This is a genomic window from Microbulbifer sp. SE14, assembly GCF_059834885.1.
This window is the reverse complement of record NZ_JCBAJA010000013.1, coordinates 1-57,671: the sequence shown is the minus strand read 5'-3', so window position 1 is coordinate 57,671 and position 57,671 is coordinate 1. Positions and strand designations below refer to the sequence as shown.

General features: G+C 58.3%; 45 protein-coding genes, 2 tRNA genes and 3 pseudogenes (1 of these 50 running past the window's edge). 45 read left to right on the top strand and 5 right to left on the bottom strand.

The genetic code is table 11. The annotated features are described in order from the left end of the window. On the top strand, positions 1-980 hold the 3' portion of the coding sequence (locus AC6R19_RS10945; RefSeq protein ID WP_500579858.1) for a BCCT family transporter. It extends 697 nt beyond the left edge of the window; 980 of the gene's 1,677 nt are visible here — the last part of the coding sequence; the start codon falls outside the window, past its left edge; the stop codon is at positions 978-980. A gap of 74 nt (positions 981-1,054) precedes the next feature. Here the strand turns inward: AC6R19_RS10945 and AC6R19_RS10940 are convergent. Both AC6R19_RS10940 and AC6R19_RS10935 read right to left on the bottom strand, forming a co-directional pair. Then, positions 1,055-1,131 (bottom strand) — tRNA-Asp (locus tag AC6R19_RS10940). A gap of 49 nt (positions 1,132-1,180) precedes the next feature. Next, positions 1,181-1,256: transfer RNA gene (locus tag AC6R19_RS10935), tRNA-Val, on the bottom strand. A gap of 188 nt (positions 1,257-1,444) precedes the next feature. On the opposite strand from AC6R19_RS10935, the gene AC6R19_RS10930 reads away from it, so the two are divergent. The 31 genes and pseudogenes from AC6R19_RS10930 (at position 1,445) to AC6R19_RS10780 (ending at position 41,148) form a co-directional block, all read left to right on the top strand. Next, on the top strand, positions 1,445-1,999 hold the full coding sequence (locus AC6R19_RS10930; RefSeq protein ID WP_500579857.1) for a cytochrome c-type biogenesis protein: 555 nt from the start codon (positions 1,445-1,447) through the stop codon (positions 1,997-1,999). Beyond that, positions 1,992-3,230 carry a c-type cytochrome biogenesis protein CcmI gene (gene ccmI / locus AC6R19_RS10925; protein ID WP_500579856.1) on the top strand — a complete coding sequence of 413 codons (1,239 nt, stop codon included), beginning with the start codon at positions 1,992-1,994 and terminating at the stop codon, positions 3,228-3,230. The genes AC6R19_RS10930 and ccmI overlap by 8 nt, the downstream gene beginning before the upstream one ends. A gap of 359 nt (positions 3,231-3,589) precedes the next feature. Then, positions 3,590-7,093, top strand: coding sequence for a chromosome segregation protein SMC (gene smc, locus AC6R19_RS10920; protein WP_500579855.1), 3,504 nt, complete (start codon positions 3,590-3,592; stop codon positions 7,091-7,093). Between the two features lie 24 nt (positions 7,094-7,117). Beyond that, positions 7,118-8,215 (top strand): cell division protein ZipA, encoded by a 1,098-nt coding sequence (gene zipA, locus AC6R19_RS10915; RefSeq protein ID WP_500579854.1) that lies wholly within the window; start codon positions 7,118-7,120, stop codon positions 8,213-8,215. Positions 8,216-8,484: 269 nt separating this feature from the next. Next, positions 8,485-10,521, top strand: coding sequence for an NAD-dependent DNA ligase LigA (gene ligA, locus AC6R19_RS10910; RefSeq protein ID WP_500579853.1), 2,037 nt, complete (start codon positions 8,485-8,487; stop codon positions 10,519-10,521). A gap of 111 nt (positions 10,522-10,632) precedes the next feature. Then, entirely contained in the window at positions 10,633-11,067 is a 435-nt protein-coding gene (locus AC6R19_RS10905; protein WP_500579852.1) for a hypothetical protein, read from the top strand. Positions 11,068-11,185: 118 nt separating this feature from the next. Beyond that, positions 11,186-11,629: a DUF4399 domain-containing protein gene (locus AC6R19_RS10900; protein WP_500579851.1), complete on the top strand. Its 444-nt coding sequence runs from the start codon at positions 11,186-11,188 to the stop codon at positions 11,627-11,629. Positions 11,630-11,664: 35 nt separating this feature from the next. Beyond that, positions 11,665-13,077: a class II fumarate hydratase gene (locus tag AC6R19_RS10895; RefSeq protein WP_500579850.1), complete on the top strand. Its 1,413-nt coding sequence runs from the start codon at positions 11,665-11,667 to the stop codon at positions 13,075-13,077. A gap of 111 nt (positions 13,078-13,188) precedes the next feature. After that, positions 13,189-13,392, top strand: a complete 204-nt coding sequence (locus tag AC6R19_RS10890) for a hypothetical protein (RefSeq protein ID WP_500579849.1) — start codon at positions 13,189-13,191, stop codon at positions 13,390-13,392. Then, complete coding sequence (locus tag AC6R19_RS10885) at positions 13,393-14,448, top strand: AraC family transcriptional regulator (protein ID WP_500579848.1); 1,056 nt, start codon at positions 13,393-13,395, stop codon at positions 14,446-14,448. Between the two features lie 414 nt (positions 14,449-14,862). Then, complete coding sequence (locus AC6R19_RS10880) at positions 14,863-16,656, top strand: acyl-CoA dehydrogenase C-terminal domain-containing protein (RefSeq protein ID WP_500579847.1); 1,794 nt, start codon at positions 14,863-14,865, stop codon at positions 16,654-16,656. A gap of 137 nt (positions 16,657-16,793) precedes the next feature. Then, a complete protein-coding gene (locus tag AC6R19_RS10875) occupies positions 16,794-17,141 on the top strand; it encodes an SCP2 sterol-binding domain-containing protein (protein ID WP_500579846.1) in 348 nt (115 codons plus the stop codon). A 124-nt stretch (positions 17,142-17,265) separates the two neighbouring features. Beyond that, the gene (locus AC6R19_RS10870) at positions 17,266-18,903 is read left to right on the top strand and encodes an AMP-binding protein (RefSeq protein ID WP_500579845.1); all 1,638 of its coding nucleotides are present in this window, start codon (positions 17,266-17,268) and stop codon (positions 18,901-18,903) included. A 774-nt stretch (positions 18,904-19,677) separates the two neighbouring features. Beyond that, positions 19,678-19,935, top strand: a complete 258-nt coding sequence (locus AC6R19_RS10865) for a hypothetical protein (protein ID WP_500579844.1) — start codon at positions 19,678-19,680, stop codon at positions 19,933-19,935. Between the two features lie 163 nt (positions 19,936-20,098). Continuing rightward, positions 20,099-20,851: a sterol desaturase family protein gene (locus AC6R19_RS10860; RefSeq protein ID WP_500579843.1), complete on the top strand. Its 753-nt coding sequence runs from the start codon at positions 20,099-20,101 to the stop codon at positions 20,849-20,851. Between the two features lie 5 nt (positions 20,852-20,856). Continuing rightward, positions 20,857-21,147, top strand: coding sequence for a hypothetical protein (locus AC6R19_RS10855; protein WP_500579842.1), 291 nt, complete (start codon positions 20,857-20,859; stop codon positions 21,145-21,147). 831 nt (positions 21,148-21,978) lie between these two features. Further along, positions 21,979-22,467 (top strand): GNAT family N-acetyltransferase, encoded by a 489-nt coding sequence (locus tag AC6R19_RS10850; RefSeq protein ID WP_500579841.1) that lies wholly within the window; start codon positions 21,979-21,981, stop codon positions 22,465-22,467. Between the two features lie 46 nt (positions 22,468-22,513). Then, a complete protein-coding gene (locus AC6R19_RS10845; protein ID WP_500579840.1) occupies positions 22,514-23,143 on the top strand; it encodes a LysE family translocator in 630 nt (209 codons plus the stop codon). Positions 23,144-23,532: 389 nt separating this feature from the next. Beyond that, positions 23,533-24,780 carry a hypothetical protein gene (locus AC6R19_RS10840; RefSeq protein ID WP_500579839.1) on the top strand — a complete coding sequence of 416 codons (1,248 nt, stop codon included), beginning with the start codon at positions 23,533-23,535 and terminating at the stop codon, positions 24,778-24,780. A 6-nt stretch (positions 24,781-24,786) separates the two neighbouring features. After that, positions 24,787-25,185, top strand: a complete 399-nt coding sequence (locus AC6R19_RS10835; protein ID WP_500579838.1) for a VOC family protein — start codon at positions 24,787-24,789, stop codon at positions 25,183-25,185. A 236-nt stretch (positions 25,186-25,421) separates the two neighbouring features. Beyond that, positions 25,422-26,123, top strand: a complete 702-nt coding sequence (locus AC6R19_RS10830; RefSeq protein WP_500579837.1) for a response regulator transcription factor — start codon at positions 25,422-25,424, stop codon at positions 26,121-26,123. 3 nt (positions 26,124-26,126) lie between these two features. Continuing rightward, positions 26,127-27,626 (top strand): sensor histidine kinase, encoded by a 1,500-nt coding sequence (locus AC6R19_RS10825; protein WP_500579836.1) that lies wholly within the window; start codon positions 26,127-26,129, stop codon positions 27,624-27,626. Between the two features lie 97 nt (positions 27,627-27,723). After that, entirely contained in the window at positions 27,724-29,361 is a 1,638-nt protein-coding gene (locus AC6R19_RS10820) for an amino acid adenylation domain-containing protein (protein WP_500579835.1), read from the top strand. Further along, the gene (locus tag AC6R19_RS10815; protein ID WP_500579834.1) at positions 29,358-30,767 is read left to right on the top strand and encodes an FNR domain-containing protein; all 1,410 of its coding nucleotides are present in this window, start codon (positions 29,358-29,360) and stop codon (positions 30,765-30,767) included. The genes AC6R19_RS10820 and AC6R19_RS10815 overlap by 4 nt, the downstream gene beginning before the upstream one ends. A gap of 16 nt (positions 30,768-30,783) precedes the next feature. Then, entirely contained in the window at positions 30,784-31,551 is a 768-nt protein-coding gene (locus tag AC6R19_RS10810) for an enoyl-CoA hydratase-related protein (RefSeq protein WP_500579833.1), read from the top strand. Between the two features lie 374 nt (positions 31,552-31,925). Then, on the top strand, positions 31,926-32,930 hold the full coding sequence (locus tag AC6R19_RS10805) for a zinc-binding alcohol dehydrogenase family protein (RefSeq protein WP_500579832.1): 1,005 nt from the start codon (positions 31,926-31,928) through the stop codon (positions 32,928-32,930). Positions 32,931-33,578: 648 nt separating this feature from the next. Then, positions 33,579-34,607: a GGDEF domain-containing protein gene (locus AC6R19_RS10800; protein ID WP_500579831.1), complete on the top strand. Its 1,029-nt coding sequence runs from the start codon at positions 33,579-33,581 to the stop codon at positions 34,605-34,607. 115 nt (positions 34,608-34,722) lie between these two features. After that, positions 34,723-35,668 (top strand): annotated as a pseudogene (locus AC6R19_RS10795) (IS5 family transposase). A 366-nt stretch (positions 35,669-36,034) separates the two neighbouring features. Then, on the top strand, positions 36,035-36,241 hold the full coding sequence (locus tag AC6R19_RS10790; protein ID WP_500579830.1) for a DUF6229 family protein: 207 nt from the start codon (positions 36,035-36,037) through the stop codon (positions 36,239-36,241). 75 nt (positions 36,242-36,316) lie between these two features. Beyond that, a complete protein-coding gene (locus AC6R19_RS10785) occupies positions 36,317-39,175 on the top strand; it encodes a type 2 lanthipeptide synthetase LanM family protein (protein ID WP_500579829.1) in 2,859 nt (952 codons plus the stop codon). Between the two features lie 74 nt (positions 39,176-39,249). Further along, positions 39,250-41,148 carry an ABC transporter ATP-binding protein gene (locus tag AC6R19_RS10780; protein ID WP_500579828.1) on the top strand — a complete coding sequence of 633 codons (1,899 nt, stop codon included), beginning with the start codon at positions 39,250-39,252 and terminating at the stop codon, positions 41,146-41,148. Between the two features lie 184 nt (positions 41,149-41,332). On the opposite strand, the pseudogene AC6R19_RS10775 reads toward AC6R19_RS10780, so the two are convergent. Beyond that, positions 41,333-41,862, bottom strand: a pseudogene (locus AC6R19_RS10775) (IS66 family transposase); the annotation flags it as partial. A gap of 278 nt (positions 41,863-42,140) precedes the next feature. Between AC6R19_RS10775 and AC6R19_RS10770 the strand changes: the two are divergent. From AC6R19_RS10770 to AC6R19_RS10725, 10 genes and pseudogenes are all read left to right on the top strand, one after another. Beyond that, positions 42,141-42,668 (top strand): GspH/FimT family pseudopilin, encoded by a 528-nt coding sequence (locus AC6R19_RS10770; RefSeq protein WP_500579827.1) that lies wholly within the window; start codon positions 42,141-42,143, stop codon positions 42,666-42,668. Between the two features lie 3 nt (positions 42,669-42,671). Next, positions 42,672-43,136: a type IV pilus modification protein PilV gene (gene pilV, locus AC6R19_RS10765; protein WP_500579826.1), complete on the top strand. Its 465-nt coding sequence runs from the start codon at positions 42,672-42,674 to the stop codon at positions 43,134-43,136. Between the two features lie 2 nt (positions 43,137-43,138). Further along, positions 43,139-44,164 (top strand): PilW family protein, encoded by a 1,026-nt coding sequence (locus AC6R19_RS10760; RefSeq protein WP_500579825.1) that lies wholly within the window; start codon positions 43,139-43,141, stop codon positions 44,162-44,164. Beyond that, positions 44,164-44,697 carry a pilus assembly PilX family protein gene (locus tag AC6R19_RS10755; protein ID WP_500579824.1) on the top strand — a complete coding sequence of 178 codons (534 nt, stop codon included), beginning with the start codon at positions 44,164-44,166 and terminating at the stop codon, positions 44,695-44,697. The genes AC6R19_RS10760 and AC6R19_RS10755 overlap by 1 nt, the downstream gene beginning before the upstream one ends. An 11-nt stretch (positions 44,698-44,708) precedes the next feature. Next, positions 44,709-47,564: pseudogene (locus AC6R19_RS10750) on the top strand (pilus assembly protein); the annotation flags it as partial. A 602-nt stretch (positions 47,565-48,166) separates the two neighbouring features. Further along, the gene (locus AC6R19_RS10745; protein ID WP_500579823.1) at positions 48,167-48,622 is read left to right on the top strand and encodes a type IV pilin protein; all 456 of its coding nucleotides are present in this window, start codon (positions 48,167-48,169) and stop codon (positions 48,620-48,622) included. A gap of 51 nt (positions 48,623-48,673) precedes the next feature. Further along, entirely contained in the window at positions 48,674-49,279 is a 606-nt protein-coding gene (locus tag AC6R19_RS10740; protein WP_500579822.1) for a hypothetical protein, read from the top strand. Between the two features lie 677 nt (positions 49,280-49,956). Continuing rightward, a complete protein-coding gene (locus tag AC6R19_RS10735; protein WP_500579821.1) occupies positions 49,957-50,580 on the top strand; it encodes a class I SAM-dependent methyltransferase in 624 nt (207 codons plus the stop codon). Positions 50,581-50,709: 129 nt separating this feature from the next. Beyond that, the gene (locus tag AC6R19_RS10730; protein WP_500579820.1) at positions 50,710-51,234 is read left to right on the top strand and encodes a GNAT family N-acetyltransferase; all 525 of its coding nucleotides are present in this window, start codon (positions 50,710-50,712) and stop codon (positions 51,232-51,234) included. Between the two features lie 330 nt (positions 51,235-51,564). After that, positions 51,565-52,386, top strand: coding sequence for an alpha/beta fold hydrolase (locus AC6R19_RS10725; RefSeq protein ID WP_500579819.1), 822 nt, complete (start codon positions 51,565-51,567; stop codon positions 52,384-52,386). 6 nt (positions 52,387-52,392) lie between these two features. On the opposite strand, the gene AC6R19_RS10720 is transcribed toward AC6R19_RS10725, so the two are convergent. Together AC6R19_RS10720 and AC6R19_RS10715 are read right to left on the bottom strand one after the other, a co-directional pair. Next, complete coding sequence (locus AC6R19_RS10720; protein ID WP_500579818.1) at positions 52,393-53,355, bottom strand: VTT domain-containing protein; 963 nt, start codon at positions 53,353-53,355, stop codon at positions 52,393-52,395. Continuing rightward, the gene (locus AC6R19_RS10715; protein ID WP_500579817.1) at positions 53,352-54,191 is read right to left on the bottom strand and encodes a sterol desaturase family protein; all 840 of its coding nucleotides are present in this window, start codon (positions 54,189-54,191) and stop codon (positions 53,352-53,354) included. Before AC6R19_RS10715 ends, AC6R19_RS10720 begins: the two co-directional genes overlap by 4 nt. A 99-nt stretch (positions 54,192-54,290) precedes the next feature. On the opposite strand from AC6R19_RS10715, the gene AC6R19_RS10710 reads away from it, so the two are divergent. From AC6R19_RS10710 to AC6R19_RS10700, 3 genes are all read left to right on the top strand, one after another. Continuing rightward, on the top strand, positions 54,291-54,956 hold the full coding sequence (locus tag AC6R19_RS10710) for an ArsR/SmtB family transcription factor (protein ID WP_500579816.1): 666 nt from the start codon (positions 54,291-54,293) through the stop codon (positions 54,954-54,956). A 253-nt stretch (positions 54,957-55,209) separates the two neighbouring features. Further along, a complete protein-coding gene (locus AC6R19_RS10705) occupies positions 55,210-55,593 on the top strand; it encodes an ester cyclase (protein ID WP_500579815.1) in 384 nt (127 codons plus the stop codon). 533 nt (positions 55,594-56,126) lie between these two features. Further along, on the top strand, positions 56,127-57,671 hold a 1,545-nt coding region (locus AC6R19_RS10700; protein WP_500579814.1), incomplete at its 3' end, for a SpvB/TcaC N-terminal domain-containing protein.

Sequence of the window (57,671 nt, the reverse complement as noted above, 5' to 3'; positions counted from 1 at the left end):
TGGGCAGGCACTTGAGTGAACCGGTTGCACAGCTGGTCGACGGGCTGGTGTTGTTTGCGGTGGTGGTGGGCATGTCCGCCGTATTGAGTGCAGGCCTGCTGCTGATCGGCGATGGCCTGCAATACCTGTTCGCGATTCCCAAATCGCCCGCCGTCTATGCAGCCACTGCCGGCTTTATTGTCGCCGTGGCGCTGCTCTCTGCTGCCAGCGGCTTGCGCCAGGGCATACAGGTGCTCGCCCGGATCAATACGGTGTTGTTTGTGCTGCTGTTGCTGTACCTGCTGGTGGTTGGGCCCGGCGTTTTCATCGTCGAACTGGGCAGCCGTTCGCTACTCGAGTATCTGGTCGACTTTTTTCCGCGGCAGTTGCTCCTCGATGAACCGGAAGGCAGTCGCTGGTCCGGCTGGTGGACCACGGCCTTTTACGCCAGCTGGTTCGCCTGGGCACCCTTGTCCTGCCTGTTCCTGGGCAAGATAGCCCGCGGCTATACGGTGCGGCAGTTTATTTTGGTCAACCTGCTGTTGCCGTCGCTATTCGGCATCTTGTGGTTTTCCGCCTTCGGTGGTTCGGCGCTGTATTTTGACAATCTGGACAATGGTGCCCTGTACGGTGCTTACCAGAGTGAAGGGCTGGCGGCGATGGCCTACCAGCTGTTCAGCTACCTGCCCGGCAGTACATTGCTCAGCCTGTTTTTTGTGTTTGCCTGTTTTATTTCCTTTATTACGGCGACGGATTCGAATACGGATGCGATCGGCGGGCTCTGTATGAAATCGGTGACGGCGGAGCACATGGGGTCGCCTTTCGGGGTCAAGTTGCTGTGGGCTTCTGTGATCGGGCTGGTGGGGTGGTGCAGCGCCACTTATCTCGGGGCCGACGGCATCAAGATGTTGGCGAATCTGGCGGGACTGCCCGGAGTCCTGATTGTATTGGGGAGTGGGGTATCCCTGATCCTGTTGGCGCTGCGTCTGGGGCGAGGCTGAAGCGAAAAAATTTTCTGCAGCTTCAACACACATACAAAAAAGGCCCGCACCTTCGTGCGGGCCTCTTCTGTATATGGCGGACCGGACGGGACTCGAACCCGCGACCTCCGGCGTGACAGGCCGGCATTCTAACCAACTGAACTACCGGTCCGCATTCCTTGCTTCCCTTGAAAAATCCTGCCCGGCAGGTGAAAGGGAAGTGGTGGGTGGTACAGGGGTCGAACCTGTGACCTACGGCTTGTAAGGCCGCCGCTCTCCCAACTGAGCTAACCACCCCGCGTCAGGAGCTGCGTATCTTAATGAAAAATTTTGCCCCGTCAACGCTTTCGCGAAAAAATTTTTGTCTTTCAATAAGTTAAGCGGATCATGCATTGCTCTGGCCGCGCGAGGGCGGGCCCAGGCAAGGTGTCAGCGGAGGCGGTGGCGCTGTTATAATCGCGCAAAGTTCCGGCGGACAAATGATCGTGAAACAACCCCTTAGACAAAGCCTGAGAAAGAGAAGCTGGCTGGCCCCGATTGCCGCGGCGCTGTGTGCCCTGTGCCTGTCACTGGCCGTGCAGGCGGCGGTGGAGGCGGAGCAGTTGTCCTCGCCGGAGCTGCAGGCGCGCTACCGGGTGCTGATCGAGGAGATGCGCTGCCCCAAGTGCCAGAACCAGAACCTGGCCGGTTCCGATTCACTGGTGGCGACGGACCTGCGCCGGGAGATACGCCGGCTGCTGGAGGAGGGTTTCAGCGATCGGGAAATTACCGACTACATGGTGGCCCGATACGGGGATTTTGTGCTCTACCGTCCCCCGCTGCAGCGCAACACCCTGGCGCTGTGGCTGGCACCGGGGATCTTTGCGGCCATCGGCCTGCTGGTGCTGATTGCCATAGTGCTGCGCTCGCGCAGCGGCACCGGCGCGCGCCAGGACGATGCCAGCGCGGAACTGACGGATGACGAGCGCCGGCGGCTGCAGCAGCTGCTGGGGGACGATGTGGACGGACTGACCGGCAGCGGGAAGAAAAGCGATGACTGATCTCTGGTTGGATCTGGGGTTAGGCCTGGCGCTGCTGGTGCTGCCGCTGGCATTTGTGGTTCTGTGGCCGGCCCTGCGCGGCGCGGGCAAACAGCGGGCTGCCGACAAGCGCGCGGCGCTGGCGGCCCTGTACCGCGAACAGCGGGCAGAACTGAAGGCGGCGCTGGAGAGCGGCTCCCTCGACGACAAACAGTATGCACAGCTGGAGGCGGAGATGGCCCGCAACCTGCTGGCGGCGGAGCAGGCCACCGCCGGGAACCCGGTTTCCGGGAGCGGGCGGGGACTCCTGGTCGGGCTGGCGCTGTTGCTGCCGCTGGCCGCGGTGGGACTCTACGCCTGGTCCGGCAATGCCGGCGACCTGGCGCTCTACCGGGATATCCTCGCCAGCCAGCGGGGTGCCCCCAGCGCCGAAACCCAGGCGCGTATCACCAGTCAACTGAAGGCGCGCGCCGAGAGTCATCCGGACGACCTGACCAGCCGCTATGTGCTGGCCCAGCGGCTGATGGTGAGCGGCGACCTTCAGGGTGCGGTGGATTCCTACCGCTATGTAGTCGAGCGCGAGCCCCAGGCGGCCGGCATCAGGGCGGAGCTGGCTCAGGCGCTCTTCTTTGCCAACGGCTCGAAGATCGATGACGAGGTGCGCCAACTGGTGGACCAGGTGCTGCAGGTCCAGCCGGACAACGGCACGGCCCTGGGGCTGGCCGGTATAGCCGCCTTCGATCGCGAGGATTTCCGCGCGGCGCGGGACTACTGGCAGCGGGCACTGGACCAGCTGCAGCCGGACTCGGCCGCGGCCCAGGCGCTGGCCGCCGGCGTGGCCCGGGCCGAGCAGGCACTGGCGGACGGCGGCGAGCCGGTGCAGCAGCTTGTCGCCAAAAGCGAAGCGGCATCCGGCCCCTCGATCCGCGTGCGCGTGAGTCTGGCGGAGGACGTCTCCGCCAAGCCGGGCACGCCGGTATTTATCTACGCCCGCGGCGCCGACAGCCCCATGCCTCTGGCCATAGTGCGCCTCACCGCCGACCAGCTGCCGGTGGAGGTGGTGCTGGACGAGTCCCGGGCGATGATGCCGGGGCGCTCCATCGCCAATGTGGACTCGGTGCAGCTGGTGGCCCGCCTGGCGGTGCACGGCGACGCGCGGCCGGCACCGGGGGACTGGCAGGGGATGATCGAAGACCTGCCGAAAGCCGAATGGGGCGAAGCGCAGGCGATCACCATCGATCGGGAGCTGTAACGACCGCCCCACCGGCGTCATCCCGGTCTTGATCCGGGATCCAATTACTGTGGTCCCTGGATTCCGGCCTGCGCCGGAATGACGAGAGGGTTCTTCTGTAGGGGGCGAACCTTGTGTTCGCCCGCGCGAGCTGCAGGCCCGCGCTAAGTTCAGGCTCCGCAGTGCGCCTGTACACCCTCTCCCCCGACCCCTCTCCCGCAAGCGGGAGAGGGGAGCTACTCTTTCGAGTCCCGAGTCCCGAGTCCCGAGTCCCGAGTCCGGGAAATTTTCCGCTGAAACCCCCGCCGCCCCCATGTACAATTAGCGGTTTGGTGAGCCGCTGCCTGCCGGCATAGAACAAATACCGAGTTAACAAATACATGCGTCTGAAGTGCATCAAGCTTGCGGGTTTCAAGTCCTTCGTTGACCCGACCACCGTCTATTTCCCCTCCAATCTCAGCGCCGTGGTTGGCCCCAACGGCTGTGGCAAGTCCAACACCATCGACGCGGTGCGCTGGGTGATGGGTGAGTCCTCCGCCAAGAACCTGCGCGGCGACTCCATGACCGATGTGATCTTCAACGGCTCCAGCGGCCGCAAGCCGGTGGGCCAGGCCTCCATCGAGCTGGTGTTCGACAACTCGGAAGGCAAGCTAGCCGGCGCTTACGCCGCCTTCGCCGAGATCTCGGTCAAGCGCAAGGTGACCCGGGACGGCCAGAACAACTACTACCTGAACGGCGACAAGTGTCGCCGCCGCGACGTGACCGACCTCTTCCTGGGCACGGGCCTGGGGCCGCGCAGCTACGCCATTATCGAGCAGGGCATGATCTCCAAGCTGATCGAGGCCAAGCCGGAGGAGCTGCGGGTCTTCATCGAGGAGGCCGCCGGTATCTCCAAGTACAAGGAGCGCCGCCGCGATACCGAAAACCGCATGCGCCGCACCAAGGAGAACCTGGAGCGCCTGACCGATATCCGCGACGAACTGGACCGCCAGCTGTCGCGCCTGGAGCGCCAGGCGGCGGCCGCAGAGAAGTACAGCCGCTTCAAGGAAGAGGAGCGCGCCCACAAGGCCCACCTGCAGGCGCTGAAATACCGCGACCTGAACGACCAGGCCCAGGCCAAGCAGCGCCAGATCTCCGAGCTGGAACTCACCGTTGAAGAATTGGTGACCCGCCAGGTCAGCTGCGACACCGATATCGAACAGAAGCGCGTCGGCTACCACGAGCTGTCCGACAGCTTCAACGAGGTGCAGGGCCGCTTCTACGCGGTGGGCGCCGATATCGCGCGCCTGGAGCAGAGCATCGCCCACGCCCGCGAGCGCAACACCCGCTTGCAGTCCGACCTGGCGCAGACCGAGCAGGAGTTCCGCGAGGCGGAGACCAGCCTGGAAACAGACCAGGAGAAGGCCGCCCAGTTCGAGGCCGAACTGGAAGTGATCACCCCGGACCTGGAAATGGTGCAGGCCGCCGAGGAGGAGTCCGCGCAATCACTGTTGTCCGCCGAGGAGCAGATGCGCGACTGGCAGAACGAGTGGGACCAGTTCAACCAGGGCGCCTCCGGCTCGCGCCAGAAGGCCGAGGTGCAGCAGTCCCGCATCCAGCACCTGGAAACCTCCCGCCAGCGCCTGCAGGAGCGCATCAACAAGCTGCAGGCGGAACAGGCGGGCCTGAAGGACAGCGGCGACGACGGCGAATTCGAGCAGCTGAACGAGCAGTTGGCTGAGTTGGAATTGCAGGCCACCGAGCGCCGCGAGGCGGTATCCGGGAAGAGCGAATCCCTGGCCGAGCTGCGCGATCGCGAGCGCGACGTCGCCGGCGAACTGGACCAGCTGCGCCTGCAGCTGCAGACGTCCCTGGGCCGCCGGGCCTCCCTGGAGGCGCTGCAACAGGCGGCGCTGGGGCAGGGCAAAGCGGTGGAGAACTGGCTGCAGCAGCAGGCCCTGGCGGACAGGCCGCGCCTGGCGGACCAGGTATCCGCAAAAGCGGGCTGGGAAAAGGCCGTCGAGACAGTGCTCGGCGCCCAGCTGCAGGCGATCTGCGTCGACCAGTTGGAGAGCCTCGGCGAGAGCCTCGCCAGCCTCGAGAGCGGCCAGGCGGTATTCATCGACGGCCGCAGTGTTTCCGCGGCGAGCGGCGGCAGCCTGCCGGCGCTGGCGGACCAGGTCGAGGGACCCCAGTCCCTGGGTGGCCTTCTCTCCGGCATCTATACGGCGGAAGACCTGAATGCGGCACTCTCTGCCCGGGCGCAATTGCAGGCTCACGAATCCATAGTCACCCGCGACGGCCTGTGGCTGGGTCCCAACTGGCTGCGGGTCAGCCGCGCCACCGACGCCGAGGCGGGCGTGCTGGCGCGCAAGCAGGAACTGGAGGAGCTGGAGCAGTCCATCTCCTCCATCGAAGAGCAGATTGAAACCCTCAGCGAGCAGCGCGAGGAACTGCGCCTGAAGGCCGGCGACCTGGAGCGCGAGATAGAGCAGGCCCGCAGTGAAGCCGAGCAACTGGGCCGCCGCGAGTCCGAGCTGCGCAGCCAGCTGTCCGCCCGCCGCGCCCGCGCCGAGCAGATGGACGAGCGCCGCACCCGCGTGGAGCAGGAAATCACCGAGGTGCGCGAGCAGCTGGAGCTGGAGGGCGAGTCACTGTCCGAGGCGCGCCTGCTGCTGCAGGAGGCGGTCGAGGCCATGAGCGACGACTCCGACCGCCGCGAGACTCTGCTGGCCCGCCGTGACGAACTGCGCGAGGCCCTGGACGCGGCGCGCCAGCGCGCCCGCGAGGACAAGGACCGCGCCCACGAGCTGGCCATGCGCGAGCAGTCGGTGCGCACCCAGATGATGTCCCTGGAGCGCACTTTACAGGTCATGCGCGAGCAGCTGGAACGGTTGCGCAGCCGCCGCGAGTTGCTGCAGGAGCAGATGGCCGAGACCCAGGACCCGTCCCAGGATTTCCAGGCGGAACTGGAGGAGAAGCTGGGCGAGCGCATGGAGGTGGAGACCGAGCTGTCCGAGGCGCGCAAGAAACTGGAGGAGGTGGAGAGCGGCCTGCGCCAGCAGGAGCAGGAGCGCCACAAGGTGGAGTCTGCCCTGCAGGGCGTGCGCGCCCAACTGGAGCAGGAACGCCTGGGTGCGCAGACACTGGAAGTGCAGCGCAACGGCCTTGTCGAGCAGCTGAAGGAATCCGACCACGACGTGGAGCAGGTTCTGGAGGAACTGCCCGGCGACCTGACCATCTCCCAGGTGCAGCAGGAACTGGAACTGGTGGCCGCGCGCATCTCCCGCCTGGGCGCCATCAACCTGGCGGCCATCGACGAGTACAAGCAGGAATCCGAGCGCAAGCACTACCTGGATCGCCAGTACAGCGACCTTACCGACGCGCTGGAAACCCTGGAAAACGCCATCAAGAAGATCGACCGCGAGACCCGCACCCGCTTCAAGGAGACCTTCGACCAGGTCAACGCGGGCCTGCAGGAGCTGTTCCCGAAGGTGTTCGGCGGCGGCCACGCCTACCTGGAACTGACCGGCGAGGACCTGCTCGACACCGGCATCGCGATCATGGCGCGGCCCCCGGGCAAGCGCAACAGCACCATTCACCTGCTATCCGGCGGTGAGAAGGCGCTGACTGCAATCGCCCTGGTATTCTCCATCTTCCGCCTGAACCCGGCGCCCTTCTGTATGCTGGACGAGGTGGACGCACCGCTGGACGACGCCAACGTGGGCCGCTATGCACGCATGGTGAAGGAAATGTCCGCGCATGTGCAGTTCATCTATATTACCCACAACAAGATCGCCATGGAGATGGCCGATCAGCTGCTGGGTGTGACCATGCACGAGCCGGGGGTATCACGACTGGTGTCCGTGAACGTGGAAGAGGCGGCCGAACTGGCATCCGCATAAGAGGCGTAAGGGAGAGACGCTTAAATGGGAAACTGGCTGATAACAATCCTCGCCCTGATACTGCTGCTGGCGGTACTGGACGGCGTGCGCCGTGCGATTGTGAAGCAGCGTGCGGCGATGAAAGTCTCGCGCAACCTGTCCCGGGCCATGCAACGGGACGGCGACGACATGGACATATTGTCGACACCGCGCCGGACGGAAAAAAAGAAAACCCTGGACGAGGAGGACTATCTCGATCCGGAGGAGGAGGCGAAGCGCCGGCAGATAGCCGCAGAATTGCCGGGCCAGGTGCGCGTGGTGCAGCGCCGGGCACTGGAGGAGGCCCTGCAGGTGAACCGCCAGGTACAGGAGAGCTTTATGTCCTCACGCAAACCTCTCGCCGGCAGCACACCCAGCCGGGGCGAGCCGGAACAGGTTTCACTCAACCTGGAAGAGCAGGTGCCCACCCTGATGGACTCGGTTCCCGTGGACGAAAATCGCCGCGAGCCGGAACTCGACGAGTCGGAAAGCCTCGAAGCCCTTAGTGCTAATACAGCGCTGAACGCAGTGCCGGAGACGGAAACCGCCGAACCGGTACAGGAATCCAGCCGCGCGCGGGAGATCGAGCCCCAGCCTAAGGAGAAGAAGGCCCCGGTGAACAAATCGAGCGATAAGACACCGAACAAGCCGCGGGAAAAATCCCCCGTCGAGGAAGTGTTGATCATCAACGTGATGGCTCCCGAGGGCGACTGCTTCGAGGGCAACGACATACTGCGCGCGATGATGGCCGCCGGCATGCGCTTCGGCGAAATGAACATCTTCCACTACCACCAGGGCGGTGGCGCCGACGGCCCGGTGGTGTTCAGCCTCGCCAATATGGTGGTGCCCGGCGTCTTCGATCTGGCGCAGATGGAGGAATTCACCACCCCCGGCCTGAGCCTCTTTCTGGCGCTGCCGATCGAGGGCTCGGCCCTGAAGGCCTTCGAGCAGCTGCTGGCCACCTCGCGCCAGATCGCCGAGCAGTTGGGCGGCGAACTGAAAGACGAAAACCGCAGCGTCTTCACCGGCCAGACTGCCGAGCACTACCGCCAGCGCGTAATGGAATACCAGCGCCGCAAGGCCCTGGCCAGGGCGCAGGGGTAGTATTTTCGGGACTCGGGACTCGGGACTCGGGACTCGGGACTCGGATGATGCACCCGGTGCAGGCTGTGTTTCCCCAAAACCAGAAAGATTAGCTCCCCTCTCCCGCTTGAGGGGGAGGGGCCGGGGGAGGGGGCCCGGGCCGCAGGCCCGCCCTGTAGGAACCTGCTTGCAGGCGAACAGGATCGGAGCTCCGTATCATTCGCCTGCAAGCAGGCTCCTACAGAACGCATCCCCCACCGGCAAGAATTCCCCATTTTTGCGAACACACAATGACAAAAAACATCCCTACCGAAAAACGCGAACGCGCCCAGGAATTGCACGCGATACTGGAACGCGCCAACTACCAGTACTACGTCCTCGACAATCCGGAACTGCCCGACGCCGAGTACGACCGCCGTCTGCGCGAACTGCAGGAACTGGAAAAAGAGTATCCCGAGCTGATCACGCCGGACTCCCCGACCCAGCGCGTCGGCGCCGAGCCGTTGAAGGAATTCGCCGAGGTGCGCCACGAGGTGCCGATGTTGTCCCTGGACAACGCCTTCAGCGATGAGGAGCTGCTGGAATTCGACCGCCGCGTGCGCGACCGCCTCAACACCCAGGAGCCGGTGGAATACGCCTGCGAGCCGAAGCTGGACGGCATCGCCATCAGCCTGCTGTACCGCGACGGCGTGTTGGAGCGCGCGGCCACCCGCGGCGACGGCACCATCGGCGAGGATATCACCCAGAATGTGCGCACCATCGGCTCGGTGCCGCTGCGGCTGCTGGACGACGATGTGCCCGCTGTACTCGAGGTGCGCGGCGAGATCTATATGCCCAAGGCGGGCTTCGCCCGAATGAACGAGGCCGCGGCCAAGGCCGGTGAGAAGACCTTCGTCAACCCGCGCAACGCCGCCGCCGGCAGCCTGCGCCAGCTGGACTCGCGCATCACCGCAAAGCGCCCGCTGGAACTCTGCGCCTACGGCGTCGGCCTGGTGGAGGGCGCCACCCTGCCGGACAGGCACACGGAAATACTGCGGCAACTGAACCGCTGGGGCTTCCGCATCAACAGCGAGATGGCGGCCGCGAAGGATATCCAGGCCTGTATCGAATACCACCGGAAGCTCGGCGAGAAGCGCGGCGAGCTGGCCTACGATATCGACGGCATCGTCTACAAGGTCAACGATATCGCCCTGCAGCGGCGCCTCGGCTTCGTCGCCCGCGCGCCGCGCTGGGCCATGGCCTACAAGTTCCCCGCCCAGGAGGAGATGACCCTGCTCAGGGACGTGGAATTCCAGGTGGGTCGCACCGGCGCGGTGACGCCGGTGGCGCGGCTGGAGCCGGTATTCGTCGGCGGTGTGACGGTCTCCAACGCGACCCTGCACAACCGCGACGAGATACAGCGCCTCGGGGTCAAGATCGGCGATACAGTGGTGATCCGCCGCGCGGGTGATGTGATTCCGCAGGTGGTCTCGGTGGTGATGAGCAAGCGCCCGAAAGATGCGCGGGATATCGTCTTCCCCGACCACTGCCCGGTGTGCGACTCGCCGGTGGAGTCCACGCCCGGCGAGGCGGTGGCCCGCTGCAGCGGCGGCCTCATCTGCTCCGCCCAGCGCAAGCAGGCGATCAAGCACTACGCATCGCGCAAGGCGATGGATATCGACGGCCTCGGCGACAAGCTGGTGGAGCAGCTGGTGGACGAGGGACTGCTGCACTCGGTCTCCGGCCTCTACCACCTAAACCTCGAGCAACTGGTGGAGCTGGAGCGCATGGGCCAGAAGTCCGCGCAGAACCTCCTCGACGCCCTGGAGCGCAGCAAGGACACCACACTGCCGAAATTCCTGTATGCGCTGGGCATCCGCGAGGTGGGCGAGGCCACCGCGCGCAACCTGGCCAGGCACTTCGGCGACCTGGAACCGCTGATGCAGGCGGACGAGGAAGCGCTGCAGGAGGTGGAGGACGTGGGCCCGGTGGTGGCGCACTTCGTCGCCGAGTTTTTCCAGCAGCCCCACGCCCAGGAGGAAATTGAGGCACTGCGCCAGGCCGGCGTGCACTGGGAGCCGGAAGAGCAGGGCGGCGAGGAGCAGCCGTTCGCGGGCCAGACCTGGGTACTGACCGGCAAGCTGGAGACGCTGTCGCGCAGCGAGGCCAAGGATTACCTGCAGCGCCTCGGCGCCAAGGTGGCCGGCAGCGTATCCGCCAACACCCACACCGTCGTCGCCGGCCCCGGCGCCGGTTCAAAACTGAACAAGGCGCGGGAGCTGGATATTCCCACCATGGACGAGGACGGGTTTCTCGAAATGCTGCGCGGCCGTGGCATCGAAATCTGATTGAGATCCCGGTTATAGCTTTCTCCTCTCTTCGCCGTTAAAGTGAGGCACCAAGATTTTTTCGCGCCGGATAATTTTTATCCACTGGCGCCGCTGTAAGGGTAGGTACACGTGCTCCAGGGCGATCAGGAATCCATTGTCTACGGCTGTATCAAAGACAGTAACAGCCTCGCCGGCGGCGCCGAGCGCAGGCGTGTCAATCGCGCGGCAGTGCTGGCACTGCCCAGTGCCGACGAGTGGCCCTTCCTGTGCCGGGATATGTTTTCCATTCCCACCATCAAGGTGAAACAGTCCCAGTACCAGACCGATGTGATCCACTTCGGCGCCTCCTACCGCGCGGTGGAGTACGAGTGGAACCACTGGATCCAGAAGTTCGAGGAACTGCTGCACAGCATGTACTGGGTTTCCGCCACGGTGCACCTGGAGACAGAACTCTCCGGGATCCACTCTTTCACCTGGGAGGCCGCCGGCCTCTACCACGAACCGGGCAGCGGCGATATGCAGGTGCGCTGCGAGTGGACCCAGGAGGGGCGGGTCAGCGTCTAGCCGGCCGGTTACCGAAGGTGTGCCGGGGAAACTAACATAGCCGCAGTTCCACGCTGGGAAGGGGGTGCGCTCGCCCGACCGGAATTTATTTTCAATCACCAACCTACAGGGAGTTGTCATGAAAGCTTACCAGTCCCTATTTCTCGCCAGCGCGCTGCTGTTCGCCCCCGCCTTGCAGGCGGACGCGGAAAAGCAGAAGTCACTGGTTTCCAAGGCGCCGGCAGGGGCCAAGGTCTACTTCATATCCCCCAAAGACGGTGAGAAAGTCGGCAGGACTTTCACCGTGAAATTCGGCCTGTCCGGCATGGGCGTGGCGCCGGCGGGTATCGACCGCGAGAACACCGGCCACCACCACCTGCTGATCGGCCTGGACCAGTTACCGGACCTGGGCAAGCCGCTGCCCGCCTCGGAGCAGGTGATCCACTTCGGCGGCGGACAGACCGAAACGGAAATCACCTTGCCGCCGGGTAAGCAGACACTGCAGCTGGTACTGGGCAACTACCTGCATATCCCGCACGAGAAGCCGGTGGTGTCGGAAAAAATCACCGTCGTGGTGGAGTAGATCCAGCCCGTCCAACCCGAATAGGGAGCGCGACCATGGCCAGTAAATCCGGTAAAAAGTACCGCATGGAAAAAGACAGCCTGGGTGAGGTGCTGGTGCCGGCGGACGCTCTCTACGGTGCCCATACCCACCGTGCCGTGGAGAACTTCCCGGTGAGCGGCAGCCAGCTGCCGGCGGAATTTATCCGTGCCATAGTGCTGATCAAGAAGTCAGCGGCCCAGGCCAATCGGGAACTGGGGCTACTCGATGACGAGCGGGCCGCGGCCATCATTGCCGCCTGTGAATCCCTCGACGAGGGGCACCTGGCCACGCAGTTCCCCCTGGATGTCTACCAGACAGGTTCGGGCACCAGCACCAATATGAACGTGAACGAGGTGCTGGCCAGCATTGCCAACAAAAGCAGGGCTGCCCGCGACAGTGGCCTGGAGATCAGCCCCAACGACCACGTCAATATGAGCCAGAGCAGCAACGACGTGATCCCCAGTGCGATTCACGTGGCGGCGCTGCTGGCGGTGCGCGATCACCTGCTGCCGGCGCTGCGACACCTGCACACGGAGCTGTGCGACAAGGCGGCGACGGTGGAGGACGTGGTCAAGACCGGGCGCACCCATCTGATGGACGCCGTGCCCATGACCCTCGCGCAGGAGGTGGGCGCCTGGGCGGCACAGGTCGAATCCTGCCGCGAGCGCATTCGCGGCACACTGCCGCGCCTGGCGCAGCTGGCCCAGGGCGGCACTGCGATAGGCACGGGGCTCAATGCGCCCCCGGATTTTGCCGAGCTCTTCGCCCAGAAACTGAGCGCCAACAGCACCCAGCAGTTCCGCCCTGCGGACAATCTCTTCGCCGCAATTTCAAGCCAGGATACCGCCGTGGAGCTGTCGGGCCAGTTGAAGGTACTGGCGGTGGCGCTGATGAAGATCGCCAATGACCTGCGCTGGATGAACAGCGGCCCCCTGGCGGGCCTGGCGGAAATCGAACTGCGACCGTTGCAGCCGGGCAGCAGTATCATGCCGGGCAAGGTCAATCCGGTGATCGCGGAATCCGTGGCCATGGTGGCTGCGCGGGTGATGGGCAACGACACCACCATCGCCGTGGCCGGGCAGAGCGGCAACTTCCAGCTCAATGTAATGCTGCCGCTGGTGGCGCACACGCTGCTGGAGAGTGTCCGCCTGCTGGGCAATGCGGCACAGCTGTTGGCCGACAGGGCCATTGCGGATTTCGCAGTCAATCGCGAGCGCGTCGAGGAGACCCTGGCCCGCAACCCGATCCTGGTGACGGCGCTCAACCCGGTGATCGGCTATGCAAAGGCGGCGGAGATCGCCAAGGAAGCCTACCGGAGCCGCCGCCCGGTGATCGAAGTCGCGCTGGAAATGACGGACCTGGGTGAGGACGAACTGAAAAAACTGCTGGATCCGGCGCGCCTGGCGAAGGGCGGGATTGTCGGCTAGCGCGTTGACAGCGGGCGGCCCATCCCTCACGATGCCGCGCCGTATTCCGACATTACAACGGCGGTGTCGCCCTCCGGCACCGACCAACTGTTCAAATTCCACAGGATCCCCATGGCAAAGAAGAAGAGCCGCTCCTTTATCACCAGTGTGCTCGCCTGCATCGCCTTTATCGCCGCGGCCATATGGAGCTGGGACCTGCCGGTCGAGGATGTGGCTGCCTACGCGGTGCTGCTGCTGGTTTTTCTCGCGGTGATCATCGTGGCGGCACTGGGCTTCGGAGCGCTATTGAGCTGGTTGCGCAGGCGCAAAAAATAAATGGCAGTGTCGGAAGAGGACATCCGCATTCCCATCGCCTACCTGGAGCGATTGCTGGAGGAGGCGACCCGTCACGGCTGCGATCGCGGCGAGCTGCTGGCATCGGTGGGCATAGACGAGCGCGAGCTGGAGGGCGTCGCCGCCTTCTCCGCACTCAGGTACGGCCGCCTGTACCAGCGGGTCATGTGGCTGGTGCAGGACGAGTGGTTCGGCATGCTGAGCGGCGGGCGCGTGCGTTCCGGCTCCTTCCGGCTTTTGTGCCTGACGGTGGTCAACTGCGCGACGGTGCGCCAGGCGATCACCCTGTCCGCCGAGTTCATGGAAATCTGTCGCGGTTTCAAGGTAAAGCCGGTATTCGAGCCCGCCGAAGGCGGCCGCGAGCGGGTGGCCATCTGCGGCATCAGTTCCCTGGCGCCCGGTGAATTCGAGCAGCTGATTGCGGAGACGGATCCGGGCGTGATCCGCACCACCCTGGCGGTCTGGCACCGTTTCTACTGCTGGCTGGTGGGGCGGGAGATCCCGCTGGCGCGGCTGCATTTCTCCTTCCCCTGCCCGGAGGAGTTCCGCACCCTGGCCCAGAGCGAGGCGAAAGAGCTGCTATTCGACCAGCCCGTCAACGCGCTGGAGTACGACAGCCGCTACCTGGACTACCCGGTGGTGCAGAACCCGCAGACGGTGGAGGACTTTATCCGCACCGCCCCCTACCACCTGGTGATCAGCGACGGCAGCGCCAACAGCATCAAGACCAAGGTTAAGACGATCCTGAACCGGGACGTAAGCGAGTCCATGCCCGCAGCGGAAGTGGTCGCCGAGCGACTGAACATGTCGGTCACCACCCTGCGCCGGCGCCTGCAGCAGGAGGGTACCTCCTACCAGAAGCTGAAGGACGAGTGCCGCATGGAGGCTGCCTTCCACTACCTGAGCTGCCCGGACCTGTCCAACGCCCAGATTGCCGAGATGCTCGGCTTCGACGAGTCCAGCGCCTTCTTCCGCGCCTTCAAGAAGTGGACCGGTATTACCCCCGGTGAGTATCGCAGCCGCAGGAGCGGCGTTTAGGGGCGAACCTTGTGTTCGCCCGTGTCCGGAGTGGCACGGTAGCCAGTTCGGTGGCGGCCCTGCTACCGGTGGCTCTTTGCGGGACACGGGCTAGGCGCCCCCCGTGAATACATCCCTGTAGGCTTGTCGGCGAGGTCCCTCTCGCCAACAGTCCCGCAAAGAGCCACCGGTATCAGGGCCTTCGCCTTAAGCATCGGAGATATTTCGTGCTTTTTAGGGGGCGAGCACAAGGTTCGCCCCCCATAGCCATACCGACCACCCCGAACCAATCTGTCACCGCTTTGGACGGATTTCGCCATAGAGGGGCTCGCCGGCTTGCTACTATGATGGACCAATCGTAAATACGAGTCATAAAACTGACCGGCCGGTTTTTCCCGGTCCATCGGTATACAACAGCGAATTGAGGGTAGCAGGATGACCGATATCAAGATTCCACTGCGCGATATGCGTTTCGCGATGCGCGAGTTGCTGGACTGGGACCAACACTACGCGTCCCTGGGCTATGAGGAAGCCACGCCGGATCTGGTAGACGCCATCCTGGAAGAGGGCGCCAAGTTCTGTGAAAACGTGCTGGCGCCGCTGAACCAGGTGGGCGACCAGCAGGGCTGCACATGGAATGACGGCGAAGTCACCACCCCGGAGGGCTTCAAGGAAGCCTACCAGCAGTTCGTAGAGGCTGGCTGGCCAGCCCTGGCCCACGACCCGACTCACGGCGGCCAGGGCCTGCCGCCCTCCCTGGGCACCATCCTGAGTGAGATGGTGGGTACCAGCAACTGGTCCTGGGGCATGTACCCGGGCCTGTCCCACGGCGCCATGAACACCCTCGAGGCCCACGGCACCGACGAGCAGAAGGAAACCTACCTGACCAAGCTGGTGGAGGGCTCCTGGACCGGCACCATGTGCCTGACCGAGCCCCACTGCGGCACCGACCTGGGCATTCTGCGCACCAAGGCGGAGCCCAACGCCGACGGTTCCTATTCCATCACCGGCACCAAGATTTTCATTTCCGCCGGTGAGCACGACATGGCCGAGAATATCGTCCACATCGTTCTGGCGCGCCTGCCCGACGCCCCCGCCGGCACCAAGGGCATCTCCCTGTTTATCGTGCCCAAGTTCCTGCCCAATGCCGAAGGCGGCGTCGGCGAGCGCAACGGCGTCGTGTGCGGTTCCCTGGAACACAAGATGGGTATTCACGGCAACGCCACTGCAGTGCTGAACTTCGACGGTGCCAAGGGTTTCCTGATCGGCCCGCCGAACAAGGGCCTGAACTGCATGTTCACCTTCATGAACACCGCGCGCCTGGGTACCGCCCTGCAGGGCCTGGCCCACGCCGAGGCCGGCTTCCAGAAGTCCCTGGCCTACGCCAAGGACCGCCTGCAGATGCGCTCCCTGTCCGGACCGAAAAACCCGGACGGCCCGGCCGACCCGATCATCGTGCACCCGGATGTGCGCCGCATGCTGCTGACGCAGAAGGCCTTCGCCGAGGGCGCGCGCATGCTGGTACTGCTGTGTGCGCAGCAGGTGGATCGCACCCACAAGGGCAGCGAAGAGGAGAAGAAGGAAGCCGACGAGCTGCTGGCCTTCCTGACGCCCATCGCCAAGGCCTTCCTGACCGAGACAGGTCTCGAGTCTGCCAACCTGGGCCTGCAATGCTTCGGTGGCCACGGCTATATCGCCGAGTGGGGCATGGAGCAAAATGTGCGCGACGCGCGCATCTCCACCATCTACGAGGGCACCACCGGAGTGCAGGCACTCGACCTGCTGGGCCGCAAGGTGCTGATGAGCCAGGGCGAGCTGCTGCGCAAGTTCACCAAAATCGTGCACAAGTTCTGCGAGGCGGAAATCGACAACGAGGCACTGGCCCCATTCGTCACCAGGCTGCAGGAACTGAACAAGCAGTGGGGCGACCTGACCATGCACGTGGGCATGAAGGCGACGGAAAACCCGGACGAAGTGGGTGCGGCCTCGGTCGACTACCTGATGTTCTCCGGCTACGCCGTGCAGGCCTACCTCTGGGCCCGCGCCGTCAAGGTCGCGAACGAGAAGCTGGCCGAAGGTGCAGGCGAGGCGGATTTCTACCGCGCCAAGCTGGCCACCGCGCGCTTCTACTTCGACCGCATACTGCCGCGCACCGGCAGTCACGCGGCGGCTATCCTGAGTGGGGCTGACAACCTGATGGAGCTGGATGCGGAGCACTTCGCTTTCTAAGCCCCGTCACCTGTAAAAAAACCGCCGCCAAGCCGGCGGTTTTTTATTGCTCTCCTTGTAGGAGCGGTCCATGGCCGCCCCGCTGCTCCTGCAACGAAGCAGAAACTGCAATAAGTACATTCTGGAATCGGCCGCCCATGCATTTGCCGGATCACATCACTGACCGCCTGCGGCGCCTGGCTTGTTCGCACCCACTCGCTCGGGTACAGTTCCGGCTACCGGATGCCAGCGACTTTTACCTGGCTCTGTCGCCGCAATCCGGCGAGGGCGGGGTTGTGTTACATCAAGTGGTGCAACATTTCGGGCACGCGGAGAACCCGGCGCTGATTCTGGAAATGGCAAACAGCACTTTGAGTGCTATATTGGACGGCCGTTTAAGCGCGCGCCACGCCTTTCTGCTGGGGGACATTCGCTATTCCGGCGACAGGGAACTGGCGGCCTCCCTGGCAGACCTCTTTCCCGCAGAAAACCGACAGGGCGACTGACAGAGAAAAATAACACTACAAACAATAAATAAATGCCCACACACTCCTGCTTGTGGCAGATTTCGTCTATAAGAACGGAAGATGTGGGTAAGCGACAACAACAAATAGGACTGGGAGAAGACAGTTGGACATCGACCGCAGCATACTCGACGTATTCAACAACGCCTGCGCCAAATTCGGTGACAGGCCAGCCTTTACCTGCCTCGGGCAGACGCTCTCCATCGGCGATATCGACAAACTGAGCGCCAAATTTGCGTCCTACCTGCAGAACCACACAAGCCTTTCACCCGGCGACCGCATCGCCGTGCAACTGCCCAATGTGCTGCAGTACCCGGTGGTCGTGTTCGGCGCCCTGCGCGCGGGCCTGGTCGTGGTCAACACCAACCCGCTCTATACCCAGCGCGAACTCAAACACCAACTGAACGATTCCGGCGCCAAGGCGCTGGTGGTGCTGGCCAATATCGCCGATACCGCCTCGGCAGTGGTGCCGGAGACGGGCGTGGAAAAGGTGATCGTTACCGAGATCGCCGACCTGCACAGCCCAATCAAGCGCATCCTGATCAACAGCGTGGCCAAGCACATCAAGAAGATGGTGCCGGACTTCTCCTTCGCCAATCAGGTCAACTTCCGCGAGGCCATGTCCCTGGGGGGAAGGCAGCCCCACGAAGACGTGCAGCGCTCGCCGGAAGACGTCGCCGTGCTGCAGTACACCGGTGGCACCACCGGCGTCGCCAAGGGCGCCATGCTCACCAACCGCAACCTGGTGGCCAATATGGAACAGGTGCGCGAGGCCCTGGGCGATTCCATGAAGGAAGGCGAGGAACTCTATGTGGCACCGCTGCCCCTGTACCACATCTACGCCTTTACCATCCACTGCATGTGCCTCTTCTCCACCGGCAACCACTCGCTGCTGATCCCCAATCCGCGCGATATCCCGGCCTTCGTGAAAACCCTCAAGGGGCTGCGCTTTACCGGCTTTGCCGGCCTGAACACCCTGTTCAACGGCCTGATGCGCAACCCGGAATTTGCCGAACTGGATTTCAGCAAACTGCACACCACCTGTTCCGGCGGTATGGCCCTGACCCGCGATACCGCCAAGCGCTGGGAGAAAATGACCGGCTGTGTGGTAACCGAGGGCTACGGCCTGACCGAGACCTCCCCGGTGGTGTCCTTCAACCCCGCCGATGCCGTACAGATGGGCACCGTGGGTGTGCCGGTGCCGAACACCGAGGTGAAGGTGATCGACGAGAACGGCAACGACCTGCCCAACAACTCCCCCGGCGAGCTCTGCGTGCGCGGCCCGCAGGTAATGAAGGGCTACTGGCAGCGCCCGGAGGCCACCGCGGAATCCATCGACAGCGAGGGTTGGCTGCGCACTGGCGATATGGCGGTGATCCAGGACGACGGCTACATCAAGATCGTCGACCGCAAGAAGGACATGATCATCGTGTCCGGCTTCAACGTCTATCCCAATGAGATCGAGGACGTGGTCAGTACCCACGACAAGGTCGCGGAAGCGGCGGCCATCGGCATCCCCGATGACAAGAGTGGCGAAGTGGTCAAGCTGTTCGTGGTCAAGGCGGACCCCTCCCTGACCGAGGAGGAAGTGGTCGCCTACTGCCGTGAAAACATGACCGCCTACAAGGTGCCGAAGCAGATAGAGTTCCGCGAGGACCTGCCGAAGACCAATGTCGGTAAGATACTGCGCCGCGAGTTGCGCGATGAGGAGCTGAAGAAGATCGAGACTGCGGTCAGCGCCTGATTTTTTCTCCTTCTAAATACAGAGCCCCGCCGGAGATGGCGGGGCTTTTTTATTTGGGTGTCCGGTCTGCTTTTGTCTTAATCGACTCAGGCAGCGGCTGAATTATGTGCTATGAATGATCGGGTGGATTTTGATCTGTGTCGAAGCAACCGAATTTTTCAGGATCTCTGACTGGAGTGGCATTCCGTTACCTCTCAACATGGCGTCATTCAGATTTGGTATGTTTCTATGAAGCTGAAGATGATTTTGGCATTTGCGATCAGTATTGGCGCGTTGACTGGCTGTGCTTCTGGAGCGGGTGAAAGTCGGGGGCCTGCGTCAACAGCAAATCAGGACAGTGCGGCCGGCAGTAACCTTCCGGCAGACGAGAAGGACGAGAAAATTTGCAAAGTAGAGCTAATTACTGGCTCCCACCGCAGGCATAAGGTCTGCATGACGGCTAGGGAGTGGGAAAGGGTATCCAGTAGGTCATCTGAAATGATTAAGGAGCAGACCCGAAAGGGAGGGCTGGGCGATCCGGGTGGGAACTAAAGGCTTCAATGGAAATGCTGGATCTTCTTCTTCGTCGACAACAATGCCCCTCCAGATATGGTGGGGCTTTTTGTTGACAGATCGATCAGTGTCCCCAAGCATAGGTTTTGGACTTGGAGAAAGGTAAAAAGCTTGCCACCGGGGGAGCTGCTCCATCGCCTGTTCCAAGGCCGGCCCTCCCTTGATGGTCTGATACCATTTCTACACAGCGGGGTTGTCGTCGAAGCTGGCCGAGGTGAGTTCATGGGTCTGGCTGTAACTGAAAGCGATCAGGTCGGCGATGGTCAGCTCGTCGTCTGCCTGGAAGGGATGCGCGGACAGCTGTTTCTCAACGACGAGGAGCTGGGCGGTCGGGAACTATGTGGCCTCATCGACGGTGTCGCCCAGGGCCTTCGTTTTGACGACTCCTCCGAATGTCAGCGTGTTCAGGTGGCGGCCGATTTTTACTTGAATCTTCTTCCGGAGGCCTACAGCCGAAAGCGGAAGGCCGATCTGTCCTGATGCTGGCAGGTTCGGCGTGCACTTTCGGTCTTGTTGTCCTGTATGCTTTTCTAGAGCTCTGTACGGAGCCTATAAGGCCGCGTGGAGTGCGCTAATTGCCGCATTCGCAATCGTGGGCGAACAAATCAGGGGTAGCCGCTCAAGCTGAGAGTAAAGGCGGTCAATGAAGAATAATAGAAGCCCGGACAATTATCGCCGGCGTTACAGGGCACAGTTTACCGGCCCCATCTATAACGGCTGGTTGCATCTGACCTTTACGGTCAGTGCCAGTATCTCTGTGATTTTCTACAGCATTTCACAGTTGCACGATACCACTTGGTGCCAGTGGCTGATGGTGCCCATCGTCTTTATCTGCACAAATCTGATGGAATACTGGGGTCACAGAGGGCCCATGCATCACCGGCAAAAATGGCTGGGTGCCGTATATCGGCGCCACACACTGCGCCATCACCGATTCTTTCGGGATTATGCCATGGCCTATGACAGTAGCCGGGATTTTCACGCAGTGCTCTTCCCTCCGGTGCTGGTGACCTTCTTCCTGTTGATTACTGTGCTTCCCATGGCTCTGCTGGTGCGCTGGCTGCTCGGCAGCAATGAGGCTTGGCTATGTATGGCGACGGTGTTTTGTTATTTCCTGAACTACGAACTGCTACACCTCGCCTACCACATGCGTGAAAACTCGTGGGTGGGGCGATTGCCCGGTATGGCGACACTGCGTCGACTGCATTCCCGCCATCATGACCCGCGCCTGATGCAGTTTTATAATTTCAATATTACCTATCCCATCGGCGACTGGCTGTTCGGCACCCTCTACCGTGGAAGCGAGACTTCCGAACTGGCTCGCGCGACCTCCCATAATGGCGGTAACTGGGGTCGTCGCGCCTTCTCGGACGGCAGGTCAACCGTGAAGTGGTAACGCGAATGTTTGCTGCCACTATGAAGCCTGCGTCCACTTATAAGTGCAGCTCGAAAAGACGGGACGGAGGGTTGGCTGCGGTAGTGTCGCAGAATGGCAAAGATGCGAGGCGACTTGAATGGCTAAGATCAAAAAAATGCCAGGAAGAAGCGGTGCTGGCCAATTTGACTTGTATGTCCGGTTTTATTGTTTGGTATTTTTTCGTCCTGATTATCGGTGACCGTTTGGCTCTGGCCAAGGTGCTGATGGATCCCCTAAATCATATCTTTAACTTTTCTTTTGGGTGCAATTTATGATCAAACACTTACTTTTGGCAAGTGCATTGGCTTTTTCTGGAGAGGCGCTGGCCGCTGGGAATATAGGGGGGGAAACGCTGTCGTCAGTCTTGTGTCAGCCCCAATGGCCATACAGGCATGGTGACATGCATAGTTTATGAAAATAGTAAGATTAAGGCTTTAAACTATTCGTATGTTACTTGCCCTGTAGAGATTAATGATGACCTGAGAAATGAAGATACTTTCACGCGGATTGAGGTGTGGGTTAGGGCCAATAATGCCCAATCCTCTGGTCGAGTAAAATGTAGGCTGAAAAACTTTGATTGGAGGGGGCAGCAGGAGCTGAATACCCCTTGGGTCACGACAAGCAGTGATGGTTTTGCAATTGCCACTCTCACAATTTATGCAGAATATATAAACAGAGGGGGGCAGACGACTATGGAGTGCGAAATGCCAGCTTTAACTTATATTGAGAATTACCGGACAAGGCCAATGTTCAGTATACCAGAAGATCCCTGGCCCTTTGTAACCAAGTAGGTTTCCAAGTTGAGTGGCGCAGTCATCTTCTGCTAAGGTTGTCGCATGATTTGGGCCTTTGAAATGGTGGGCTATCTATGCGAATCCGTCAGAGAGTCAAGGTGGCAATCAAATAGTTAAAGGATGATCTATTTGATTGTCATCCCCAGCCTGCCGATAAGAGCTCATTTTCGGGTAGAGAGTTTAACAATTAGCACCTCCTTTCTGGTTGAGTGTGGCTAAATGGACATTGTGTGGCATGTATGACCTGTTGTTGCTTTTCTTCCTATGGGAAGATAGTGATGTGTTTTGCTTTGAGCAGAGATAATCAGGAAAATGACTCTGAAAATTGCTCCGGCGAATACCGAGAATCTACCGCAACTGGAGGCAATACGCGAGGCGGCATTTTCACCGGTTTTTGCCTCCTTTCGCGCCCTTCTCGGTGATGAAATCTACGAGATAGCTCAAGCGCGCGAAGACGCCGCGCAAAGCAATCTATTGGCTTCATTGTTGTCGCCGGACTCCGGTTGGGAGGTTTTTATCGCAGAGCTGGATGGGAAGATAGTAGGATTTGTCTCCCTGCAGTTGAACAGTGAGTCCAAGCTTGGGGAAGTCGGTCTAAACGCGGTGCACCCGGACTATTCCGGGCAGGGTGTTGGTACGGCTATGTACAATTTTGCCGTCGCCCGTATGGAGGAGTCAGGGATGCTTGTCGCTACTGTTTCCACTGGCGGTGATCCTAGCCATGCACCGGCACGTCGAGCCTACAGGAAAGCCGGTTTTTCCGTGGAGATTCCCAGTCTCTGGATGTGCCAGAAGTTATAACCCCGTTAGACTCTCTATAATACCATCGCTTCCAAGAGTAAGCCTAATGACAGTCGAAACGTGGTTTGCATTTTCTGTTGCATCAGTGGCCTTAATTATTATTCCTGGTCCAACAATGCTAGCGGTAATTAGCTATTCAGTAGCTCACGGTCGGAGTGCCAGCCTGCCGCTGATAGCCGCGGTCGCACTCGGTGATTCAACGGCGCTGCTTGTATCGACTATTGGTTTGGGCGCCTTGCTTGCCGTGTCGTCATTCTGGTTCAACATTATAAAGGCGGTAGGTGGTTTATACCTTCTCTACCTTGGAATAAAAATGTTTCGCGGGGGGCTAATGACAGTTGAGTCCGTAAGGCCAGGCTCTGTAGGTTCGCGTTGGAGAGTTTTTGTTAATACCTACCTTGTCACGGCGCTTAATCCCAAAGGGGTAGTATTTTTTGCGGCCTTTCTTCCACAATTCGTTGAGCCCGGTGCAAATAGCGCGGTGCAACTTTGGTTGCTTGCAACTACTTTTGTAGTTATAGCTACTATTATATCTATCCTGTACATAAACTTCGCTTCTTTTTCTCGTCAGATGCTGTCAACAGATCAGGCGCGACGTAGACTAAACATTACTGGTGGAATATTACTGTTCTCAGCAGGTGCCTGGGCCTTGTTTGCAAGGCGGCCGGCACTCTAAATATAATCGAGAGCACAGGGTCTGTCATAAGTGAGCCATACTCATCCATTATTCGGATAGCGCTGGCTTCGCCGCCGTTTCCCGGTCAGTGGACGACGGCATGGAGTGGATAGAGCGATATATTGGGGATGCGGCGGGCGCTGGCGCTGCGATCATTTGCTTTCCAGAATCCTATATCGCTTGGCATGCGAGGTATTGACTTGCCGACGCCCAAGATGTTAGCCGGAGTGCCAGCATGAAGCGCCTATTACTGAGGTGGCCTTTCCGACTCCCCATTGGCGCGTTTGCCGAGCTAAGCATTTACCCCATTTAGTAGAATTGCCTGCTGACGTCTGAATAATGGGAATATAAATAAACTAAGAAAGTTGTCTACAATTGAGGGATTTTGTATGGTTTTTATGAGGTGTCATGATGCATTTAGGCTTTTATTACTATCAGTATTGTTAGTAAACACATTTAATGTCAATGCAGCTGAAAAGGCAATTCTCGCTCAGGGAGGTTTTGGGAGTGGTGGTAGGATATCTGTAGTTAGCGATGATTTGGATTTATCGGATAATAAATATGATAATGGAGAAAGCGCTCAAGATAGTATTAGCTCTGTTTATGTTAAACCTGGGCATGAGTTGTTGCTCTGTTCTGCATCAAATCTACGTGGTAGGTGCGGAGTTTATCTAGGTAATGCAGATCAAGCGTTTCAGGAAGTTGATAATATTGAAAAACTGGATAATAAAGCAAGTTCGTACAGATTGTTGAGTCCTAACTCTATTTGGAAGTCTTTTAAGTATCAACCGAATTATCCACATGCTAAATATGCCTCTAAAGTCTTACAGGGAGTAGCATTTGATTCAAAAAATTGGTACTTGATTGATGAATATAATATCTACAAAGTTCCTTTTTCTGATGATCTTTTAAGCTATGAAAGTGAAAAATATAATGTAAATTCAGAAAGAAATGGTTGTAACCATTTAGGAGATGGAGAACACTTTGGTGGCACATTGTTTGTCGCAGTGGAAAAATGTCCGGGAGAGACTGGAAACGGAAGCGACCGTATATTTGCCTACGATGGAGATGAATATAATAACCCTCGGATGGGGATTCTCACCTCTCAGCTAGATGCTCCATGGGTCGCAATCAATCCAGTTAACGGATTGATGTTCTCATCAGATTTCGACAATGTTAATAAGTTGTTTGTTTATGACAGAAACTTTTCTAATGGCGATAATTTAGTACCGCTATACACAGTAGATTTAGATCTAGAACTTAGTAGAGTTCAAGGAGGCGCTTTTTCTCCCGATGGTTTGCTCTACTTATCTGTTGATGATAAGGGTGAACATGGTCGGAATGCTGGTATCCATGTTTACAAAATTAGATCTGATAATACCGCAACAAAAGTTCGATTTATCCATCCCAATGGGTTTGATCCAGATCCAGAAGAGGTCGAAGGAATCACAGTTTTTAATGTGGACGGAAAAGGATTTAAGGGAGGTGACAATTTGCCACTGAAAGGACAAATACATTGGCTTCTATTTCGAGAATTGGCTGGCGGCTTAATATCAAGAAAAAATTATTTTAAGCATGTTAGTGTGGACCATTTTAGTTATCTTAGAACCGATTTAATTATGGTTGTAGTGTCATAGTAAATAATGGAAGCATATACGATGGGCTGTTGCAGTATCATTGACACTGATACCCTGCGTTTCGAGCGCTTTTTGCCGGAGCCGAAAGAGGAAGTCTGGGACTGGCTCGTGAGCGCAGACAAGCGTAGGAGGTGGTTGGCATCCGGCGACGACCTGCAGGGCGCAGGCCAGTACGCTGAACTAATCTTTGACAATTCCAGGCTTTCTGAGGCCGCTGATAGCGGATTGACAGGAGGCTCGGAAGATGTGAATCGATATTACGAGTTCCTCTGTGAAAGTGGAGTAACCATACTGGACAAGCCCGCAGAGTATGACTATACGCCAGGCTATTACGCTGTATTCTTCTCCGACCCAGACGGTATCAAGCTGGAAGTGGTATATGAACCGAGGCTTTCCAGCACTTAGTTTTCAGGTTTTATGAAATTCGATGTATACGGTCAGTTCATTCTGGAAGTAATTCGAGAGCCTCACGCCAGAGTATCCGGCTGTATGCAGCTATCTGTGATGCCGTCATCCTTGGGAAGAAATAGCCGATTTCACGTTGATGTTGTGTGGCGGCATGATAGCCGAGGATACCAGGGGCTGCACGGCGACATAATGGGTAGACAAGAAGCATTTTTTCACCCGAAAACCCGGAACTAATGGCTCGACACATACTAATCATTGAGGACAACCCGAGCATTGGCCAGCTCGTACGCATGCACGTGGAGGACCTGGGCATACGAGCCATCCTCGTGGATCGGGGAGATGTCGGTCTGACCCGCTTCCGGGAGGGAGGTATCGATCTGGTTATCCTGGACCTGATGCTGCCGGGGCTGGATGGGCTCTCGGTGTGCCGCGAGATCCGTTCCAGTACCGATTATGTGCCAGTACTGATGTTGACGGCCAAGGGGACCGAGCTCGACCGGGTGCTGGGGTTGGAGATGGGGGCGGATGACTACCTGACCAAACCCTTCAGCGTTGCGGAGCTCGCGGCACGTATCAAGGCACTTTTCCGGCGGGTGGATGCCATGTTGGCCAGGCCGGAAAAGGACAGCGTCAGCGCGGAAATCCAGTTCCAGGGTCTGTGCATCGACCCTGCCAAACGTCGGGTACAGGTCTATGGCAAGGATGTGGAGCTTACCGCCCGGGAGTTTGAGCTGCTGTGGCATTTTGCCAGCCATCCCGGCCGGGTCTTCAGCCGCGCCCAGTTGCTGGACGCGGTCTGGGGCTATCAGCACGAAGGTTACGAACACACGGTAAACACCAACATCAATCGCTTGCGTAACAAGATCGAACGGGATCCCGCCAGCCCGGCTTTTATCCAGACGGTTTGGGGCGTGGGCTACCGGTTTATGGATTGAACCGTGATTTTACCCAGAACCCTTTATCTCCGCCTGGCGCTGGGGCTATTCCTGCTGCTGGCTGCGGTGGGCATCACCTATTCCTTTATCAGTATTTACTCCCTTAGGCAGTACAACGCATCCCTGGACCAGGAACTGAATCGCGATCTGGCCAAAAACCTGGTGGCGGACCGCAACCTGGTGGATAAGGGGCGCCTCGATCAAAAGGCCCTCAAGGGACTGTTTGAGATGTACATGACCATCAACCCCAGCATTGAGATCTATCTGCTGGATATGGATGGCACTATTCTTTCCTATTCTGCAGAGCCGGACAGAATCAAGCGCAAGCGGGTCTCCCTGGAGCCGATCCGTAAACTGCTGGCGGATATGAGCGAGTACCCCGTGCTCGGCGATGACCCTCGCAGTCACGACCGCCGCAAGGTTTTCTCCGTGACCCAGGTGCCTTCGGCCGAAAACCCGGAAGGCTATCTCTATGTGGTGCTGCGGGGCGAGGAATACGATCTGGCGGAAGCCATAGCCCGCAGTAGCCATTACATAGAAATGAGTACCTGGGCAGTGATTACCAGCCTGTTGGTGGGCATGGTTGCCGGGCTGGCGGTGTTCCGCCTGCTGACCCGGCGGCTGACCCGCCTGACGCGACATGTCGAGGCCTTTGAAAACAGCGGCATGACCCGGCCGCCCCGTGCCATGCAGTTGCGGGCAGACAGTGACGAGATCGACTATCTGGCGGTGCGATTTGACCAGATGGCAGGGCGGATTGCCACCCAGATAGAACAGCTGCGCGAAAAGGACACCCAACGCCGTCAGCTGGTCGCCCAGGTGTCCCATGACCTGAGAACACCGCTGGCCTCCATGCAAGGGTATATTGAGGCGCTGCAATTGAAGCGCGAAAGCCTCAGCGCTACCGAGCGAGATGCCTTTCTAGATATCGCCTTGCAGGAGGGGCGCCGTCTCGGCCGGCTGGTGGACGAACTGTTTGAGTTGGCGGCCCTGGATGCCCGCGAGAAAGTCCCGCAGCTCGAGTCATTCGTCCTGGCGGAACTGGTCCACGATATTGCCCAGAAGCACGCGCCGGAAGCGGGCAGGAAGGGGGTGGCGCTGAAAGTGAACGGCAAGCCCTCAAACCCGATGGCCTGTGCCGACCTGGCCATGACCGAGCGGGTGCTGGACAACCTGCTTAGCAATGCGATCGCATACGCCCCCGCCAACAGCGAGGTCGAGCTGGTAATCGCGGGCGACGAGCATCTGCTGGAAGTTAGTGTTCGCGATGCCGGGCCAGGTATTCCCGAACAGGACCTTGTACACATCTTCGAGCCCTTCTACCGGGGGGGCCATATCGAATCAGATGCTCAGGCGTCCAGCCATGCCGGGCTCGGACTGGCCATCGCGCAACGCATGATGACATTGCAGCAGGGAAGAATCTGTGTTGCCAACCGCGCCCCCCAGGGTGCGGAGTTCATCATCAGCCTGCCTGCAGCCGAAGTACAGAGCGCAAGCCGGTAAATGTGCTCCTGTTATCAAATTGTAAGAATTTGCGGAAATCTTCGTGATATTCCCCTCGTAGAGTGGAGGCCGAGACTGCTGCCATGGAGTAAACCTTGTGAAGCGCATCTTGGAAAACGACCTCCCTGCCGTTTGTTTTGCCAAATCATCCAGATCTTTTGAATCCGATGCACCGCCCATCCGTCGAGAAGTCTTAGGTAATCTCTCAGCAGAGGACCGGCGACGCTTTATCGACTTCGGCCTCGGCCCGGTGGAGCGGCCGGGCGATACCAGAATTCACCATTGCGTGGAGCGCTGGGCACAGCGGCAACCGGAGGCTGTTGCCGTTGACCATCAGGGCGCAACGTTGACCTACGGCGAACTGGAGCAATGCGCTAATGCCCTGGCCGTGCGACTGCTGCAGGCGGGTGTCAGTGCCGGCAGTCATGTCGGCCTGTTCGTGCAGCGCTCTATCGAGATGGTGGTCGCCATGCTGGCCGTTACCAGACTGGGCGCGGCCTATGTCCCGCAGGACGCCCGCCAGGCACCGAAAGCCCAACTCGAGCATGTCATTCAGGATGCCGGTATCCAGGTGGTACTGACGCTGAGCCACCTGCGGAACCGTTTACCAGACTTGGGGGGGCGTCTCTACCTGTGCCTCGACGAATGCCTGGAAAGGGCAACGGTCGCCGCGTCTGCGCCACTGCCAATCACGGCCAGCAACGCAGGCGACCCCAACTGCTTCGTGCTCTACACCTCCGGCACCACGGGCAAGCCGAATGGCGTGCAGGTGACCCATAAAAATTTGTGCAACATCCTGTTGACCCGACCCGGCAATCTCGGTATCCGGCCCGGATGGAAGGTGGCGCAGATGATGAACATCGGTTTTGATATGGCGGCCTGGGAAATCTGGGGCTGTCTGGCGCACGGCGGTACATTGGTATTACGCGGCTCGGATTTCGAAGCCGCGGCGCAGCACTGCCAGGTGCTTATCGCCACGCCATCGATACTGTCCCGCATAGACCCGTACCGTTGCCCGGAGGTAAGGGTTGTCGCTGTCGCCGGTGAACCCTGCCCGAAGCCTCTGGCCCTGCGCTGGGCCCGGCAGTGTACCTTCTACAATTCCTGCGGGCCCACCGAGACCACCATCGTCAACACGATGAAACGTGTTGACGGAGACCAAGGCCCGCTCACCATCGGTCGGCCGACCCCCAACAACACCGTCTATGTGCTGAATGAACACGGTGAGCCCTGTGCCATCGGCGAAGTCGGTGAAATGTGGGCCGGGGGCGCCTGCGTCACTGCAGGCTACCTCAACAATCCCGAACTCAATGCGGACCGCTACCGCCCCGACCCCTTCCTCGGTCGTGGCAAGATGTTCCGCACGCGGGATCTGGGCCGCTGGACGGAATCCGGCGAGCTGGAGCACCTGGGGCGCACTGACGACCAGGTGAAAATCAAGGGCTTCCGGGTGGAGCTGGACGCTGTCTCCAGCGCCCTGGAAGGCACGCTGGGATGTACGAAGGCCGTGACGCTCAAGCTCGACAGCGAGACCCTGGTCGCCTTCGTCTGCCCGGCAGGGGTGGACGCCGATCTGGCCCGACAACAGGTCGCCCAACACCTTCCGTACTACTGCGTGCCCGCCCGGCTGTTCCCGGTGGATGTCCTGTCCACGACGAGTCGTGGCAAGGTCGACAAACGGCAACTGCTCGAACAGGCTCGCGACGCATACGGGGCAGGGGAGGTGCTGTCATGACCACAGCGGCTCGTCTCACCGAGGTCTGCCCGGCGCATGGTAAAGCAGCTATTGAGCTGTGCGAGGATGACGGGGCGCGGCAGGATGAGGTCACACTGCCCCCGCCACTGTCCTGGTGGCGGCGCATCGGCAAACATCCCTATTTCATGCATTACCACCGGCTGTTTGCGTTGGTGTGCCTGGTGAACTTCGGGGTGCTGGTGTCGATGGTGCAGCAGGGTACTTGGTCGCTGGCGAATCCGGCTCTACTGCCGCAGCTGTCCAGCCTGGTGCTCGGCAATTTCTCCGTCGCCATCCTGGTTCGACAGCAGTACGTGATCAACCTCCTATTCTGGCTCGCCACTCGTGCGCCGACCTCCTGGCCGTTGAAGATTCGCCAGACGCTGGGCAAGGTCTATCACTTCGGTGGATTGCACAGTGGCTGTGCTACCGCTGGCTCTCTCTGGTTCGCTGCCTATGCCGTGGTGTTCGCGCTCGGGTTCGCGGAACGGCAAGTCAGGGCACCCGATGCGGCACTGGTGATCAACGGTGCAATGGCCGGTTTGATGGCGCTGATGCTGGCTTCCGCCTTTCCGCCGATACGGGCCCGTTTCCACAACGTTTTCGAGGCGATTCACCGTTTTGCCGGCTGGAGTTTGCTGGCGCTGTTCTGGATGCAATCCCTGGTGCTGACCCACGCTCAGGCCCCGGCGGGTGAAACGCTGAGCACTTGGCTGCAAACGCCCGGCCCCTGGGTGCTGGCGGTGCTGACTTTAAGCGTCGCACTGCCCTGGATGCGGTTGCGCAGGGTGCCGGTACAAATCGAGAAGCCCTCGAACCATGCCACCCTGGTGCGCTTCGATCACGGTGTCACGCCATTCGCCGGCTCCTCCACGCCTCTCAGCCGCAGCCCCTTGCTGGAATGGCATTCCTTCGCCAACGCGCCGTCGCCGGGTGAACCCGGTTTCAGGCTTGTCATCTCCCGCGCCGGCGACTGGACCGGGCAATTCATCGACGACTGCCCCGGCCACGTCTGGGTGCGAGGCATCCCCACGGCGGGGGTTGGCAACATTGATCAGCTGTTCAGGCGGGTTGTTTGGGTCGCCACCGGCAGCGGCATAGGCCCCTGTCTACCGCACCTGCTGGCGCAGGAAGTGCCGGCGCGCCTGGTCTGGTCCACGCGAAGCCCGCGCGAGACCTATGGCGACGACTTGGTCGCCGAAATCCTGACTGTGCAGCCGGAAGCCTTGATTTGGAATACCGAACATCTGGGCAAGCCGGATATGGTCAAACTCGCCTACCGCGCCTACCGGGAATTCGACGCCGAAGCCGTAATCTGCATTTCCAACAAGAAACTCACCTGGCAGGTGGTACACGGCCTCGAACGCCTCGGCATTCCCGCCTACGGCGCCATCTGGGATTCATAAAAAAGGAGACGATATTGTGATTGAACTGGAACATCGAGGCCGGGTCGTCCTCATCCGGCTGAATCGCCCCGAAGCCCGCAATGCCCTGAATAGCGCCCTGATGGAAGCGCTGGCCGAGGCCCTTGTTCCCCTCGACCGGGATCCGGAGGTCGGCTGCTTTGTCCTGACCGGCCGGGACAACTACTTTGCCGCCGGCGCGGATATCAAGGAAATGCGCGAGTTCAGCGTACCCGAGCTGATGCGTGTAGACTTCTTCGCAGGTTGGGAGGCCTTCGCCAACCTGCGCACACCCAAGATTGCCGCCGTCAACGGCTACACCCTGGGTGGCGGCTGCGAACTGGCGATGATGTGCGACCTGATTCTCGCCGCCGACAGCGCCCGTTTCGGCCAACCGGAAATCACCCTGGGCGTTATGCCCGGCATGGGCGGCACCCAGCGCCTCACGCACCTGATCGGCAAGGCCAAGGCGATGGACATGATTCTTACCGGCGAGCCGATAAGTGCCCGGGAGGCGGAGCGGGCCGGATTGGTCTCCCGGGTGTTCAGCGATGGGGCTCTGCTGCCGGAAAGTATGGCTATAGCTCAAACTATTGCGAGCTACGGCAAAACCGCCGTCCAGGCCGCGCGCGAGGCGGTGAATCGAGCGCTGCAAACAAGTCTCCAGGAAGGCCTGCTGTTCGAACGCCGTGCGTTCCACACCCTGTTCGCCACGCCCGACCAGCGGGAAGGTATGGATGCTTTTATAGAGAAGCGACCGGCGGTGTTTAACCGGAGTTGCGGCTGAAATGACCGAAATGTCCTATTCCTGTCCCGGATGACAGAGAGCTTTCCCCTGAGATTGTGTAATAGTAGCCTCACTCTCTCACAGGGTGTGCAAATGCCACGCATCTCCCGGTCGGGAGGTGCGTGGCAAATTTTATTGCCTGAATTTGTATAAGCATACAGCGTATGACTATACACCGGGCTGTTACGCAGCGTTCTTTTCCAATCCCGACGTTATGAAGCTTGGGGTAGTTAGTAAACCGAAGCTTACTTAGAAGCTGTTTCATGGTTTTCTCCGCGTGATTAGCACGCATGCGATATAATCAGAACCATATATGGTCGTGGCATGTATGGTCGTGGCATGTCGCATTGAACACGCAAAAGGTAACAAACGCTATGCAAGCCGTTGGATACTCTAAAAGCCTTCCGGTCACTCACCCGGAAGCGCTGAATGATCTGGACATTCAGGACCCGGTTCCGGGGCCGCACGATCTCCTGGTCAGAGTGATGGCTGTATCCGTAAACCCCGTCGATATAAAGACCCGGCTTTCCCAGTCGAGCACGATGGATCAACCGAGAATTCTCGGCTGGGATGCCAGTGGTGAGGTTGTGGCGACAGGCAAGGATGTCAGCCGATTCAAACCAGCTGATCAGATCTGGTATGCAGGCCAGATTGACCGCCCGGGCAGCAATGCTGAATTCCAGTGTGTGGACGAGCGTATCGTATCGCTAAAACCGCGGAAGCTGGACCACATACAGGCGGCCGCGCTACCCCTGACCGGCCTTACCGCTTGGGAATGCCTGTTTGATCGACTGGGCTATGATGAAATTCCCTCTGCGAACAATGAAGCAACGCCGCTGTTGTTGATCAACGGCGCAGGGGGGCTGGGGTCGATGGTGCTACAGTTGTGCAAGCTTGCCAAGATCCCCGTCACCGCTACGGCTGGAAGAGCGGAAAGCCGTGACTGGTGCAGAAGTATGGGTGCATCGGAAGTGCTGGAGCATGCGGCACTCAGTGAACTTGAAGATGGCATGTTCCCCCGTATTCTCTGTGCACATGATACAGATAGTTATTTTGCGGAAATGGCCCGTTTGGTCGCACCCCAGGGCCTGGTTTGCGCCGTGGCAAGCGCGAAAAGGCCGCATGATATTCAGCCTCTCATGGCCAAGAGTGCGGGCTTTGTCTGGGAGCTCATGTTTACCCGTAGCCTGTTCCAGACGCCGGATATGCACAGGCAGGGTGAGATACTGCATCGCATTGCCGAGCATGTTGATCAAGGTGCTTTGGAAACAACGCTGACCAAGACTTTGCACGGTATGAATGCTGCAACGTTCATTGCAGCCCACCAGTTGCTTGAGAATGGCAATATGATCGGGAAGCTGGTGGTCTCTTACGATTAACCGTGAGAACTGCCAGCAGGGAGAATCGTAAACCACAGTCCACCTTCATGGGCTGATATGCTCAGGCTACTTCGCCGATTGGGAGGTCGTCTCCAAGCTGCGCAAGCTCCAAGATCACTGGCGCCAACGGCTACGCTCCGGGTTGTGGTGCGAACTGGCGTTGGTGTGCGATCTAACCTTCGATGCCGGCTTGGCTCGGTTTGGTCAGCTTGAAATTGCCTGCCTGGTTAGCGGGAGGGAATTGACACTTTTATCGAGAAACAGCCGGTGGTGTTTAACGTGGCTAAGACCGAGAATGACCGGAGTGGCCCGTTCCTGTCCCGGATGACAGAGAATCCTCCCTGAGTCTGTGTAATAGTAATGTCACTCTCTCACAGGGTGTGCAAGTACCACACATCTTCCGGTAGGGAGGTGTGTTGGCAAGCTCTATTACCTGAAAATCTGTTAGGCGCCAGTTTGTCTGTTGAGGTTTTCAAAGTCACCACTAGATCTCTCCGGACTTTGATGATATGCCCACTCAGTTGACTTTCTTGCTTGATGCGATCAATTACTCGCCATATATACCTCCATTATAAATTTGATCCAAAAAAAATCGAGAATGCTGTTTAAGCCTTGGTCTATAGGCTCGTCATACTCAAAGGGGGTAAAGTGAAGTTTGGGCAAACTCCGGAAGAGATAGAGAACGAGCGAAAGAGGCTTCTGATATACGCTTTCGCGGGAATTGGAAGCATATTTTTGTGTGTCTTTGGAGTTCTGTCGATCACAAGCGATCGCCTAGTTCTAGGGAGTGTTCTTTTCCTGTGTCTTGGGGTCGTATTCATACTAACTCAAATTGCTAGAAAACTAGATAAAGTGCAGCCTGTCAGCCTTTTCCTGGCTCTGTTTTTGCTTGCCCTGGCCTCATTTCTTCTGTTAAGTGGCGGCGCCGAAGGTACTGGAGTCTACTGGTCTTACTCGATATCAATGCTTATGATCTTGGTAGTCGGTCCTAAGGCGGGAAGTATCTACATGGGGTTGTATATACTGATTAACTCCATTTTTATTTTTGGACCATTCTCGTTCACTTATGATTACTCCTATTTAGAATCGACTAGGATTATAGTTGCGTCAATTACACTTTATGTGTTGGTCCTGGCAAGCGAATGGATTCGCGTCGGCTCTTACAGCGCTATCTCCAGAGCGTCAGAGAGCCACCGAAATCTGGCTAGTACTGATCCGTTAACCAAGCTATTAAACCGGCACGGAGTGCAGTCGACCCTTAAAGAAAAGAAAATGTTACAGCCGGCAGTTTTGATTCTCCTGGATATCGATAATTTCAAACAAATTAATGATTGCTACGGCCATGATTTTGGCGACTTGGTGCTCGTGAAGCTGTCAGAGATTTTGATAAATCATACGAAAGGTGGTGATATCAATGCAAGATGGGGAGGGGAAGAGTTCTTGCTTATTCTTTTTGAGGCAAAATTGGATTCATCACAAATTCTTTTAAATAAAATCAAGGATGATTTTAAAAAATATCCATTCAAGTGTAATGATGCAGTTGTTTCTGTGACATTCAGTGCCGGTATCTCTATTCTGTATAGTAAGTCAAGCTTTGAGTGCTCGGTAAAGCTAGCAGATCAGCGTTTGTACAATGCAAAACGCTCAGGAAGAGACCGGGTTGTGGCTTATGGGTGAACGTATTTTTTTGCGTTGGGACTCTTCCTGCTGAAAGATTTTTACTTAGGGAACCTCTGAAAAAGTGCTCTACTTTGGCATAATTTACATTTTTTCACTATACACGAATTCAATCATTAGCCAACTGACCTTCGCCGAAGCCGAATACGCCATCAAAAAGCGTAAAACACGGCGCGAGCTATTCGTGGAGAAAGTGGATCAGTTGTTGCCGTGGAGACAGCTGGCGTCATCCGTCGTCAAGTATTATGTCCGTAGCGGCGTGGGCCGGCCACCATATTCGCTGCCCGCCATATTGCGTATCCACATTATGTAGTTGGTCTACAACTTGAGCGATCCCGTCATGGAAGACGCTCTGTATGAAATTGAGTCGATGCGCCGCTTTGCCGGTATTCGACTAGATCGGGCGCCCGATGAGACAACGATCCTGAACTTCCGTCACCTTCTTGAAGAGCACCAGCTTGGCAAGAAACTGTTTAATAAGATCAGCAAGCACTTAGACCGGCACGGTCTGATTTTGCGGGAAGGCAGTATTGTGGATGCCACCATCATTTCAGCCCCGGGTTCGACAAAGAACAAGGACGGTGAGCGTGACCCAGAAATGCACCAGACAAAGAAGGGTAACGAATGACACTTTGGCATGAAGATGCACATTGGCATAGATGAGTCTCTCGCCCTGATTCATAGTATTGAAACCACACCAGACAACGAGCAGGATCTGAATGTGGCGGACAAGCTACTTCACGGTGAAGAAAGGCGTGTCTGGGCCGATGCGGGCTACAGAGGTGCGGAAAACCGTGAGGCGCTCTCTTCAAGGAATCTGGATTGGCGCGTTGCGATGCGGCCCGGCAAGCGAAAGCAGCTCAATCTCGCAGACGTTGAAACGAGCCGAAAAGATCAAGGCAAGCGTGCGCGCGAAGGTGGAGCATGTATTCTTCTATATCAAGCGCATGTTCGGTTACAGCAAGATTCGCTATCGAGGCTTGGCAAAGAACACTAACCGGTTATATGTACTGGCCGATCTGTCGAACCTGCTGCGTAGTCAAAAATATCTGCTGGCCTAGGGACAGTTCGCCTGGAATATGCTGAAAGGAATATTTTAGGCGAAAAAATAAACAGTTTACAGGGCTGCTTTGGTCCAATGTTAGGCCTGCACAAGAAAATACTGATGATGCCGCAGCGATTGGCGAGCTATTCAGAGGTTCCTTAGATTCTTTTGGCCCTCTAATGGCAGAAATGTCCCGTATGCAGGATATTCTATAATTATATAATGCACTTCTGGCACGGCAATAACTAATATTGTCTAGCCAGGAGAAGTTAGTACCGAAGAGTCGCGAGGTACAAATTGCTCCGCTGTGTAGGGGTAGTTGGCGAACGGCAAAGCATTTTTACCTCGCCGAAACTAAGAGCGATAAGAGGAAAGATCTGTTATGCAAAATCTTGAAATGACACGAGTTGCGGAAGCTTGGCGAACCGGCGTGAATATTCCGGAAGGGGCCGAGAGTCCTGCTGGGCCGCTCTTCCTGCGGGACCTCACGATCCCGCAGGGGGTTGATATCGCTGCTAAAACTACGCCTACGGCGTGGGATTGCTCGGGAAGCTGCCCGACCACTTTCGCCCCGGCCAATTTCGCTTAGTAAGACCGGGCGCGCGGCCGTTCTGCGTTTTGGCAGTTACGGTCGTGCGTCTGACGTTACAGAGGAGCCACGATAATGCCGTCAAACATAGGGGGGGCGCAGAGCTTTCTCGCGGTTTTCAAACCAAAGATACTGGAGGCTTGCAACTGCGTCTCAGTCGGATTGCGCCATCGCGCCAAACTACTCTCCTCGTCTGAACATCAAATCCTCGTCTCGGCATTCGAGAAGTCGATGGGCGTAACGTTGCACCAGAAACTGAGTCGATTGCTGCTCGTAGAACTCAACATCGCTCGCTTGCACGGTGCTCTGACGGCAGGTACCTCGGCCGATCGGTGGTCGGAATTTCTTGAAATTGCAGCCAAAGACGAGTTCTGGAGCGGTCTGTGCGTACAGTACCCCGCAATGGAGTGGCGGCTGGGCAGACTCATTGAATACCGAGTTGAGGCTGCAGTCGAACTCGGCCATCGACTTGCTTCTGATCGCGAGTGCAACGTCTTCGCAGGTCTTATAGAGGACGCTCAACTCACTGGCCTAAGCTTCGGCTGGGGCGACAGCCATCGCGGTGGTAGAACTGTCGCTCGCCTGGATTTCCTCGGCGGCACTCTTTGGTATAAGCCGCGTCCGCTGAAAGTCGATGCGGCACTGCGGGAATTCCTTGATGACTTGAGTTCCGGCTTAGCTGGTGCGGAGTTCGCCGTTCCTCGTGTCATTGATCGTGTTGAGTATGGTTGGGCCGAGCATGCGGAACACAGACACCCCGCAAACGAGAGCGAGGAACGGAGATACTACCGCGCTATCGGATCAATGCAAGCCGTTATGCAATTATTGGGAGCTACCGATCTCCACTACGAGAACGTTATCTCTTGCGGGCCGGTCCCGACAATAATCGACTGCGAAACACTTTTTACACCAATACCCTCCAACGCTCATGGGAGTATAGTCCTCGGAAAGGCAGTCTCGCTCGCCCAAAGCACAGTTCGGTCAGTCATGAGCACAGGCCTGTTGCCGAGCCGTTCCTGGCTGGATGGGACTGACCTGTCTGCTGTCGGTGCCCTACCAGCTGAGCAGCCTCTAGTAGAGGCTCCAGTGGTCGATGCACTAGGTACAGATCATGCGCGACTGAAGTTAGATCGGCTGCCTACCCAGGCGGCCAGTCAGCAATCAAGCTCGTCTCGACGACCAGATCGGTACTGGAGCGATCTAGTCGCGGGGTACAGAGCAGGGTTGGACAACTTGGCGGCTTTAGACCAATCGGGTCGTCTGACCGTTGCCCTCAGGCGCTTTTCCGGCTGCCCAGTCCGCTTGGTTCCTCGGGAAACCCAGACATATGGAGAGTTGTCGCGGGCACTCTGGCATCCAATCGGCCTATGTAACCAGGAATTCGTGGTCGATAAAGTCCGCGAAGTGCTACGCGAGCAAAGTCACAGGAATCCATGGTTGTATCAAGACAGTGTCGACGTATTCGATGCGGAGATCGACGATTTGCTGGTCGGCGATATCCCTACGTTCGCCTTCACGCCTGACGAAGGCTTGGTTACTGGACCATCTGGCATATTCTGCGCCGACCTTGGAAACCAGATCTCCGCGACTATCGACCGCTGGCAAAGCAGCGATCACCAGCTTGCTTCTCTGGTCGTAGAGATGTCCTTGTCCAACGCATACATGGGCCCTCGCAGCGAATTACTTGGCCGAAGCGCAGAACCAACGGATGCAATTAGCCGGGAACTGCAGATGGAAACTGTTCGAAACCTGGCACGCCAGCTGTGCGACATGGCAATCCTGGGGGACGACGGTACTGCCACATGGATCGGTACCGTGGTGGAGCAATACGCCAGCGGTACGTCCGGAAGAACAGTCACGACTTTGCCGGCGACCTTGTACGACGGTATAGCCGGCATAGCAGTAGCACTGGCGGCCTTTGCACACGCAGCACACTCGAGCGAGGCCGACTCGTTGCCGCAATTGCCGCTAGTGCTGGATGGAGCAGTATCAACCTTGCTTCATGCACTTCGGAACCCGGATGCTGTTCCGAACTCTAATCAGCTAGGCGCCTACACTGGTAACGCATCGCTTGTGTGGGCGGGCCTTCTGCTGCATCGCTTGGGGCACAAGGATGGATTGACGCTGGCGAGAAGCGCAGCCAATAGGATAGGGCCGAATCTCCATGGTGATTCAGATTTTGACCTTATGTCCGGCGCGGCGGGGGTAATAGTGCCGCTGATCACATTGGCCGAACGCGTTGGCGATACGACCTTTCTCGGATTGGCGGCAAGCGCGGGTGAGTATCTAGCAGAGCATGCTATTGCCGCCGACCTCGGCGTACATTGGCCGTCCCATGAGCCCGCTAATGGGCTGGGTGGATTCGCGCACGGCGTGGCGGGAATTGGATGGGCGCTAGCGCGGCTAGGCCTGGCAACCGGTGAGCAACGCTGGACAGATCTAGCGGGCAGGGCGTTCGACTTCCAAGAAACCATGTACGACACTGAACGTGGTGCGTGGTTCGAGGCGAATGATTCAACAAGGTCAAGCTTTCCCGTGACCTGGTGCCGCGGCAGTGTAGGAATCGGCCTAGCTGCTGTCGATCTTTACAGACGTACCGGCAATTATGATCACTTGGATCGCGCCCAGCGTGCTGCCACTCACGTACGTATCGAGGGACTCGGCCTAGGGCAACCACTTTGCCACGGGGATCTTAGTGCTTGGGAATTCATGGAGTCCGTCGCCGCGTTTATGGATCCAACCGAAGGGTGGGCATGCGAAGTCGATCGATTCCGAGCTAAAGCGCTTGGTGGCGCAGAGGCGTTGTCGCGAAGCTCCTGCCAAACTCTGGCCCCCCCACCCGGGTTGATGACCGGTATTAGCGGATCTCTGTATCAGATGTTGAGAATGTTTCCCAGGTCAATCCTTCCGTCGGTACTCCTGTTGGAGATCTGATGTCCACTGGACGAGCACTGCAGTAACTGCTACCCGTGAACTATTTGAGCAACGCGACTGGTCTGGAGTCATTCATGAGGTCTCGTCGTTTCACAGAGATAAGTAACCGTAAGGTCGGCTGGCAGACGGTGCGGCGGATCCTCCACTTCGCTCGACCATACCGGGCGAACATCACGCTCTTCCTGACTACGGTCGTAATCGATGCTTTGATCAGCGTAGTCACGCCGCTGCTGGCGGGTCGGGTTGTCGACACCATCGTGCCGCTGCCGGGGTCGGAGCTGGCGCCCGACGCGGGCGTTAGTGTCGTGAAGTTCGCGATGCTGATTGCGGCTTTAGCCATGGCTAGCGCGCTGCTATTGCTTGCGGAGCGCTTCTATTCGGCGCGGATCGGTGAGGGCCTCACCTACGACCTGCGTACCCGCGTCTACGACCACGTGCAGCGGATGCCGATACAGTTCTTCACCCGGACGCAGACCGGCGCCCTGGTCAGCCGGCTCAACAACGACGTGACGGGAGTACAGCGCGCGTTCACGTCGACCCTGTCTGGTGTGGTCGGCAATATCATCAAGCTCGTCCTGACCGCGGGCGTGATGCTGACTCTGTCGTGGCAGATCACGGTGCTGTCGCTGATCATGCTGCCGCTGTTCATCGTGCCTGCGCGATGGGTAGGGCATCGACTGGCGGCGATCACCAAGGAGTCGTATGACCTGGACGCCCGCATGAACGCCACCATGACCGAGCGGTTCGGAGTGGCCGGTGCGCTGTTGATGAGGCTTTTCGGCCGGCCGGAGACCGAGGCGGGCCGCTTCGCCGAACGGGCCGGGCAGGTGCGCGACATCGGTGTGCAGAGAGCCATGTACTCGCAGATTTTCTTCGTGGCCATGATGCTGGTTATCTCACTGGCCCAAGCCCTTATTTACGGCCTAGGCGGCTGGTACGCCGTTAAGGGCGCACTGGACGCGGGTATCGTAGTCGCCTTGGCCCTGCTGCTGGTGCGCCTCTACGGCCCGATCAACGCGCTGTCCAACGTACGGGTGGATGTGATGGACGCGCTGGTCTCGTTCGACCGCGTCTTCGAGGTGCTCGACCTGCCGCCTGCCATCGCGGAAAAGCCGGACGCTGTAAACGTGCCACCGCGCGCCGCGAAGGTCGAGTTCCGCGACGTCATCTTCCGCTATCCGATCGCCTCGGAGATCTCGCTGGCCTCCCTCGAGGAGGTGGCGACGCTTGAGCGCAGCGTTACTGGGCCCGTGCTGCGTGGCGTTTCTTTCACCGCAAAGCCCGGACAGTTGGTCGCACTGGTCGGCCCATCCGGTGCCGGCAAGTCCACAATCTCGATGCTAGTCAACCGAATGTACGACGTGACCAGCGGTGCGGTGCTCATCGATGACGTCGACGTACGCGACGCCACGCTGCAGTCACTGCGCGACACCATCGGCGTGGTCACCCAGGACGCCCACCTGTTCCACGAGACCATCGCGGAGAACCTGCGCTACGCCAAACCCGATGCCACCGACGACGAACTGTGGGCCGCGCTGAAAGCGGCGCAGATCGACACGCTGATTCGGGCAGCTCCCGACGGCTTGGACACCGTCGTGGGCGAGCGGGGCTACCGGTTTTCCGGCGGCGAGAAGCAACGCATCGCCATCGCTCGGCTGCTGCTGAAAGCGCCCTCGATCGTCATCCTCGATGAGGCGACCGCGCACCTGGACTCTGAAAGCGAGGCCACAGTGCAGCAGGCGTTGTCCACCGCGTTGACGGGGCGCACTGCGCTGGTCATCGCGCATCGCCTATCCACGGTCCGCGAGGCTGACCAGATCCTGGTTCTCCACGACGGCCGCATCGTGCAACGCGGCACCCATAAGCAACTGCTGGCCGACGGCGGTCTCTACGCCGACCTTTATCGCACCCAGTTCGCCACCACCGACTCGCCACGCACACCCGACACCGTTGCCGGTACGTGTTCAGCGTGAGTAATCGGCCCGGCACGGCGTCCCGACCTGCATCTACGTGACCTATGGTCAATAGCGGGATAGCGTTGGTTCGTAAGCACTCAATAAACCCGATCTAAAATCCGAATTGCCATCCCGATACGCTCCTGATTTTTAACGATCAGGAGATCCACATGACATCTCAGAGCAAATCCGATTTCTGGTATCAGCTCATCACCGGCGTAACGGCCAATTCTACGGCGTTATTGACCCTGTCGTAGATATCTGATCGCAGCGGGTATTTCCACAGCCGCGGCGTTAGCTCAGCCACCTTGGCGGCCGGGTACCGGTTGATGCGCAGCAGCACATCCGTGAGGTAGGTATACGGATTGATGTGGTGCAGCTTTTACAAGTGCTGATCAGGCTTTGGATGATGCCGACGTATTCCACTCCCAGTTCCGTCCAGCAGAACAGCCAGTTCTTCCTGCCCATCGGGATCGGCCGCAGAGCACGCTCCAAGTGGTTGGTGTCCATGGGCAAGTCCGGGTCTTCCAAGGAACACACGCAGCTTGTATTCACGCTGGAGTACATAGCCGAGCGCCTGGGTGAGGGGGTCTTGGGGCAGGAGATCTGCGCGTTGCAGCTGCTCATGGAACCATTGGAAGAACTGGTCCGTCACCGGCGGTAGTCGCGCTTCTTGCCGCCCTGGAGGCTCGGTTGGGCGATCACTTCTTTGTTCCAGTATAGAGTGGCAATGCTGCATAGCAACCAGTGTATTGCTCTAAGAAATTGTTCCATTTAAATAGTTTATAGTAGGAATATTTACTAATGATGCTGTTAAAAAAAGGAAGTAGTTGGCGTTTTCGGCGTGTTGTTGTCATCTTTCGCCTCGCCAATGAGCCGGTTAATGGACAGTATTTGTATGCCCGATATGAAGGTAAAAAATAATGAGATAAAAGTCTTGGCATCTGTAGAGAGTGTTTTTCCTTATGTAGCAGTCTTCGTCGTTAATATATTTCTATCAGGAAATAACTATGAATGAATTTGAGCGGTCTTTTGGATTTACTCTCATAGAGCTTATGGTCGTGATCACTGTTCTTGGTGTTATTTCTGCAATTGGAGTTCCATCCTTTTCCAACATGATTAAAAACAATCGCATGGTGACCACAATTAACGACCTCACAGGTTCCCTGCAGTACGCGCGTTCTGAGGCGGTGCGTCGTGGTGGTGGTGTCAGAGTCAGTGCCCTCTCAGGTGATGTGAGTAACGGCCTGAGAGTCTGGGTCGACGACGGAGATGGTAATTTTGAAAGTGGTGAAGAATTGCGGGTTTTCCGTATCAAAACCTCTGGTTTGACCCTCAGTGCCAAGGAAGGAAGCAATGCGGTTCAGGATCTGGATTTTGCCTTCGACGCCCGGGGATATGCCAGTGGGATTTCTGACAGCGTAACCGTGGAGCTGTGCGATGGCCGTGCGGGAGATTTTGGGCGTGGTCTGACTTTGCTCACATCCGGTGCCGTACGTTTATCTGCCAATACTACTTGTACAGAAAGTGAGGGCTAGGAAGTGAGAAGGCATAGTGGCGCAACCCTGATTGAAGTACTGGTTGCCGTGCTGGTATTGGCCGTTGGTCTGCTCGGTCTTTCTGCCACCCAGATGTTAAGCCTGAAAAACGCCAATGGCGCTCACCATCGCTACATGGCGGCACTGGCGGCCCAGGAAATCATTGAGCGTATGCGCGCTAACCCCAGCGGCCTGGAACAGGGTAATTACGAAAACAAAGTGGATGGAAGTGAGAGTCCGGTCGACTGCAGCACCAGCTGTTCGGTCAGCAAGCTGGCCGAGCTGGACCTGTTCGAGTGGGGGCAGGTGGTGAGCACCAACCTGCCTTCAGGGACCGGGGAAGTAAAACGTAACGGCAGCGATGTTACTGTTACGATGGTATGGAAAGAGCAGCATACCGCGGAAAATTATGGCAGTAGTGCTGGGGGGGCGGAGGATGCCTCCTTTGAAATGAGTGTGGAGCTTTAGGTATGCAATCGCTGTATCGTCAGATCGGCCTATCCTTGATCGAACTGATGATCGGGATTCTACTCAGCTCCATCCTGCTCCTGGGAGTACTTCAGATATTTGACAGCAACCGCAGGGCCATGAGTACTCAGGTGGCTTTCTCCAGTGTGCAGGAGAATGGCCGCTTTGCGATGGATTTCCTGACCAGGGAGGTCCGTTTGGCGGACTACTGGGGCTGTACTCCTGACCAGGATAGCATCACAAATCACCTGGACGGCAACACTAGCAGCACCTTCCAGTCGTCCATTGGCGGTTCCGGTGTGCAGGGAATAGATAATGTTGGAGATAGTGAGAAGGTCGATGGGCTCGATGTAATAGAGGATACCGATGTTCTGGTCCTGGGCGGTACGGTCGATGCCTGCGGGGGCACAGGCCGCTTGGTGGATACAGCGGGAGCTTCTCTTGAAGTGACCAGCAACTGCTCGGTGGAGGCTGGCCAGGTAGTATTGGTCGCCAATTGCCGGGGCGGGGACGTAGTAACGGTTACCGGAGTGAGTGGCGATCCGGGCGACGGTTCAAACAGGACTGTTTCGCACGATACCGGACAGGTCGATCCAGACTGGGTTCAGAATACCAGTGACACCCTGTCACAGAGCTACGGCGCGGAATCCAAGTTGTTGCTTCCCTATCAGCACACCTTCTTTCTATCGTTGAATGATACCGGGTCTCCCTCCCTGTTTATGTTCGAAGAAGGCAGCGGCAACCCCAGGGAGCTCGTTAGCGGTATCGATGATATGCAGATTCTCTACGGGCGGGATACGAATGGCGATGAGATAGCAGACATATGGCAGGGGGCAGTAAGCGATCCGGATCAGATGAACGATGTTACAGCGTTAAAAATACAGCTGATCGTGGCGAGTGCCGGTAATGCAGGTATCGAAAGCCAGACGATACCCGATATCGATGGTAATGATAGAACCTACACCGATGGGCGTTTGAGGAAACTGTATACAACCACGATCAAAGTCCGAAATCGAGGAAGCATGTGATGAGAGCTATGACACAGCAGCAGGGTGCAGTTTTAATAGTCAGCCTGATTATTCTGCTGGTGCTGACCCTGATTGGCGTATCCGGTGCCCGTGGAGTGATCCTCGGAGAGCGGATGACCTTCGCATCCCGGGATGCAAAGGTTGCCCTGGAAGTTGCCGAATCCATGGTTCGAAAAGGGGAGGACTATATAGAGGGGCTTCCAGATACTGCGGACTTTGGTTCTACCGGATGGCTTTACCCCGCCGGCAGTGGGCCGGAAGACCTGTTCGCCGGGGATACCTGGACAGACGGCAACTCGGTGGAATGGGATGTGGCGATGGATGGCCCTGATGGAAATTCGATGACCGGCCGTATCTACATAGAACTGGCTGGATCGGCTTCTGATGATTCTAACGCGGCTGATGTGGACCTCAGTGCGGGAGCGACCAAGCTCAGCTTAGATAATATCCAGGTCTTCAAAATAGTAGCCCGAGGCCAGGGTGCGGGGGGCACAGAGCGGATACTGACAACTTTCTATGGAAAAGCATTTTAAGAGAGAGAAATATGAATAACCAGAACTCGAAGCTGTCTCTTTCAATGTGCCGACTCAGTGCCGGATTCCTGATGACATGGGCAACATGCGCCTCTGCAGCCCCCGGGGACCTGTCCGATGTTCCGCTATATGCGAAGAGCTCCGCGCCGCCGAATATCATGCTGGTGATGGACTCGTCCGGCTCCATGGAGGATGTAGTTCCGGGTCCACTCGGCTATGACAAAAACGCTACCTACGCCAGTTGCGCCAATCCGATCGGATACCGATACGAAGAACCGGATGATCCCGGGGATTTTGAAAAATCGGAGATTGAGTTCCGCGTGGCTTTGTCGGGAAGCAATGTTGGTGCTGTAGAGTTCACCATTGGCGACGGTATCTGGCGAACCTGGGATACGGATCACAACTGCTTTGATGACGACATCAAGTATGATGAGGCGTGGCTGTATGCAGATAGAAGTACTGCAAGCTATTACGAGACAGATGATAATGACTACCGGACGAAAGACGTTAGCGGGCATTTCCTGAATTGGTATTTCTCCAATCGAAATAATCTCGGCGTCTATGAGGCGGCCAGATTCCTGGACGAGGATGGCAACGCAAGCCGATCCAAGGTGGGTGTCCGCCGTGTCGATATCATGAAGGATGTCCTGCACGAACTAATTCCCAACCTGTCCGGTGTGCGTGTCGGTTTGATGCAGTTTGATGGCGGCACCAACGGAGGTCGAGCGCTGTTTGGGGTATCGGAACTTACCCCGGAGAATCGAAGCCTGCTTCACGAGCGGATAGACGCCGTGGATACCAGCAGTTCCACGCCACTGGCAGAGACCTTCGCCGGGGTGGGGCGTTACTTTATTTCCGGCTATGAAAACCAGCCGCTGACCTATGTCGATGAGGATGGAAGTACCGTGTCTGTGCCGGGCTGGGAGATCTTTGCCAATGAGCCGGACTGGAACGATGTCAGCCCGCGAGTGCCGAAGCCCGACAACACCATCAGCGGCGGCGCCATCCAGTACCACTGCCAAAAGAGCTTTATGGTGGCGCTGACCGACGGCGAACCCAGCCATCGGGATGACGAAATCAGCAGTCACCTGAAGGGATACGATTTTGCCTGCAGCGACAACCCCGCCGGGTGTACGGATGAGAACCAGGGCTACAGCTATGACGACGGCGAGAGAATCCATGAAATGGATGACGTGGTTAAGGCGCTGTACGACATTGACCTGCGCCCAGACCTGACGAAGCCTGACGGCACCCAAGTCAAGCACAATATCACCAGCTTTATGATCGGCTTTGCCGAGGACGGCCTGTCACAAACCCCGCTGATGATCAACTCGGGCTTTTTGGGCGGCGGAGGCCTGTACGACGCCAGGGATGCCAGCGACCTGACGGGGATTTTCAACAAGATTGCCAACAGCGTCCACGAGATTGTCGGCAGCTCCAGTGCCTTGGCCTTCAATTCCTCGTCGCTGGAGGCCGGCTCCGCCCTCTTCAAGGCCAAATTCAACAGTGGGGACTGGAGCGGAGAATTTTCCGCACTGGAGATTGATAGCAATGGTGAGGTCTCCGACACTCCGGCCTGGGAAGCCGGAAGCCTGCTGGACAGTGCCAGTCCGGACAACCGGGTGATACTCACCTACCGGGAGGGCGTCGGTGGTGTGGCCTTCACGCCCGGAGGCGTCGACCTTTCGGACTCCGGGAATGCCCATACACAGGATCTCAGCATCAATACGTCGAACGGGTCCCTTGTGGTCGACAGCCGGGCCTCGGAGCGGATCGAGTACCTGCGCGGGGACCGCAGCAACGAGGGCACTGCGAGCGATACCTTTCGCAAACGGCGCGGCCGCCTTGGGGATATCATCAACTCCAGCCCGGTATATGTCGGTGCGCCAAACGGTAACTGGCCGGATACCGTGCCTTTCCCCACTGGGGCGAACAGCTACTCCGCATTCAAGTCGCAGCACAGCACCCGTACACCGATGGTCTATGTGGGCGCCAACGACGGTTTCCTGCACGGCTTCAATGCGCGGACAAGTGGGTCCAATGCGGGCAGGGAGCTGATTGCCTACTCGCCGTCGGCAGTGCTGAGTGCTGAGCGGGAGTACGGCCTGCATGCCCTGACCTCGCAGGAGTATCGCCATATCTACTATGTGGACGGAACACCGACGGTTTCAGATGTATTTGTCGATGGGAGCTGGAAGACTGTACTAGTTGGCGGGCTCGGCGGTGGTGGCAAGGGATTCTTCGCTCTCGACGTGACGGACCCGGGGAGTTTCAGCGAAGCCAATGCGTCCAGCCTGGTGCTCTGGGAGTTCACCAGCGCGCAAGACGAAAACCTCGGCTACAGCTTCAGCCGCCCACAGATAGCACTGATGTCCAATGGCGAATGGGCGGCAGTATTCGGCAACGGCTACAACAGTGATACCGGGGATGCCGGCCTGTTCATTGTCTACCTGGACGGTGACGATGGGGGCGGCAACAGCTACACCTATATCTCAACGGGTACCGCGGATGTGGATAGCCGCAACGGCATGTCCACACCGGCGATCGTCGACGCCGATCTCGACGGCGTCGTGGACCGGATCTATGCCGGGGACCTGAAAGGCAATCTGTGGGCATTCGACGTATCCACGGCTGGCGACTGGAAGGTTGCGTCGGATGCGCTGGGTAGCCCCGAACCGCTTTTCTCTGCCGGCGAGGCCGAGCCTGTCACCGCCGCTCCGCTGGTCCTGCGCAATACCGCCAACCGGGATGGAAATGAGCCCAATTTGCTGGTGACCTTCGGTACCGGTCAGTACCTGACATCTGCGGATACCACGACCAACACGGCGGGCGGCTTCTATGCAGTATCTGACAATGGCACCTATGGCCTGGACAAGGGAGACCTGGCGGCTCGCAGCCTTGCCGAAAGCAGCGTCACTCAAGCGGATGGTACAGATGCCACCCACCGTACATTGACCGGAGACGAGATCGACTGGAGCACGGAGTACGGATGGTATATCCAGCTGCGTACGGGCAATGCGCCGACAGGTGACGATGCCGGCGAGCGCATCGTCAGTCGTCCCGACCTCCTGCGCGACCTACTCTTTTTCAACACACTGGTTCCTTCGGCCAAGGTCTGCTCAGTGGGCGGCTATGGCTGGCTGATGTCGGTGGATGTGCGCACCGGGCTGGCGCCCAAGAAGTTCGCGGTATTTGATGCTAATAACGATGGAAACATCGACAGTGCCGATCAGGGATTGGTTGGGCAGATGATTGCCGAGGGTATCCCAAACAAATCTGGTTTCCTGGATGGCAAGAAACAATATATACCGACCAGCGCTGGCACGATTGTTTCGCGCGATATCAACTTGGGACAATCGGGTAGGGAAGGGCGCTTGTCCTGGGAAGAGGTCACGCCTTTCTAATCCGGGGATCGAAATGATCTGGGAGTCGGTATGCTTGCCAATAATGAGCGCTTTGGGGGCAAAAGATGAATGAGAACCAGGGATTCACACTGATCGAGCTGATGATCGTGGTGGCGATCCTCGGGATTCTGGCGGCTATAGCCTGGCCTTCCTATCAGGAGTATGTACGATCGGCGAATCGTGCTGATGCCCAGGGCGCGCTGATGGGGTTGGCGCAGTCGATGGAACGGCACTTTACCGCAACAGGTAGTTATGCAGGTGCTGCAGCCGGCGGCAGCGATACCGGACTTCCTGCAATTTTCCCCGCGGAAGCGCCTCTCGACAGTAGTAAAAAGACCTATGACCTGGTAATCGTTGCTGCCGACGATGACTCCTATGTATTGCAGGCGCAGGCCAAAAATGCACAGTCCGATGACGGTGATTTGCAGCTTAGCGCCAGCGGGGAAAGGGGGTGGGATCGAGATAACGATGGGATGTTTTCCGATCCTGGAGACATGTGTTGGAGCAAAACATGTAATTAGCCACACAGTAGGCTTCTGATGAAAATAAACTCTGGATAAGGAAGTTAAATCATGGATATGGTGGTGCAAAAAGTACAATCTGATAACGCACAAGCTGTAGCTGAAAAAGAAAGTTTCTGGAACCTGGATAACTTTAAGGAGAAAATGCTCGCCCTGAAGTTTGCGCGATCCATTGAAAATATATTTAGCGTCTATATAGATGATCCAGTCAACCAGTTGTATACGAGCTATTTTCTGGAGGTTTATACCGAGCAGTGTATTTCTATACTGCTCTCCACAGACCCGTATTCAGATGCCATATTCGATGGTGTAGCCGCCGAGTGCCTGCAGCCGTCCCGGTTGTGGATATTTCCCGGTGCCTTCTTCAAGAAGCCCGAGTATAGGTTTTTGCTGGCGAGGATGTCGAGTACATCTCCGGCCAGGCCGGAAAAGCTGCTTTTACCCTCTAAAATACTTGGCGGTCTTTCTCCTAACTATATGCCGGTCATAACCAATGAGGCCCTGTGTGAGTTTCAACAGAAAACGCCTTGCCTGAACCTGCAGTTTGTAAGTATCAATAAATTGAGGGAGTTGGGCGTATTGCCACCTATCAAGATGAACGATCTGGTTCGGTCCATGTCCGAAAAGATTGAGCACTTGAGGAGTCTTGGATGCTAAAGATGCTTCCATGGTAATGATGTCCAAACGGCGTTCTCCGGATCCCGGTTATTGCATCGTGTAAAGATTACCCGCCCCGCTTGGCCGAAATGGCCGAATCCTGTCCCGAAAGAGAGCGGCTTAACGGGTGATGCCGTGTGACAATCCCCCTCACCCTTTTACGGGATGCCTGAGTGCATTCCAGGCTGTTTAGAGAACGGGGTGTTTCTATGAGTATGAAATTAATTTTTTCCCTTATGCTCAGTATGAGTGTGCTGGCTGGTTGTGCCTCTGTGGCTGGCGGAAGACAGGATGTCGCCTCAGTGCCAGGGGCGGGGCAGGCAAGTGCGGCTGCCGCTAAGGCGGCTGAAGAGAGGGACAAAAAGACCTGCAAGGTTGTCCGAAGTACCGGTTCCCACATGAGAAAAAAGGTCTGTATGACGGCCATGGAGCGGGAGAGGGTATCCCACAACTCATCCGAAATGATTAAGAACCAGATTCAGAAGGGTGGTTTGGGTGGTTCTCTTGACAGACGAACGTCCGCTGGTGTTTCCGGATCGCCCTAAACTCTGGTTCCAAAATAGTCAACTTTAATGACATCGATAAAAGAACACTACGACAAGCATCTGGGACCGATCTATAGCTGGATGGTCGGAGGCTCCGAGTCCGCAATGGACCGCGGATCGGCTGAGCTGGCTATGATCGATGCCACCCCGAGGTACATAGGGGTGGCAGTAGATCTGGGCGCCGGTTTCGGAATGCATGCCATCCCCCTGGCGAATCGAGGTTTCTCCGTGGTTGCCATCGACATGTGCGAGCCTCTGCTGGGCAAGTTGCGCAATCGTCGTGGCAGGCTGCCGATACAAGTTGTTCAAGACGACTTGCTGTTGTTCCGCAGACACCTGCCGGACAGGCCGGAACTGATACTCTGCATGGGGGATACGCTTACCCACCTGCCCGACCACGAATCGGTGGTTCACCTGCTCGAGGAGGCGAGCGCCGCACTTCGGAGCGGTGGTCGCCTGGTTATTAGCCTGCGTGATTATTCAACTATTCCTCCGCCGGAGAACAGGATTATTCCCGTACGCAGTGACGATCGTAAAATCCTGACCTGCTTCCTGGAATATTCCGATAATGACCTCTGGGTCTACGATATTCTGCATAGAAAGGATGGCCAGGAGTGGAAGATGAGCGTCAGCCGTTACAAGAAGCTGCGTCTCTGCCCCACCTGGTTGGAGGAAAGATTGCGGGAACACGGGTTTTCTGTTCGCAATGAATGCGGTTTGTCTGGAATGGTGCGCCTGGTTTCTGAGCGAGTTTGATAGCGTGTGTTTTGATGTTCCGATTAATAAACTCGTTTTCTAATCAATCCAGTGTATAGCCTTATCAAGTACAATATGACCAGTTCCTGTGAGCTCCGGGAATGGCTTCCCAGGCTTGAGGGCAGGGGTGTGGTGCTGCGCTGGCTTGGGCCTCAAGATGTCCCCTCTCTCTACGCTATCTTCTCCGATGCTGACGTAGTCCGCTATATGTCTATTCCAAGGCTGCAAAGTCCTCAGGATGCGGCCGACCTGCTGGAGACTGTGCACAGCAGATGCCTGGAAGGATCCCTCTATCAGTGGGGAGTGCATTGGGGCGGGGAGATAGTCGGCACCGTCACGCTGTCTGATATAGACCGTGATAACGGCAAGACGGAAATCGATTTTGCGCTCGGAAAGAAATACTGGGGTATGAGGTTGATGGCGCGCTCTATTTCAGTGCTGGTTGACCATGCTTTCGACAGTATCGGGCTGCGCCGAATCGAAGTGGATACTGACCCCAGGAATACCTCCGCTATTCGTGTGTTGAAGGCCCTCGGCTTCTGGCGCGAGGGGCTGTTGCGGGAGCGTTACTTGAGGGAGGGAGAGGTCCGCGATTCTTTACTGTTCAGCCTGTTGCGCCGGGAGTGGCAAGCGGGCGTGAAGTCCTGCCAGTAGTCATCTGCTACAGCTAATAGGCCCGAAGCAGACCATACGTCGTTTTTCATAAGGTGCAGCGCTGGCATAAACGAACAGCCTCGTACCCATACCGCCTGCCGTCATACCCGTCCCTGTGAAACAATTTGTCACTGGAAGAGCCACTATTTCTGTACAGGGAATGAAAGTCGAGTCAATAACCGAGGAAAACGGACTGCTGATCTGGTCGTTGATGCTGGAGCCTGGCGAATCCGCAAGGTGGGATAGGCGTGCCAGCGAGATGCAGCTTCGAGAACTTGCTGTCCAGTGCGACTAGATAGGCCATTTCCTGGTCACCCCAGGGCCGGAGTAGTGGACAAGGTCATTGAGCTAAATGAATTGGCTATCCATTACCGCGAATGGGGCAGCGCCGGCACGCCTCCACTGCTGATTTTGCACGACCTGGCCGGGCATGCCTGGGAATTCGACGGCGTGGCTGCCGCGCTGGCGGGCAAGTTTCGCGTCCTGGTTCCCAATCAGCGGGGACACGGCGCCAGCGGCCGGGCCGCCGCTTACAGCCCCTGCGCCATGGTGTCGGATATAGACGCTCTCGCCGATGCCCTGAGCCTGCAGTCCTTCCGGCTGGTTGGACACGGCATGGGCGCTGTTACCGCCTGGATGTTTGCGGCCGAAAACTGCGAGCGGGTGGAGCGCCTGGCCATCCTGGATACAGATCCCCCCTCCATTTCCACGTTCGATTACACCCGCAGGCTGGGCGCGATGTTGAGGCGCTGCGCCGCCGCCAGCTTCACAAGCCCGGAATCGGCGGTGGCCGAGTATATTGAGAGTTGCGGCCACAGCAATAACCATGGGGAATCCCGTAAATTTGTGCTCAACAACCTTCGTCTCGGAGACGATGGGCGTTGGCGGTGGAAATTCGATGCGGCGCGCCTGGTGGAATGGGTGAGCCTGGTTTCCGTCAGCGAGGCATTGCACTGGTCCCTGCTGCAGCGGATCATCTGCCCATCATTGATCCTGCGGGCGGCCGCCAGCGCCGTCACCGCTGCCGCCAGCGCGTGGCGCATGCAGCGGGGAATGCCCAACGCCCGCCTGCTGGAAGTTGCCGCCTCCGGGCACAGCCTGCACATGGATCGGCGGGTGTCGGTGGTGCAGGCCCTGCGGAATTTTCTCTGAATGGCGTCAGGGTTCCTGCCCGCGCCAGGCTTTCATTCCTCCGCGCAACACCCGCACCTGTTGCCAGCCGGCGGCCTGTAACAGTCGCGCCGCTTCTGCGGAGCGTCGGTCCGTGAGACACACGGTAACCACCGGCTTGTCTTTCCAATCTTGTAACTGTTGCAATTCCTGCCCTAGGTCCGGCAGCGGCAGGTTGCGGGCGCCGGGAATATGCCCGAGTGGCCCCTCAAACTCTTCGGCGCTGCGCACGTCCAGCAGTAGCGGTCCGTCCGTTGCGAGTTGGGCGCGCAGGGAATCAGTGTCTTGCCACTGCAGTGGTGGGCGGCGCAGGTGACGCAACAGGCGCGGCAGCAGCAGGGCGATAGCCAAAAGGGCAAGGCCGATCAGTCCCTTTTGCACCAACCCCTCGGCGCCGCCCGCGGCCTCGCGGCCCAGGTAGCCGAGGTAGGTATAGGCCGCGGTTCCCGGCAGCATGCACAGGGCCGAGGTGAGCAGGTAGGGCAGAAAGCGGATGCTCGTGGCACCCAGCGCATAGTTCAGCAGATTGAAGGGGAAAATCGGCACCAGCCGGGTAAAGGCGACGAAGCGCCAGCCTTCCCGGGCCACTCCGTCCATCAGCGGCCGCAACCGCTCCCCGCTGCGCCTCGCCACCCAGTCTCCCAACAGCGATCGGGAGAGCAGGAAGGCCAGCGCTGCGCCCAGGGTCGCGCCGGCAAGATTCCAGGCGGTGCCCCAGGCAGGGCCGAACAGGGCGCCGCCCAGCAGGCCGAACACCGTGCCGGGTACGAACAGCACCGTCGCCAGCGCGTAGAGCAGGATGTAAACCAGCGGCGCTGCCGGGCCGGCACTGGCGACCAGTGTTTCCAGCGTCGCCGGGTCCAGGCTGTCGCGCTGGGTGTAGGCGGTGGCGATGGCCAGTAGCAGCAGGGCGCCGGCAATCAGGCGCGGTATGGGTAGTCTGCGTTTCATTGTTGTTTGGCTCCGTGTTGCAGTTTGCGAGGTTGCGCATTGCGGAAGGGTTGCAACAGCAGCTGGTCCAAACGCAGGTCGCGCGTATCGCGGAAAGTGTCCAGGCCGATCTGCATCCCCCGGTGCCCCTTCGCCGGTTCAGCGCGATAGGTGCCGAACAGGCGGTCCCACCAGGGCAGGTTGAAGCCGAAGTTGCTATTGGTTTCTGTCGGCAGGGTGGAATGGTGCACCCGGTGCATGTCCGGGGTGACCAGCAGCAGCCGCAGCAGCGGTTCCAGTCGCGCGGGCAGGCGCAGGTTGCCGTGGTTGAACAGGGAGGTGGCGTTGAGTATTACCTCGAAGACCAGCACCGTTACCGCCGGTGCGCCGAGCGCAATCACCGCGGCCAGTTTGATACCCATGGACAGCAGTATCTCCAGCGGGTGGAAGCGCACCCCCGTGGTGACGTCTACCTCCAGGTCCGCGTGGTGCATCCGGTGCAGTCGCCACAGCCAGGGCATGGCGTGGAACAGGCGGTGCTGGGTGTAGATGATCAGGTCGAGCAGCAGCAGGGAAAGGGGGAAGACGATATAGCCCGGCAGCGCCAGTGGGTTCAGCAATCCCCAGCCCCGTTCCTCCGCCAGCAGTGCGGCGCCCACGGCCGCCAGCGGGAAGCACAGCCGCAGGGCGAGGGTATCCACCATCATCAGCAGCAGGTTGTGCGGCCAGCGCCGCAGGCGTCGGTGTTCCTGTTGTCGGCGCGGCAGGGCCAGTTCCGCCAGTGCCACGGCGCAGAATATCCCGGCGAAGGCCCCTAGCCGGATCAGGGGTTCCTGTGCAAGTATCGCGTCATTCATGTCATCCGCTTCCCCGGCGGCCGGGCCGCCCAGTCTGGTGGGTTGATTTCAATTTATCATTCAATCGATTAATTGAATGATGTGATGGAGAGTTCACGAATGTCAAGTACGAATCCCAAGCGGCTGGTCATGGCCCAGCTGGCGCGGGTGGCCAAGGCCATGGGCCAGGAGCACCGCCTGGAACTGCTGGAGCTGCTGGCCCAGGGGGAACACAGCGTGGAGGCGCTGGCCTCGCGGACCGGCCTGCCGGTGGCCAATGTCTCCCAGCATCTGCAGCACCTGCGCCGCGCGGGCCTGGTCGCCGGCCGACGGGAGGGCAAATACATCCACTACCGCCTTTCCGGTACCGAGGTGGTGGACCTGGTGGGAGCCCTGCGCAGTGTGGCGGAGCGCCACCTGGCGGAAATGCGCGAGCTGGTGGCCAACTATTTCCAGGAGCGGGAAGGGCTGGAGCCGGTGGCCATGGACGAACTGCTGCAGCGCCTGCAGGACGGCGTGGTCACCCTGGTGGACGTGCGCCCCCCGGATGAATTCGCCCAGGGGCATTTGCCGGGTGCCGTCAACATTCCCCTGGACCAGCTGGAGGCGCGCTTGCCGGAACTGCCGAAGCGCCGGGAGGTGATCGCCTACTGCCGGGGGCCCTATTGCATGCTTTCGGTAGAGGCCGTGGCCCTGCTGCGGAGCAGGGGGCGTAAGGCCCGCCGTATGCAGGAGGGCTTTCCCGAGTGGCTGTCGGCACACCACCCGGTGGAGAGCGATCGCTGACGCGACTGGCGCACTGTAAACAAAAACTGTCCCAAGCCGCCGGACACTGGCCGGTTTGACTGGCCTTGTATCGTGACTACTCTGGGAGAATGAACGTCCCGACCCCGATGCACGAAGCGGGTTCTAAAGGCCAGACCAAACAGAGAGGTACATCATGAAGCAGTGCTTGGTCCTTGCATTCGGCTTTCTCGCCGGAATTCTGCTGGCGCCGTCGGTTTTCGCAAAAGAGGTTTCCATGACGGAGGGAGAGCAAATGTCCATCGAGCAAAACAAGCGGGTGGTAATGCGCCTGTTCGACGAGGTCTTCAACCGGAAGGACATGGCCGTAATCGATGAAATCTACCTGCCGGACATGGTCGACCACAGCGCCTTTCCCGGGCAGCCTGCGGGAGTGGCTGGTATCAAGGGCGCTATCGGCGAATTTCACCAGGCATTTGATGAGCTCCGGGTCTCCGTCGAGGAGGTGATCGTGCAGGGTGGCAGGGTGGCAACCCGCGAGTCCTGGAAAGGCGTTCATCGCGCCTCCGGAAAAAAGGCCGAGGGGGAGGTGATGCATATTTTCTACGTCCGTGATGGAAAGATCACCGACGAGTGGAGCCAGGGATGGGGATGGCTGGAGGAATTCGAGAGTCTTTAACCCGGTAGTTTTGACGCTTGTTGCATGGGTTCTTCCTGAGCCTGTCCTTTGCCCGGCATAGCCGGGTTTTTTGTTCCTGGTGATCACTCTGTGCGTGCCACTTTGTTTTCATTCTATATGAAAGTTTAACGCTCATTACTTTCCGCGTTAAGAGTGGATGTTGTTGGAAAGAATATACTTCTGACATCTACAGGATTGCGATTCTCCGGCCCGACTCGCCTACTGGTGACCTGTTTGGCTTGCTCTTTGTTTTTGCTCTTATGAAAAAATAGCGCCTTAATCCTAAAAACGTAAATTGGGGTAAAATGGTGCTTTACTTTAGCAAGTTATTGAGAGCAAAGCGCAGGGGGATAGCCTCTGGCCTGTTTGCAGCTTCTCTGGCAGCAATTTCATTTCCCGCAGCAGCGGTAACGCTGCCAGTTCCTACACTCAGTGTGCCCGAGTACGATGAAGGCAATTACTCGGTAAGCTGGACTGGAAAACTGGATACCGTAGAGCTGTATGAGAGTTCAAATGGTGTTACGGGTTGGTCCTTGAAGTACGATGGACCGGGTGATGCCTACTCGTTCAGCAACAAACCTGCGGGTACCTGGTATTACAAGGCAGCAACTTGCAAGGACGGCGAGGGTGGCCCTGATACCTGCTCCGGTTTCAGTGATATCGTAAGTGTCACCGTCGAGCCCGCCCCTTCCGCGCCGGGCAGTCTCGGTGGCGACTATGTCGATACCGATGGCGATATCAACCTTAGCTGGGGTGCATCATCCGGTATCGTCACTTACTATAAGATCTATGAGGAAAAAGGTGGCTTCCCGGTCTTTTTTGAAGAAATCGGTGAGTCTGATGACAATTCCTACTTGGTTCCGAATCGGGCGGACGACAGATACGAGTATAAAGCCCAGGCATGCAATAACGCGGGCTGTGGTCCAATCGGCGTGGATAGGAAAAAAGTCTATGTACGCAACCGCCCGAATCAACCCCGCAACCCCGAGATAACCCCAACCGAGGTCCCCGGCAACGCGATTTTCAGCTGGGATGCGCCGGGGGACAACGGTCCCCTGGACTACTACGAGATCCAGCACAAGGGTCAGGGCGCCGAGTTTGTCTGGCAGCCTTTCGATATCGTAGAGGCAGACGCTACGGATCTGGATATCGAGGGTCACTCCGAAGGCTACTATAGCTTCCGGGTGCGGGCCTGTAAGGACAATCCGATGGACGGCGCTCCCATCTGCGGCCAGTGGAGCAGCGCGGTATCGCTGGACTTCCTCTACGCGCCGCTGGTGTCCTGGTCCTCCGCGCCGTCCGACAGCAACGACGGCTCGGTGCCCATGTCCTGGAGCCGCAGCGGCGGCAGCGCAGCGGACTTTTACAGGGTTTACCGGTGGCGGAGAGATGGTTCGGCAATCATTCCGGGAACAGAGGATGTTGTGGCGGGAGACGACGATGAATCGCCTTTTACCGAAACCTCCTATACCGACACCGTCCGCGAGAACGATCAGTATCAATATAAGGTAGAAGCCTGCAACAATGCCGGTTGCAGTTTCACACCAGGCGGGGACGTGACGGTCAATATCACCGTCGAGGGCCTGGTGGACGACGCGGGTGTGGTTCCGCTGCCCGTACCCGCCAGCGAGTACGTCGGCAGCCTGAGCGAGTCCGCCAGCATCAGCGGCGGCAATGTCAGCTACGGCGTGGAGATGCCGGTGCCGCCGGGCCGCAACGGCATGCAGCCGAAGGTGGGGCTCAGCTACAGCAGCGGCGGCGGCAACGGCGTTGTGGGCGTGGGCTGGAGCCTGGAGGCGGCCAGGGGCGCCGTCTACCGCTGCCCCAATATCGCCATCGCCGCCGTGGGCAATGAGAACCGCCCCTACCTGGGCCAGGTGGAAGACCGCCTTTGCCTAAACGGCCAGCACCTGATGCTGGTGAGCGGCAGTTACGGCGAGGCCGGTTCCGTCTACCAGACGGAGGTCACCGACTACGCGACGGTAACACTGCTGGGCGGCAACTCGCTCAGCAGCAGTTCCCACTTCGAGGTGCAGCACAAGTCCGGCGATATCAGCCGCTACCAGTACGCCCGGGTG

What these genes read in the sequence shown, in the direction of transcription:
- AC6R19_RS10845 (WP_500579840.1), top strand. Translation starts at nt 22,514, where the DNA reads ATGACAGTCGAAACGTGGTTTGCATTTTCTGTTGCATCAGTGGCCTTA.
- zipA (WP_500579854.1), top strand. Translation starts at nt 7,118, where the DNA reads ATGGGAAACTGGCTGATAACAATCCTCGCCCTGATACTGCTGCTGGCG.
- AC6R19_RS10720 (WP_500579818.1), bottom strand. Translation starts at nt 53,355, where the DNA reads ATGAAACGCAGACTACCCATACCGCGCCTGATTGCCGGCGCCCTGCTG.
- AC6R19_RS10740 (WP_500579822.1), top strand. Translation starts at nt 48,674, where the DNA reads ATGGATATGGTGGTGCAAAAAGTACAATCTGATAACGCACAAGCTGTA.
- AC6R19_RS10785 (WP_500579829.1), top strand. Translation starts at nt 36,317, where the DNA reads ATGCCGTCAAACATAGGGGGGGCGCAGAGCTTTCTCGCGGTTTTCAAA.
- AC6R19_RS10790 (WP_500579830.1), top strand. Translation starts at nt 36,035, where the DNA reads ATGCAAAATCTTGAAATGACACGAGTTGCGGAAGCTTGGCGAACCGGC.
- AC6R19_RS10830 (WP_500579837.1), top strand. Translation starts at nt 25,422, where the DNA reads ATGGCTCGACACATACTAATCATTGAGGACAACCCGAGCATTGGCCAG.
- AC6R19_RS10755 (WP_500579824.1), top strand. Translation starts at nt 44,164, where the DNA reads ATGAGAGCTATGACACAGCAGCAGGGTGCAGTTTTAATAGTCAGCCTG.
- AC6R19_RS10865 (WP_500579844.1), top strand. Translation starts at nt 19,678, where the DNA reads ATGGGTCTGGCTGTAACTGAAAGCGATCAGGTCGGCGATGGTCAGCTC.
- AC6R19_RS10860 (WP_500579843.1), top strand. Translation starts at nt 20,099, where the DNA reads ATGAAGAATAATAGAAGCCCGGACAATTATCGCCGGCGTTACAGGGCA.
- AC6R19_RS10770 (WP_500579827.1), top strand. Translation starts at nt 42,141, where the DNA reads ATGAATGAATTTGAGCGGTCTTTTGGATTTACTCTCATAGAGCTTATG.
- smc (WP_500579855.1), top strand. Translation starts at nt 3,590, where the DNA reads ATGCGTCTGAAGTGCATCAAGCTTGCGGGTTTCAAGTCCTTCGTTGAC.
- AC6R19_RS10900 (WP_500579851.1), top strand. Translation starts at nt 11,186, where the DNA reads ATGAAAGCTTACCAGTCCCTATTTCTCGCCAGCGCGCTGCTGTTCGCC.
- AC6R19_RS10745 (WP_500579823.1), top strand. Translation starts at nt 48,167, where the DNA reads ATGAATGAGAACCAGGGATTCACACTGATCGAGCTGATGATCGTGGTG.
- AC6R19_RS10885 (WP_500579848.1), top strand. Translation starts at nt 13,393, where the DNA reads ATGGCAGTGTCGGAAGAGGACATCCGCATTCCCATCGCCTACCTGGAG.
- AC6R19_RS10850 (WP_500579841.1), top strand. Translation starts at nt 21,979, where the DNA reads ATGACTCTGAAAATTGCTCCGGCGAATACCGAGAATCTACCGCAACTG.
- AC6R19_RS10760 (WP_500579825.1), top strand. Translation starts at nt 43,139, where the DNA reads ATGCAATCGCTGTATCGTCAGATCGGCCTATCCTTGATCGAACTGATG.
- AC6R19_RS10875 (WP_500579846.1), top strand. Translation starts at nt 16,794, where the DNA reads ATGCATTTGCCGGATCACATCACTGACCGCCTGCGGCGCCTGGCTTGT.
- AC6R19_RS10890 (WP_500579849.1), top strand. Translation starts at nt 13,189, where the DNA reads ATGGCAAAGAAGAAGAGCCGCTCCTTTATCACCAGTGTGCTCGCCTGC.
- ligA (WP_500579853.1), top strand. Translation starts at nt 8,485, where the DNA reads ATGACAAAAAACATCCCTACCGAAAAACGCGAACGCGCCCAGGAATTG.
- AC6R19_RS10835 (WP_500579838.1), top strand. Translation starts at nt 24,787, where the DNA reads ATGGAAGCATATACGATGGGCTGTTGCAGTATCATTGACACTGATACC.
- AC6R19_RS10855 (WP_500579842.1), top strand. Translation starts at nt 20,857, where the DNA reads ATGTTTGCTGCCACTATGAAGCCTGCGTCCACTTATAAGTGCAGCTCG.
- AC6R19_RS10895 (WP_500579850.1), top strand. Translation starts at nt 11,665, where the DNA reads ATGGCCAGTAAATCCGGTAAAAAGTACCGCATGGAAAAAGACAGCCTG.
- AC6R19_RS10780 (WP_500579828.1), top strand. Translation starts at nt 39,250, where the DNA reads ATGAGGTCTCGTCGTTTCACAGAGATAAGTAACCGTAAGGTCGGCTGG.
- AC6R19_RS10805 (WP_500579832.1), top strand. Translation starts at nt 31,926, where the DNA reads ATGCAAGCCGTTGGATACTCTAAAAGCCTTCCGGTCACTCACCCGGAA.
- ccmI (WP_500579856.1), top strand. Translation starts at nt 1,992, where the DNA reads ATGACTGATCTCTGGTTGGATCTGGGGTTAGGCCTGGCGCTGCTGGTG.
- AC6R19_RS10710 (WP_500579816.1), top strand. Translation starts at nt 54,291, where the DNA reads ATGTCAAGTACGAATCCCAAGCGGCTGGTCATGGCCCAGCTGGCGCGG.
- AC6R19_RS10840 (WP_500579839.1), top strand. Translation starts at nt 23,533, where the DNA reads ATGGTTTTTATGAGGTGTCATGATGCATTTAGGCTTTTATTACTATCA.
- AC6R19_RS10705 (WP_500579815.1), top strand. Translation starts at nt 55,210, where the DNA reads ATGTCCATCGAGCAAAACAAGCGGGTGGTAATGCGCCTGTTCGACGAG.
- AC6R19_RS10880 (WP_500579847.1), top strand. Translation starts at nt 14,863, where the DNA reads ATGACCGATATCAAGATTCCACTGCGCGATATGCGTTTCGCGATGCGC.
- AC6R19_RS10815 (WP_500579834.1), top strand. Translation starts at nt 29,358, where the DNA reads ATGACCACAGCGGCTCGTCTCACCGAGGTCTGCCCGGCGCATGGTAAA.
- AC6R19_RS10735 (WP_500579821.1), top strand. Translation starts at nt 49,957, where the DNA reads ATGATCGATGCCACCCCGAGGTACATAGGGGTGGCAGTAGATCTGGGC.
- AC6R19_RS10715 (WP_500579817.1), bottom strand. Translation starts at nt 54,191, where the DNA reads ATGAATGACGCGATACTTGCACAGGAACCCCTGATCCGGCTAGGGGCC.